Annotated in this window: 60 protein-coding genes (2 of these 60 only partly in view); 22 read left to right on the forward strand and 38 right to left on the reverse strand. The window is 67.0% G+C overall.

Features of this window, described 5'->3' with window-relative positions; genetic code table 11:
• From AASM09_RS05125 to AASM09_RS05220, 20 genes are all read right to left on the reverse strand, one after another.
• Positions 1-192 carry the 5' portion of a phage major tail tube protein gene (locus AASM09_RS05125; protein ID WP_049430170.1) on the reverse strand. The gene continues 312 nt to the left of window position 1, outside the view, so 192 of the gene's 504 nt are visible here — the first part of the coding sequence; the start codon lies at positions 190-192; its stop codon lies beyond the left edge, outside the window.
• Between the two features lie 2 nt (positions 193-194).
• A complete protein-coding gene (locus tag AASM09_RS05130) occupies positions 195-1397 on the reverse strand; it encodes a phage tail sheath C-terminal domain-containing protein (protein ID WP_049430169.1) in 1203 nt (400 codons plus the stop codon).
• 106 nt (positions 1398-1503) lie between these two features.
• Positions 1504-2163: a hypothetical protein gene (locus tag AASM09_RS05135; RefSeq protein WP_049430168.1), complete on the reverse strand. Its 660-nt coding sequence runs from the start codon at positions 2161-2163 to the stop codon at positions 1504-1506.
• A 1-nt stretch (position 2164) separates the two neighbouring features.
• Entirely contained in the window at positions 2165-4156 is a 1992-nt protein-coding gene (locus AASM09_RS05140; protein WP_343368840.1) for a tail fiber domain-containing protein, read from the reverse strand.
• A gap of 7 nt (positions 4157-4163) precedes the next feature.
• Positions 4164-4712: a phage tail protein I gene (locus tag AASM09_RS05145; RefSeq protein WP_238378719.1), complete on the reverse strand. Its 549-nt coding sequence runs from the start codon at positions 4710-4712 to the stop codon at positions 4164-4166.
• Between the two features lie 223 nt (positions 4713-4935).
• Positions 4936-5832 carry a baseplate assembly protein gene (locus AASM09_RS05150; protein WP_049430165.1) on the reverse strand — a complete coding sequence of 299 codons (897 nt, stop codon included), beginning with the start codon at positions 5830-5832 and terminating at the stop codon, positions 4936-4938.
• 2 nt (positions 5833-5834) lie between these two features.
• Positions 5835-6173 carry a GPW/gp25 family protein gene (locus AASM09_RS05155; protein ID WP_049430164.1) on the reverse strand — a complete coding sequence of 113 codons (339 nt, stop codon included), beginning with the start codon at positions 6171-6173 and terminating at the stop codon, positions 5835-5837.
• Between the two features lie 52 nt (positions 6174-6225).
• Positions 6226-6816 carry a phage baseplate assembly protein V gene (locus AASM09_RS05160; protein WP_049430163.1) on the reverse strand — a complete coding sequence of 197 codons (591 nt, stop codon included), beginning with the start codon at positions 6814-6816 and terminating at the stop codon, positions 6226-6228.
• A complete protein-coding gene (locus tag AASM09_RS05165) occupies positions 6813-7367 on the reverse strand; it encodes a hypothetical protein (protein ID WP_049430162.1) in 555 nt (184 codons plus the stop codon). The genes AASM09_RS05160 and AASM09_RS05165 overlap by 4 nt, the downstream gene beginning before the upstream one ends.
• Before the next feature lie 116 nt (positions 7368-7483).
• Entirely contained in the window at positions 7484-7813 is a 330-nt protein-coding gene (locus AASM09_RS05170) for a hypothetical protein (protein WP_157805964.1), read from the reverse strand.
• Complete coding sequence (locus AASM09_RS05175; RefSeq protein ID WP_049430160.1) at positions 7719-8096, reverse strand: hypothetical protein; 378 nt, start codon at positions 8094-8096, stop codon at positions 7719-7721. Before AASM09_RS05175 ends, AASM09_RS05170 begins: the two co-directional genes overlap by 95 nt.
• Complete coding sequence (locus AASM09_RS05180; RefSeq protein WP_049430159.1) at positions 8093-8578, reverse strand: glycoside hydrolase family 24 protein; 486 nt, start codon at positions 8576-8578, stop codon at positions 8093-8095. The genes AASM09_RS05175 and AASM09_RS05180 overlap by 4 nt, the downstream gene beginning before the upstream one ends.
• Positions 8575-8925 carry a hypothetical protein gene (locus AASM09_RS05185; RefSeq protein ID WP_049430158.1) on the reverse strand — a complete coding sequence of 117 codons (351 nt, stop codon included), beginning with the start codon at positions 8923-8925 and terminating at the stop codon, positions 8575-8577. Before AASM09_RS05185 ends, AASM09_RS05180 begins: the two co-directional genes overlap by 4 nt.
• Positions 8922-9350 (reverse strand): helix-turn-helix domain-containing protein, encoded by a 429-nt coding sequence (locus AASM09_RS05190; protein WP_238378677.1) that lies wholly within the window; start codon positions 9348-9350, stop codon positions 8922-8924. Before AASM09_RS05190 ends, AASM09_RS05185 begins: the two co-directional genes overlap by 4 nt.
• A gap of 353 nt (positions 9351-9703) precedes the next feature.
• Positions 9704-10087, reverse strand: a complete 384-nt coding sequence (locus tag AASM09_RS05195) for a hypothetical protein (protein ID WP_049430156.1) — start codon at positions 10085-10087, stop codon at positions 9704-9706.
• Positions 10088-10240: 153 nt separating this feature from the next.
• Complete coding sequence (locus tag AASM09_RS05200) at positions 10241-10879, reverse strand: hypothetical protein (RefSeq protein ID WP_049430154.1); 639 nt, start codon at positions 10877-10879, stop codon at positions 10241-10243.
• 41 nt (positions 10880-10920) lie between these two features.
• Positions 10921-11148, reverse strand: a complete 228-nt coding sequence (locus tag AASM09_RS05205) for a hypothetical protein (RefSeq protein ID WP_049430153.1) — start codon at positions 11146-11148, stop codon at positions 10921-10923.
• 74 nt (positions 11149-11222) lie between these two features.
• A complete protein-coding gene (locus AASM09_RS05210) occupies positions 11223-11498 on the reverse strand; it encodes a DUF7696 family protein (RefSeq protein ID WP_049430152.1) in 276 nt (91 codons plus the stop codon).
• On the reverse strand, positions 11499-13835 hold the full coding sequence (locus AASM09_RS05215; protein ID WP_049430151.1) for a VapE domain-containing protein: 2337 nt from the start codon (positions 13833-13835) through the stop codon (positions 11499-11501).
• A 111-nt stretch (positions 13836-13946) separates the two neighbouring features.
• Positions 13947-14324 (reverse strand): hypothetical protein, encoded by a 378-nt coding sequence (locus AASM09_RS05220; protein ID WP_152906593.1) that lies wholly within the window; start codon positions 14322-14324, stop codon positions 13947-13949.
• Between AASM09_RS05220 and AASM09_RS05225 the strand changes: the two genes are divergently transcribed.
• From AASM09_RS05225 to AASM09_RS05245, 5 genes are all read left to right on the forward strand, one after another.
• A complete protein-coding gene (locus AASM09_RS05225) occupies positions 14323-14547 on the forward strand; it encodes a hypothetical protein (RefSeq protein WP_005408344.1) in 225 nt (74 codons plus the stop codon). The genes AASM09_RS05220 and AASM09_RS05225 overlap by 2 nt on opposite strands.
• An 11-nt stretch (positions 14548-14558) precedes the next feature.
• Positions 14559-14813 (forward strand): hypothetical protein, encoded by a 255-nt coding sequence (locus AASM09_RS05230; protein ID WP_005408345.1) that lies wholly within the window; start codon positions 14559-14561, stop codon positions 14811-14813.
• A 211-nt stretch (positions 14814-15024) separates the two neighbouring features.
• Positions 15025-15411, forward strand: coding sequence for a DUF2946 family protein (locus AASM09_RS05235; protein WP_049430150.1), 387 nt, complete (start codon positions 15025-15027; stop codon positions 15409-15411).
• A 128-nt stretch (positions 15412-15539) separates the two neighbouring features.
• Positions 15540-17678, forward strand: coding sequence for a TonB-dependent receptor (locus AASM09_RS05240; RefSeq protein ID WP_049430149.1), 2139 nt, complete (start codon positions 15540-15542; stop codon positions 17676-17678).
• Between the two features lie 11 nt (positions 17679-17689).
• A complete protein-coding gene (locus AASM09_RS05245; RefSeq protein WP_049430148.1) occupies positions 17690-19195 on the forward strand; it encodes a PepSY-associated TM helix domain-containing protein in 1506 nt (501 codons plus the stop codon).
• 9 nt (positions 19196-19204) lie between these two features.
• Here AASM09_RS05245 and AASM09_RS05250 read toward each other — a convergent pair whose 3' ends face one another.
• A complete protein-coding gene (locus AASM09_RS05250; protein WP_049430147.1) occupies positions 19205-20338 on the reverse strand; it encodes an MFS transporter in 1134 nt (377 codons plus the stop codon).
• 11 nt (positions 20339-20349) lie between these two features.
• Positions 20350-21126 (reverse strand): DeoR/GlpR family DNA-binding transcription regulator, encoded by a 777-nt coding sequence (locus tag AASM09_RS05255; protein ID WP_049430146.1) that lies wholly within the window; start codon positions 21124-21126, stop codon positions 20350-20352.
• 159 nt (positions 21127-21285) lie between these two features.
• Here AASM09_RS05255 and smqnr point away from each other — a divergent pair, with 159 nt between their 5' ends.
• The gene (gene smqnr / locus AASM09_RS05260) at positions 21286-21933 is read left to right on the forward strand and encodes a SmQnr family pentapeptide repeat protein (RefSeq protein ID WP_049430145.1); all 648 of its coding nucleotides are present in this window, start codon (positions 21286-21288) and stop codon (positions 21931-21933) included.
• A 3-nt stretch (positions 21934-21936) separates the two neighbouring features.
• Here the strand turns inward: smqnr and AASM09_RS05265 are convergent, their stop codons facing one another.
• Entirely contained in the window at positions 21937-22611 is a 675-nt protein-coding gene (locus AASM09_RS05265) for a class I SAM-dependent methyltransferase (protein ID WP_049430144.1), read from the reverse strand.
• Positions 22612-22745: 134 nt separating this feature from the next.
• On the reverse strand, positions 22746-24125 hold the full coding sequence (locus tag AASM09_RS05270; RefSeq protein ID WP_049430143.1) for a PLP-dependent aminotransferase family protein: 1380 nt from the start codon (positions 24123-24125) through the stop codon (positions 22746-22748).
• A 131-nt stretch (positions 24126-24256) separates the two neighbouring features.
• Between AASM09_RS05270 and AASM09_RS05275 the strand changes: the two genes are divergently transcribed.
• A complete protein-coding gene (locus AASM09_RS05275) occupies positions 24257-25120 on the forward strand; it encodes a DMT family transporter (RefSeq protein ID WP_049430142.1) in 864 nt (287 codons plus the stop codon).
• On the opposite strand, the gene AASM09_RS05280 is transcribed toward AASM09_RS05275, so the two are convergent.
• Positions 25110-26027: a LysR substrate-binding domain-containing protein gene (locus tag AASM09_RS05280; RefSeq protein ID WP_049430141.1), complete on the reverse strand. Its 918-nt coding sequence runs from the start codon at positions 26025-26027 to the stop codon at positions 25110-25112. The genes AASM09_RS05275 and AASM09_RS05280 overlap by 11 nt on opposite strands.
• Positions 26028-26133: 106 nt before the next feature.
• Here AASM09_RS05280 and AASM09_RS05285 point away from each other — a divergent pair, with 106 nt between their 5' ends.
• Positions 26134-27651: an MFS transporter gene (locus AASM09_RS05285; protein ID WP_049430140.1), complete on the forward strand. Its 1518-nt coding sequence runs from the start codon at positions 26134-26136 to the stop codon at positions 27649-27651.
• Between the two features lie 98 nt (positions 27652-27749).
• On the opposite strand, the gene AASM09_RS05290 is transcribed toward AASM09_RS05285, so the two are convergent.
• Both AASM09_RS05290 and AASM09_RS05295 read right to left on the reverse strand, forming a co-directional pair.
• On the reverse strand, positions 27750-29126 hold the full coding sequence (locus AASM09_RS05290; RefSeq protein ID WP_080355058.1) for a sensor histidine kinase: 1377 nt from the start codon (positions 29124-29126) through the stop codon (positions 27750-27752).
• Positions 29113-29796 carry a response regulator transcription factor gene (locus tag AASM09_RS05295; RefSeq protein ID WP_049430138.1) on the reverse strand — a complete coding sequence of 228 codons (684 nt, stop codon included), beginning with the start codon at positions 29794-29796 and terminating at the stop codon, positions 29113-29115. Before AASM09_RS05295 ends, AASM09_RS05290 begins: the two co-directional genes overlap by 14 nt.
• A gap of 156 nt (positions 29797-29952) precedes the next feature.
• Here AASM09_RS05295 and AASM09_RS05300 point away from each other — a divergent pair, with 156 nt between their 5' ends.
• Positions 29953-31140, forward strand: coding sequence for an efflux RND transporter periplasmic adaptor subunit (locus AASM09_RS05300; protein ID WP_049430137.1), 1188 nt, complete (start codon positions 29953-29955; stop codon positions 31138-31140).
• Positions 31141-31142: 2 nt separating this feature from the next.
• Entirely contained in the window at positions 31143-34244 is a 3102-nt protein-coding gene (locus AASM09_RS05305) for an efflux RND transporter permease subunit (protein ID WP_049430136.1), read from the forward strand.
• A gap of 266 nt (positions 34245-34510) precedes the next feature.
• On the opposite strand, the gene AASM09_RS05310 is transcribed toward AASM09_RS05305, so the two are convergent.
• Positions 34511-34915, reverse strand: a complete 405-nt coding sequence (locus tag AASM09_RS05310) for a GFA family protein (RefSeq protein ID WP_049430135.1) — start codon at positions 34913-34915, stop codon at positions 34511-34513.
• A 174-nt stretch (positions 34916-35089) separates the two neighbouring features.
• Here AASM09_RS05310 and AASM09_RS05315 point away from each other — a divergent pair, with 174 nt between their 5' ends.
• Together AASM09_RS05315 and AASM09_RS05320 are read left to right on the forward strand one after the other, a co-directional pair.
• The gene (locus AASM09_RS05315) at positions 35090-36064 is read left to right on the forward strand and encodes a DUF4105 domain-containing protein (protein WP_049430134.1); all 975 of its coding nucleotides are present in this window, start codon (positions 35090-35092) and stop codon (positions 36062-36064) included.
• Positions 36064-38088 (forward strand): esterase/lipase family protein, encoded by a 2025-nt coding sequence (locus tag AASM09_RS05320; protein WP_049430133.1) that lies wholly within the window; start codon positions 36064-36066, stop codon positions 38086-38088. The genes AASM09_RS05315 and AASM09_RS05320 overlap by 1 nt, the downstream gene beginning before the upstream one ends.
• 46 nt (positions 38089-38134) lie before the next feature.
• Here AASM09_RS05320 and AASM09_RS05325 read toward each other — a convergent pair whose 3' ends face one another.
• On the reverse strand, positions 38135-39556 hold the full coding sequence (locus tag AASM09_RS05325) for an MFS transporter (RefSeq protein ID WP_049430132.1): 1422 nt from the start codon (positions 39554-39556) through the stop codon (positions 38135-38137).
• 29 nt (positions 39557-39585) lie between these two features.
• Here AASM09_RS05325 and soxR point away from each other — a divergent pair, with 29 nt between their 5' ends.
• Positions 39586-40020, forward strand: a complete 435-nt coding sequence (soxR, locus tag AASM09_RS05330; protein WP_049430131.1) for a redox-sensitive transcriptional activator SoxR — start codon at positions 39586-39588, stop codon at positions 40018-40020.
• A 50-nt stretch (positions 40021-40070) separates the two neighbouring features.
• Here the strand turns inward: soxR and AASM09_RS05335 are convergent, their stop codons facing one another.
• The gene (locus AASM09_RS05335) at positions 40071-40673 is read right to left on the reverse strand and encodes a short chain dehydrogenase (RefSeq protein ID WP_049430130.1); all 603 of its coding nucleotides are present in this window, start codon (positions 40671-40673) and stop codon (positions 40071-40073) included.
• A 96-nt stretch (positions 40674-40769) separates the two neighbouring features.
• Here AASM09_RS05335 and AASM09_RS05340 point away from each other — a divergent pair, with 96 nt between their 5' ends.
• Positions 40770-41645 (forward strand): LysR family transcriptional regulator, encoded by an 876-nt coding sequence (locus AASM09_RS05340; protein ID WP_100443775.1) that lies wholly within the window; start codon positions 40770-40772, stop codon positions 41643-41645.
• A gap of 48 nt (positions 41646-41693) precedes the next feature.
• Here AASM09_RS05340 and proC read toward each other — a convergent pair whose 3' ends face one another.
• The gene (proC, locus tag AASM09_RS05345) at positions 41694-42515 is read right to left on the reverse strand and encodes a pyrroline-5-carboxylate reductase (RefSeq protein ID WP_049430129.1); all 822 of its coding nucleotides are present in this window, start codon (positions 42513-42515) and stop codon (positions 41694-41696) included.
• An 18-nt stretch (positions 42516-42533) separates the two neighbouring features.
• The gene (locus AASM09_RS05350; RefSeq protein WP_049430128.1) at positions 42534-43211 is read right to left on the reverse strand and encodes a YggS family pyridoxal phosphate-dependent enzyme; all 678 of its coding nucleotides are present in this window, start codon (positions 43209-43211) and stop codon (positions 42534-42536) included.
• A gap of 87 nt (positions 43212-43298) precedes the next feature.
• Between AASM09_RS05350 and AASM09_RS05355 the strand changes: the two genes are divergently transcribed.
• The 3 genes from AASM09_RS05355 to AASM09_RS05365 all read left to right on the forward strand — a co-directional run bounded on the left by AASM09_RS05355 (position 43299) and on the right by AASM09_RS05365 (position 46765).
• Positions 43299-44336 carry a type IV pilus twitching motility protein PilT gene (locus tag AASM09_RS05355; protein ID WP_004147099.1) on the forward strand — a complete coding sequence of 346 codons (1038 nt, stop codon included), beginning with the start codon at positions 43299-43301 and terminating at the stop codon, positions 44334-44336.
• Positions 44337-44482: 146 nt separating this feature from the next.
• Positions 44483-45577 carry a PilT/PilU family type 4a pilus ATPase gene (locus AASM09_RS05360; RefSeq protein WP_049426723.1) on the forward strand — a complete coding sequence of 365 codons (1095 nt, stop codon included), beginning with the start codon at positions 44483-44485 and terminating at the stop codon, positions 45575-45577.
• A 204-nt stretch (positions 45578-45781) separates the two neighbouring features.
• On the forward strand, positions 45782-46765 hold the full coding sequence (locus tag AASM09_RS05365; protein ID WP_049426721.1) for an aldo/keto reductase: 984 nt from the start codon (positions 45782-45784) through the stop codon (positions 46763-46765).
• Between the two features lie 71 nt (positions 46766-46836).
• On the opposite strand, the gene AASM09_RS05370 is transcribed toward AASM09_RS05365, so the two are convergent.
• Positions 46837-47736, reverse strand: a complete 900-nt coding sequence (locus AASM09_RS05370; protein WP_049426722.1) for a LysR family transcriptional regulator — start codon at positions 47734-47736, stop codon at positions 46837-46839.
• Positions 47737-48198: 462 nt separating this feature from the next.
• Between AASM09_RS05370 and AASM09_RS05375 the strand changes: the two genes are divergently transcribed.
• Complete coding sequence (locus AASM09_RS05375; protein ID WP_014646220.1) at positions 48199-48411, forward strand: DUF4287 domain-containing protein; 213 nt, start codon at positions 48199-48201, stop codon at positions 48409-48411.
• 110 nt (positions 48412-48521) lie between these two features.
• Positions 48522-49229 (forward strand): YitT family protein, encoded by a 708-nt coding sequence (locus AASM09_RS05380; protein WP_049427633.1) that lies wholly within the window; start codon positions 48522-48524, stop codon positions 49227-49229.
• Between the two features lie 83 nt (positions 49230-49312).
• Here the strand turns inward: AASM09_RS05380 and AASM09_RS05385 are convergent, their stop codons facing one another.
• Positions 49313-49858, reverse strand: coding sequence for a DNA-3-methyladenine glycosylase I (locus tag AASM09_RS05385; RefSeq protein ID WP_049427629.1), 546 nt, complete (start codon positions 49856-49858; stop codon positions 49313-49315).
• Positions 49859-49946: 88 nt separating this feature from the next.
• Between AASM09_RS05385 and AASM09_RS05390 the strand changes: the two genes are divergently transcribed.
• Genes AASM09_RS05390 through AASM09_RS05400 form a run of 3 tightly spaced genes read left to right on the forward strand, consistent with a single transcriptional unit; the run spans position 49947 to position 51966 of the window.
• On the forward strand, positions 49947-50513 hold the full coding sequence (locus AASM09_RS05390) for a YqgE/AlgH family protein (RefSeq protein WP_049427628.1): 567 nt from the start codon (positions 49947-49949) through the stop codon (positions 50511-50513).
• On the forward strand, positions 50506-51000 hold the full coding sequence (gene ruvX / locus AASM09_RS05395) for a Holliday junction resolvase RuvX (protein WP_049427627.1): 495 nt from the start codon (positions 50506-50508) through the stop codon (positions 50998-51000). The genes AASM09_RS05390 and ruvX overlap by 8 nt, the downstream gene beginning before the upstream one ends.
• A 15-nt stretch (positions 51001-51015) precedes the next feature.
• Positions 51016-51966: an aspartate carbamoyltransferase catalytic subunit gene (locus tag AASM09_RS05400; protein ID WP_049427626.1), complete on the forward strand. Its 951-nt coding sequence runs from the start codon at positions 51016-51018 to the stop codon at positions 51964-51966.
• 91 nt (positions 51967-52057) lie between these two features.
• On the opposite strand, the gene AASM09_RS05405 is transcribed toward AASM09_RS05400, so the two are convergent.
• The 4 genes from AASM09_RS05405 to mgtE all read right to left on the reverse strand — a co-directional run.
• Entirely contained in the window at positions 52058-52549 is a 492-nt protein-coding gene (locus tag AASM09_RS05405; protein ID WP_049427631.1) for an REP-associated tyrosine transposase, read from the reverse strand.
• Between the two features lie 137 nt (positions 52550-52686).
• Positions 52687-53484 (reverse strand): prolyl oligopeptidase family serine peptidase, encoded by a 798-nt coding sequence (locus AASM09_RS05410; RefSeq protein WP_080354970.1) that lies wholly within the window; start codon positions 53482-53484, stop codon positions 52687-52689.
• Between the two features lie 71 nt (positions 53485-53555).
• A complete protein-coding gene (locus tag AASM09_RS05415) occupies positions 53556-53822 on the reverse strand; it encodes a hypothetical protein (protein WP_049427625.1) in 267 nt (88 codons plus the stop codon).
• A gap of 61 nt (positions 53823-53883) precedes the next feature.
• Positions 53884-54545, reverse strand: partial view of a magnesium transporter gene (gene mgtE, locus AASM09_RS05420; RefSeq protein WP_010483662.1) — the final stretch only. 700 nt of this gene lie beyond the right edge of the window; the window shows 662 of its 1362 coding nt (coding positions 701-1362); its start codon lies beyond the right edge, outside the window — the gene reads right to left on this strand; its stop codon occupies positions 53884-53886.

The raw sequence follows: 54545 nt of genomic DNA on the forward strand, positions 1-54545 counted from the left end.
ATCCGAGGCAAACTCGACATCAGCAGTGAGCTTTTCATGGCCGAGCACGATCTCGGTCGGGGCGAGCATGCCGCCGGCCTGGAAGTCCTCGGTCTTCAGCGACAGCTTGGGGGCGGTGAAGGACATCACGCTGCCGGCATAACCCTTGCCGTCGACGTAGAAGTTGAAGTTTTTGCGGATCTTGCGCGCCATGCTTAGAAGATCTCCGAGACGTAGTTGTTGTTCATGTGCATGCGGAAGGTCAGCTGCTCACCCGGGTAGGTCGGGGTGAAGTCGAAGTCCCAGTAGAAGCGGCCCTGGGCCACGCTGTCCGCTGCGTTCAGTTCCGGGTCGATCCAGCAGTTGCCGCCGAGGATCGCGCCCTGGGTCTTCAGCCCGCGCAGGAAGGCATTGACACCCTCGCGCACGTCATCGACGTAGGTCTTGCTGATGCCGCGGTCGACGGCCCACAGGTGGGCGGCTTCCAGGCTGTCGGCGATGATGTCGGCGGTGCGTACCACGCACAGGAACTGCCACTTCGGATCGATGCTGGTGGTGCGGTTGCCCCACAGGCGGAAGCCCCCTTCGCGGATGACCGTTGCCACGTTGGCCTGGTTCAGCAGGTTGGCGCGGCTGGTCGCATCGGACAGGCCGAAGTCGATTGCACGCGCGGTGCCGACCACGCCGTTGAGTTCCAGGTTCGACGGCGACGCCCACCAGCCGCGCTCGTTGTCGCTGCGGGCGATGGCGCCGGCCACGGCACCGGAGGCATAGCGGGTGACGATGGCATCACCGGACTGCACCAGCAGCGCCGGGTCGACCACGTAGACACGCTTGGAGCCGGTCAGTGCAGCGGTGGACTTGGCCGCGTCGTCGTTGCTGTTCGGGCCATCCTTGATGATCACTGCGCGCAGCTTGTCGGCAATGCCGAGCAGTTCCGCGACGACCGGGTTGGCCAGCACGGCCTCCGGCTTGGCCGGGTCGGCTGGGTGCACATGGGTGAAGCCGGGTGCGACCAGGATGCGCGGCTTGACGCCGACGATGGACTTGGCGGCCAGCAGCGCATGCACGCCTTCGTACGCGCCGGTCTGGGCGTTCACGCCGCCCAGCACGTTGGCCAGGGTGGCGCTTTCATTGGCGCCCTTCTCGACGCGGACGACGACGACGACGGCACTGGACTGGTCGAAGATCGCGTCGAGCGCACCGGGCAGGGTGCCGGCATCGGTGCCGGTGGTGGCCGACAGCTTGGCGGCCTGCGACGGCGAGGTCACCAGGACGGGCGTGTTGACGGGGAACGCTTCGGTGTCGGCCAGCGGTGCGGTGCCGACGATGCCGATCACGCTGCTGGAGGCGATGGCAATCGATCGGGCACCGGTATCGATGTTGACGACCTGTACGCCATGGAGAAATTCGGTCATTCGGGGTTCTTCCTCGGTGTGGGTGTGTGCCGGCTTGTGCAGGCGACGGGGTAATGTTCGGAGAATGTGGCGGTCGGGATAATTGCAGCGGTGGCCCGATGTGCAATCAGTACCAGCCCGAGACAGCGACGTTGGCGTATACGGTTGAAACCTGAGCGGGGCTGCCGGAACGACGGAGATGAACGGCTATCTCAACCGTGACGCTCTCGTACATGGAAGATGCCGCAGGAATGCTGATGGATACGGTTGCCGAGCGCGATGTCGCAAGTGAGGAGAACGACGGTGCGCTTGTGCTGAACGAAGCAGCCCCTGTGTTGCTGGCCGTGAACTGCACTTCGTACTGGCCGGGATTGGCACCCGCCGGTGCCCAGCGACCGGAATCCACCTGGGCGGTGGCATCGTTGCCACCGCCGTAACTGTTGCTGTGGACGGTGAAGTTGCCGTCGGACAGCAGGCTGATCTGCACCGACGCCGTGACATCGCCGAATGAGTTTGTTTTGGCGCCATTGCCGGCTGAGTAGTCCTTGCCGTGGAAGGGCAGCCGGTAGCTTGCGGTGCCCCGGGCCGCCCACAGGTTGGATACGTCCATGCCGTTGATGCGATGGCCTACGTCGGCACGTTTGCTGCCGTACTGGATGTGGGCGTAGCGGCGGCTCAGGTCGGTGCCGCCGATACGGCGGCTCGAGTCCTGTGCCTGCGGACCTTCGACGTACGGATCGAACAGGTCGTCAAAGTCGATACCGGAAGAGCGATATCCGCTGGGCATATCAGCGCTCCGCTTTCAGTGCGCGCACTTCGGCGGCCAGTTCCTGGATGGCCTTGGCCATGACCGGCAGCAGCTGGTCGAGCTTGACCGACGCCACGCGTTCACCCTGGAACTCGACACCTTCCAGGTCGACTGCTTCCGGCACCAGCTCGGCCAGCTGCTCGGCGACGAAGAACAGGCGGCGACGACCGTCGTCGTTGTACTCAGGCTTGTAGTGGCCGGCGGCCAGTTCCATTTTCTCTACAGCAGCCAGACCGTAGGGAAGTACGCCCTCGATGTTCTTCAACTTTCGTGAGGAGCCGAAGTCGTATCCGCCTGTGGCAGATACACTACCGATGAAGGCATGACCGGTGAATCCATTCTCCGCAGAGTACTGGATCCGATTTCCATCCCCCCAGCCTACGTATCCCATACGTGTTCCATCCGCACGATGGAACGCAACGTAGCCGGCAAGTACATCGGTGCCTGCGTTTGTTCGAACGCAGCCACCAGCACTGATGAGCGAGCCTACCGTGGTTACGGTTTCATTGAAGGAGGCGGGTCCAATCACAGAAACAGTGGAGCCGCGCAGCTCAAGTGGTGCAAAGGCATTCTCGGCCGGATTCACTGACTGGAGCACGGTGGTTCCGGCTCCATTGCTGATGAATCTGATCAAGTTGTGTCCTGTGGCTGCCTGGGTGTACAGATACGCGTTGACGCGCAGTGAACCGGTCACAGTGTCGCCGGTCCTGTTTATTTTGCTTGCGGGATCAAAGTTCCCACTCGTCCAGATGGATCCACCAGTACTGAGTGTGGAGGTGAACCCACCCGCTGAGTTTGCGAAAGTGAAGTTCGAGCCATTTTTGAAGATGTAGGAGTTCGCATCACCCAACACAATAACGCCATCGTTGGGCACACCATTCCATCCATAGGAACGAAGCGAGTTTCCATTCACGCCGACGTGTCCGGTGAACGTCCCGCCACTCTTGTCCATCTTCGTGTCAGGCGCGAAGTTCCCGGCATGCCACATCGGCGAGCCGTTCCAGCGCGGCGTGTCGCCATGCTTGATGGTGATCTCACTACTGGCACTGCGATCGGCGCTCCATACGCGCCACAGGCTGGAATTTCCCCAGCCGCCAATGAAGGACTGCTCGGCACCAGCGGCACCGAAGCCCATCAAGGGATACGTGCCGCTGATGAACTGCTGGTCGGTGAACGTGTTGCCGCCCCTGGATGCCTTGCCATCCAGCGCCGGCTGCAGTCCGGTCACATCGGCAATCACATGCTTGTGGCCCACGGTGGCGAAGTCACCGGCCAGGGCGAACTCGGAGGCGTGCTTGCCGTCCAGGGTGTCGGCGTCCAGGCCGTTGCCATGCCCGGTGTCCTTCAGCGCGGCGCTCTTCAGTTCCAGGGCAGTGCGCGCCGCGGTGGTGTTCGCCGCAGACAGCAGCGTCTTCGCCAGCGCGGTCGGGGCGCTGGCGCCGAAGCGCTTGTCGGTGTAGGCGCGCAGGCCGCGCGGGGTCACCGCGCGCTGGGTGTCGGTGGCATCTTCGGCTTCAGTGCTGGTGGCCAGCTCGACCACGCCGACCACCTCGGTGGTGGCCGGTGGATAGAGGAAGCCGGCGTCGCCGAACTGGATCTGCGTTGTGTCGATCCCGCTGAAGCGGGTATCGGTGGCCAGCAGCAGCATCGATGCGGCCGACTTCTCCATGATCGGATCGGCCTGGCCGTAGCTGGCAAACAGGGTGCCGTCGGCCAGGTACAGGCCGAAACCGCGCAGCGTGTAGGAGGTGGCGCTGTCGTCGCGGATGGTGACGTGCACGGTGTCATCGCCCACGGCCTGGCCGCCGAAGGTGGCCACGCGCTTGATCTCGCCGGGCAGCGCGGTGAGCCCGGCTGAAGGCACGAAGGCGGTCGAGGTCAGGCCGATCTGGGTGATCAGGACGGCGTTGGTGCCGGTGTTCGGCGGATTGACCAGCTTGGCGAAGCCGGCATCGGTGATTTTCAGGCGCATGCGGGGGTTACTCTCCGATCAGTTGAAGGCGGCGGAAGGCCGTGGCGTGGGCGGCTGCCAGTGCGCCGACGGCGGCGTCGGCCTGCATGCCCTGGGTAAAGGTGAAATGCGAGCGCACCGGCTTGGTCCGGGTGATTTCGCCGATGACGTCCTCGACGAACATCGCCGTGGCGGACTGGCCATCCTGGTTGGCGATGGTCATCACCGCTTCGAAGGTGTGCGGCGCGCCCCTGGGCTGCAACTGCCACCACTCGCGGATCAGCACCGAGCCGCCGAAGGCGGCCACCACGTCGCGCACGCTGCCGGCGGTGCCCTTGCGTCGCTGGATGGCGATGGCCGTACGCACCCGGGCGCGCTTCACCGCTTCGGGCCAGTAGGCTTTCCATTCGTCCAGCGACAGCGCCCAGGCCAGCCAGGGCAGCAGTGCGGTCGGGCAGCGGTCGGCATCCCACAGCGCGGTGATGTCCACCGGCAACGGACGTGCAACGATGGCGCGGGCAAGCGCGCGCTCGGCGTGGGTGGCGTTGGCGGGAAGCAGGTTCGCCGCCGAGGGCACCACCACCTGGGCGTCACCATCGATGACCTCTCCGGGCGCCGGTGCAGCGGCCAGGGTGACCCTGCTGCCCTCGATGACGCTGCCCTGCAGCAGCTGCCGCCCCTGCGCATCGGTGCGGAATACCGACTGCAGGCTCGCCAGCGCGCCGCCGGGGTGGCGGAAGGTGCGGTTGCGGCCATCGATCGCGCCGCGCAGGCGCGCGTTGATCAGGCGCGTGCTCGGCTCATTCATCGGTGCCGCCGTGGGTCAGGGTCACGCCGGTGCAGTGCGTGGCCTGGGTCCGGTCCACCACCACATCTGCAGCTGGATGGACGATTTCCACGCGCTGCACGCCCTCGGCATGCAATGCGGCGAACAACCCCGAACGGGTGACGTCGCGGCCGAGACGGTGTGACTCGCTGATGTAGCGGTCCAGGCGGGTGCGCGCTTCGGCAAGCACGACCTGCGAATCCGGGCCGGCAAAGGTGAACAGCGTGGCGTCGACCGTATAGTTGACGATCGTGGCCGGCTTCACCAGCACGTGGTCGGTCAGCGGTCGCACGTCATCCGCGCTCAGCTTCGCTTCGACGATGTCGAGCAGGCCCTGGGTGGCGGTTCCATCCGCTTCGCGCGACAGCACCGAGACCACCACTTCGCCGGGGGCGGGACTGGTCGCACTGGCGTCGAGCACGCGTGGGTCCGCGCTCAGCGCATGGAACACATAGGCGCCCTCCGGCCCCGCTACGCTGAAGCCTTCCGGACCCAGCTGGATGCGGCGGCGGAAGTCCTCATCGCTCTCATATCGCGGTGGAATGCCTTCCTGCGGTTTGCCCGGGTCGAGCACCTGGCGGGCGATGCCGAAGATGGCGGCAAGGTGGTCCAGGTCGCTGCCACCGGCATAGGCCAGCATCACGCCACGCGCGGCGTCGTTGACACGCTGGCGATCGAGCAGGCGCAGGTAGGTGCAGACCTCCAGGATCTTGAAGGCCGGGTCCGACGGCAGCAGCGCGTCGAAAGTGGGATCCAGAGCCTGCAGTGCGGTCAGCGATTCATCGAACATGGCTTCGAAATCGAGCACTTCGATGACCGCCGGGGCAGGCAGCTGGGACAGATTGACACTGGTGAACGAGCCGGATGCCACGGTTAGCGAACCTCGATTCCTTCGATGGTGATGGCCTCGCCGTCCGGCAGGTGGATCCCGGTCACTGCCAGGATCATCATGCCGGGGGCGGGGAGGGAGACGTCGACGTTCTCGACGTGGAGACGCGGTTCCCATCGCGCGAGTGCGTCGACGGTGGCCGCGATCAGGTCCATGCGCAGCGAGCGGTTGGTCGGCGCATCGATCAGTTCAAACACGCGTGAACCGTATTCGCGGCGCAGTACGCGGGAGCCAAGGGGCGTGGTGAGAATGTCACGCACGGACTGGTGGAGATGGGCGAGCCCATCCAGTGATTTGCCGGTGTTGGCGTTGATTCCTCGCATGGCCTCTATCGTCGTGGAGTGCGGGTTTTCAGGGCATTGCAGGCGTGGCCGTTCAGGCCTGGGCCGGCGTGGTCGGGGCGGTTGGGCCCTGGGCGGTGTGCTTGTGTGCCTTCAGGCCGATGGCACCGGCCTTGATCTCGCCGGGTGTGCTGATGTCCTTGCCGGCGCTGATCGCGCCGCTGACATCCAGATCGCCGCTCGCCTTGATCGAGGGCGTGTCGAGCACGATCGATTCGCTGGCGATCACCTGCGCGCTTGCACAGGTGACGATGACCTTGCCGCTGCCGACGTTAACGCTCAGCGTGGTGGTTTCCTGGTCGTACTCGACGGTGCTGCCGTCGGCGAACTCGGTGCGCTGCCGCAGGCGCGAGTCGGCGGGTGGCGGAAAGCGGTCCTGATACAGGCTGCCGAGTACCAGCGCCTGGCCGGGGTCGCCATAGGGGCACGCCAGCACGACCTGCTCGCCTGGTTCGGGGGCGCACCAGCTGCGCATGCCCGGCCCCGCGCGGCGCTCCAGCCAGGGAATCCAGTCGGTAAGCATGCCGTCGGCATCGACGCGAACGCGCCCGTTTGCCTCGTCGAGTTCGCGCACCACGCCGATCATCAGCAGGTTGCCGATCAGCCGCGCGTGTTCGGCGCTCATCGTGCGCGCTCCGGCAACAGCTGGTAGCGGGACTCATGGGCGCGACCGATCTCCGGCGCGAAGCTGTAGGACGCCTGCGGCACCACGCCACCGGCGTCGTCCCACGGGTTGTCGCCCAGCGCGACCGGCAGCGACCACTCAACGATCCAGGTGCGCAGGCCCGGCTGTGCTGCCGCTGGGTCTTCGGGCGACGCCGCGATCACATCGATCGCGCCGCTGGCAACGCCGGGAAAGCGGCCGAGCTGGTGCAGCCAGGTCGCCAGGGCGAGGGCCGCATTGCGCAGCTGCAGCGCTGTGCTTGCGTCGGTTGCCGGCAGCGCGATGCGGGCTTCGAAACGCAGCGTGGCCTGCAGCAGGCCACTGCCATCATTGTTGTCACGGCTGCGATCACAGCGGGTCATCGCCAGAAGGCAGGCCGGCAGGGGCATCCCCTCAGCGCTGGCATCGCGATGGAACTCGACGCTTGCAAACCCGGGAAAGCGTGCGCGGATCGCGGCTTCGATCGCGGCAATCAGCGGATCGAGCGTGGGAGGGAAGGGATCGTTCGCCATGTCAGCTCATGCAGAGAGGGGAGGAAGGGCGTAGCGCTGCAATGCGCGCGGTCAGCAGCCAGTGTTGCCATCACCGCTGTGGGGTGGCATTGCAGGCGTGGCCGTGTCCGGCAGGCTCAGCGCGCGGGAGTGGCGCTGCTGTCGCAGTGGGCAGGTGCTGCCGGCACGGCGCCATTGATGGTGATGCCGTGCTGGTTGCCGAGGCTGCACAGCAGCGCACTCAGCTGGTCGGCCAGCGCGTGGTACTGCTGTGCGACGGCAACGTGATTGCGCAGCAGCGCGTCATCGCTGGCCGCGTGCAGGTCTGGCAGGCGGGAAGGGGGAAGCAGCTGGGCCGGTGCGATGCTGAGATCAGCGCGGCAGGGCGTGGCCGGCGTTGGCCTCGCGCCAGATGCGCACGAACTCAGCGTCAGCGTCGCCGCGATCACGACCAGGAGTCTTGGCATGGGTCTCGATGTCCCGTTGCAGGGTGTTGAATTGTTCGGTGCGGCGGGCCTGCTGGGCCACGCGTTGTGATTCGGCCTGCGCGCCTGCGGCGCTGTTGTCCAGGGCCTGCTGGTGCGCGCGCTGGGCTGCATCGGTGCGGGCCGCCTGCTGTGCCGCCCGGGTGGTGGCAGCGGCAAGGTCCGCGCTGCGGCCGCGCAGGGTCCATCCCAGCCAGGCGCAGCTCGCGTGGCTGCCGGCAAGGACCAGCAGTCCGATGCCCAGCCTCAGGGTCCCGGGCGTCACTGCAGGGCTCCACCGGCGGCCCGGTAGGCCGCGCGCAGTGTTTCCAGTGCGTGCTCCTTCTGCCCGTAGCCGGCGCCTGGCAGCGACGCCCAGATGCGCCGTGCCGCGGTAACGGCGGCATCGAAGCGTCCCAGCCGGATCAGCTCGTAGGCACCGCACTGCTTCAGCAGGGCGACTGCTGCACGGTCCTGCGAGACCGGCCCGAAGTCGGGCAGGCCCAGGCGTGAGCGCAGGTCGTCCCAGGTGCTGCGCAGGAACTGGTAGCGGCCGGCGGCGCTGGACTTGATGCCATAGCGCGGCAGCGACACCAGCACGCGGGGATGGTCGCGGTAGTCGGTGAACAGCTGGCCGCCGACGATGACGTCGTAGCCGCGGTCACGTGAGCGCTGGCCCGGAATGTCGGTGCCTTCGGACACGGCCAGCATGTCCAGGAACGCAGCGACGTTGGTGCCACCGAGGGCGCTGGCGGCGGCGACGGTCATGCGGCCGCTCCCGGTTGCCTGCGAACCAGGGCCAGCAGGGCGTCTATCTGTACGCTCTGCTGGGTGATCTGCGCACGCAGGGCACTGACCTCACCACGCAGCTGTCCGATCTCCTGGGCCATTGCCTCGCGTTCGTGCATCAGTCCATCGGCGCGTGTACGTTCGGCCGCGAGTTGTTCCTGCAGCGTGCGCAGGGTGTTGCTGGTGGCTTCATCGGCGGTGCGGTCGACCTTGGCCGACGACAGCCACTGGCGCAGCCACAACGACACCGCGATCAGCACGCCCGAGGTCCCGCCCAGGTACTTGGCCCAGTCTGGCACGCCGGCCAGCAGGTCGCTCTCGTTCATGCGCGTGCGTACCCCTTGAGCAGGGCCGGGTGCACGGCCGGTGGCGGCGCACTGCGCGCACCGCGCAGGGCACGCTTGATGGTGGTCTGGGAGACGCCGAACTCACGCGCGACATGGTCGCGTGGCATGCCGCTGGCGACCGCGCGGGCGATCTGTTCACGGCGTTCGTGCGCGCCGGCAGCGAAGCAGGACGCCAGGAACAACAGTTCGCCGCCGAAGTGCGCGACCAGCCGCTGGGCGACGTCGTGGCCAAGGATGTCGATCAGCCGATGCTGGTCGGGCAGGGTGGAGGGGACGTAGACAATGACACGGTGACGGCCGGTGGTGCTGGAGGTGGTCGGCGGCCACGCACGCACCAGCGTGAGGGCTGCGGATTCGCCGATGACCTCGGCCAGGGTCTGGATGCTGTCGGGCAGGGCGTTCATGGAGGATGTCTTCAGTGGCATTGATCTCCACTGTTGCCATCCCGTCCGGTCAGTCAACACCTTTCATCTACTTTGATGTCGGCGCGCTGAAGGCGTTCAGCCGTGCGCGAGGACGGGTGAGGATCACGCCCCGCCTGCTTGCAGTGCGCTGCATCCGCCTGCACTGGCCGCTGCTGTTTTCCTGTACATCCGTACTCGTTGTCCTCACCTGGCAGGAACGGAGGCAGATCAAGGGGAACGGGCAGGTACAGGGTGAGGACGGCCACCCGCCACATGGCCTCATCCGCCGTGTACTGGCCGCAAAAAAAAGCCCCGGACGATGCCGGGGCTTCAGGACTGCAGGAGGCGCTGGATCAAAGATCGAATACCAGGTTGCCGCCGGTCTTGCGGGGGATGTACCCGGCGTCGCGCAGCCAGCGTGCCGCGTTGACCTGGTCCATGCGCTTGACCGGGAAGCGGTTGGCGAACATCAGGAAGCGCGCAACGGTGATCGACTCGCCCTTGCCCTTCAGGGCCGCGAGGGTTTCGACGAACCATGGCGCAGGCGGCTGCTGGCTGCCCGGGCGGGCCACGGTGCGCGACTGCCGGGTGCTGCCAGCATCGGCCTGGGCAGTGGCCAGCGTGCACAGCGAGATGAAGATCGCATCCAGGCTCACGTTGTCCTTGCTGCCCTTGGGCTGGGACTTGAACAACTCGATGGCCTTCAGGCGCGTCGACGTGAACTGTTCGACCTCCATGGCGTTTCCTCTTTGCGAAATGGGTTGGGGATGCAGGGTGACGACAGGTGCCGTCGGTGATGGGGGATGACCTTACATCATTTTCGCCGATGATGGGTCGTGGCCTGCGGTGGGTTCAGCGGACGGGGCCGCACAGCCGACCCCGATTCCGGCTCAGATCAGGCCGCGCGACAGCAGCTGGTCCAGCGATCTGCGGACCAGATCGGCCGGGGTGCCGTCGTTGTCGACTTCGATATCGACCAGTTCATGCGGCAGCGGCTGCTCGCTGGCATGAGGGTCATTGCTGCAATGGCCCGGGCGGTTGACGCGGATCACGACACCACCGCGGCGCCGGATCGCGCGCGCCTCATTGGCGAATCGGACGTCGGGTACCAGCCCGCCCTCGGGCAGGCGTGCGAACAGCGAGCGTACCCACAGTTCGGGATGGACGCGGTCACGTCCCCATTCGGTACCGGCGGTCTGCATCAGCTGGCGCGGGGTGAGTTCGGCCAGCCAATCGATGGCGTCCTCCTTGCGGCGGTCCAGTTCATGCAGGGAGAGCCCGAGGAGGGAGGCGACGAACTGGCGCAATGGGGCCGCGAAGCTGTCGCGTGGCAGCGCCAACGCCGATGCCAGCCCATTGGCGAGTGTGTCCTTGCCCGAGCGCTTGCTGCCGGCGATGCCGATGTAGAGCGGTACACGTGCGTGCGGCGCCGGCCGCAGGGCGATGCTGCCCAGTGCAGGGCCGGCACGGAACGCGGCCAGTGTGTCGGCAATCATGCGATGACCGCTGTCGAGGGAGGCGGGAATCATGCGGAATCTACTCCTGGAAGAATGCTGCAGGTGCTGGCGGGTCAGGAATCACGACCGGCGAGGCTGCGTGCGCGCAGGATGCGCTGGGTGATGCGCCCCCCCCGGGACGCGGCCGCTATCGGGTCAAAACACAACATGGCAGTGCGCGTACGGCGGCCGGCCGCAAGGTGGTCGCGGATGGTCCGCTCGGACAGCACGGGTACCCGCTGGTGGATCTGCTGCACGGTCAGCTGCTCACCTTCGAAGGCATGCAGTCGGGGACGGGGCATGGCGGAAGCGCTCCTTGAAGGTGGCGGGCCGATACAGGCATCTTGCCTTTGCAGACGGCTCAAGTCAACACCTTTCATCTACTTGCATCATGACCTGGTCGATCTGGCTGGCGTGCGATCCACAGTCGCAATGCCGCCACGGCCAGGCGCTCACGCTCAACCGCGCCGCGTGCGGCCAGGACACCCTCGAGATACTGCTGGCGATGTCTGCGCGGACTGACCGCCGTCCAGCGCCCGTCGTTGCCCATGCGCCGGTAGCCGTCCAGTTGCAGCAGGCGGCGTGCTTCGCAGTGCAGGCGCCAGTCGTCGCTGCTGCTGTCAACGTCGCGACCATCATGCAGGCGTGGCATCTAGAACGGGCCTGCCGCATGCTCGGCGAGAGTGCGTCTGCGCTCTGGCATCAGCCAGACCTTGGCCCGCTCCTTGCCCACCACGCGGGTGCGTACGCCATGGCGTTTGACCACGTAGGCGGCGGCCTCGTTCACCTCGCGACGGTTGGGCTTGTCGATGCCCACCGCGATGACGATCTCGGTGGCGCGGTAATGCGCGCTCCAGTGTTCGGCAGGGAGCGACCAGTCGAAATGGCGATCGATCAGTTCGGCGATCGGCGAGATGGGTTCGTGTTCGCTGTTGGTGGCATTCAGCGCATCCAGTTCCTCGGCAGTCAGGTGCCAGGTCTCGCCGCTGCAGTACAGCGCATGGGCCTCTGCCCAGACCTGCTGCATGTCGATCCGTGCCGGTTCGCCCAGCGCCACGGCGTGCACGGTCCACCAGCGGGTGTTGCCGGTGGCATCGCGCAGGAAGCGTTCGTCGTTGACACTGGCAAACAGGATGGTGCGCCGTGCGTAGCGGGATTCGGTGCGCGCGTAGGGGCGGCGGATCTCGTCATGGCTGCGCGAGATGAATGATTTCAGCGCCGCGATATCGGTACGGCGGAAGGTGGCATCGACCTCGCCCAGTTCGACGATCCACTTGGAGATGACCTGCTTGACGCTGTCCTTGTTGGCCGGATCGAGCACCACGCCATCGGCGATCAGCTGCAGCTCGGCCGGCGCCAGCTGCCGTGCCCAGCGCGTCTTGCCCAGGTTCTGCTTCGAGACGAACGTCAGTACGCCGCGCGCGACCACGCCATCGGGCTCAAAGGCGGCCGCCACGCCGGAGATCAGCCAGCGCCTCATCAGGACCTCCTTCAGCACGCGGCCGTCGGCCATGCGCGTGGGCTGGGCTTCCTGCACGGTGTCGAAGAACGCCTGCAGGCGGGACTGGCCATCCCACGGCCGTGAGGTGATCCAGCTTGCGACCGGGTTGTAGGGATTGGCTTCGGCCACCTGGCACAGGTTGGTCTCGAAGCTGGCGGTGGCCATGCCGGCGCGGTGCATGCAATCCATCACTTCGCCCGCCGCGACTTCCTTGGCGTTGTCCACGGTCGTGTGCAGCCCCGGGACCAGGATTTCCAGGTCCTTGCGGATGACGTTGTAGCGCACGGTCACACCGGTACGACGGCACAGCTCGGCCAGGTTGCGGGCCGTTGGCAACGGCCGCCCGCGCGCGCTGGTGTCGGGAAACGGGGTGAAGGCATCGAATGCGGACAGGTTGCCAGGCACCTGGTAACGCGCGCTGGCCGATGACGGCGCATCGTCCGGCGCCACGTCGTCGCCTGCTGCGGGCGGTGCGGGAGGCAACAGCTGGGTACGCACGGCGTCCAGCCCTTCACGCAGGTGCAGCTCGTTGAAGTCGGTAGGACGGTCATCGTCGCCATGCAGCGCGGCGAACTCGGGCCAGGCCACGCGGGCATCGATGTCCGCGGCAGCCTGCGTGGCCAGGGTGACGCCCGGGTTGTCCAGCGGCTGCCGCGTCCATTGATCGTTGTCGGCACACAGCACGAACGATGCGTCCGGCATGGCGCCGCGCCAGGCCCGGGCGACCGCGCCAAGGTTGCCTGCATCCCAGGCCACCACTACGCACCAGCCCGTGGCCTGGTGGATGGATGCGGCGGTGGCATAGCCCTCTGCAATGGCGATCGGTTGGCCAGGGGACGGCTTGCCGATGACATGGAAGCAGCCCTGCTTGCGGCCACCGGAAAGGAAGTCCTTGTCGCGGCCAAGTGCTGGATCCACGCGGGGAAAGATCGCCTGCAACGAGACGATACGGCCCGCGCTGTTCATCACCGGCACCAGCAAGGCATTGTCGATATGGCGGAAGACCAGGCCATCGCTGTTGCGCACCGGCCACGGCGCCACGCGCAGGCCATGTGCGTGGATGCCCTTGCGTACCAGATAGGGGTGCTGGACGTCGGCGGGAATGGCACGGTTCCACAGCACGTTGGCGGCCTTGGCGGCGGCGTCCTCGCGCTCGCGCTGATGCCGTTCGCGCTCGCTGCGGGCCGCTTCCTGGCGTTGCCGGATGGCGCGCTGCTCGGCGGCGCTCAACGCGGTCGGCGATTTCGCGCACCAGGCATGGCGGGTGCCGGTCCGCCAGCTGCCGAACTCGCCGGCCGGCACGTGGTCTCCAAACAACACGGCCCACCCGTTGCGCGTGCCACGACGGTCGCCTTCCACATGGAAACGCACCAGCGTGCCATCGGCGTTGAGCGCGTCGCGGCCGCGCGCGTCCGGCACGATGCCGTGCGCGTGCATGGCCTGCAGGAACGCGGGAACGATGTCCTGCGTGGGATGCGGTGTGTGCATTCGACGGAGCCCCTGGGAACGTGGATCGGTCCACGGCGGCCGATGGCGGCCAACGTGCTGTGCAGTGCCTGGCTTGTGCAGGTCACGCGGCGGCGGACCGATGCGGCGTGGTCAGGACGTGATGGGTGGTGGTGACACGTTCATGGTGTCGGAATGGGGCTTCTTTTGCAACACCTTACAACCCCTTTCATCCCCGGTCGCGACCAAGCCGACCAGTACACGTTGGATCTGCGATGGCGTTTGCAGATTGCTGTGATCGTGCCGATGCGTCGCAGTTGGCGAGAACCGGTTTTCGGATGATGCGATCGCCGTCAGCGACGGCCCTTCGTTTCTCTCCACCGCGCCTTCGGGCGCCCGTGCACAAGGAGCCTGCATGTTTGAAATCCACTGCAACCACGAACGCCGATCCGCCGCGGAATCCGCGTCGTTGACGGTCGTTGCGACGTTCTCAATCGGTGCGACCACCCCTCGATAAAATACAACCCGCATGACGGACACCATCGACGAAGCGCAGGAAATGGAAGCGCGCCACCTGCAACGCGCCCTGGCCCAGCACGCAACGCGGGCCAGCAACGTTGCCCCTCTCACTCCCATGGGGGAATGCCACAACCCGGACTGCAGCGAAGACTTCGACAACGATCCGGCAAGGCTGTTCTGTGGGCCTGCCTGTGCCGAGCGTTTCGAAGCCATCCATCAACACCGCAACGCATAGGAACAGGGGACATGTCTCTGAACAGCAACGACGCTGGCTTCACCGAACGCATCGCCGGTTTATCGGCCGAGCTCGCCGTGCTGGTGAGCCTGGTGGAGAACCACATCCATCTGCAGCTGGCTGATCTGGCCGACTCGGGTGATGTGGATGCACAGGAGCGATTCGCGGTAGCCGATCCGGAGCGCTGGTTGGAGAACGCCCGCAACAGCCTGCAGGCGGGTGTCATGTTCCTGGAGCGCGCGGTGCAGCAGCCGGCGCGGTTCTAGTCATCCGGTGCGGGGACGGAAGGGGCCGGCCAGGCTGCCTTCCGTCCCCCTCGGGCAGTGGACGATCCCCTGCGCTGGAGGCTGCGTCATAACGTCGCACCGGCGGCAGGGCAACCCTGAACGTGGTCCAAGGTTGGTCGCAGGCCCGTAGAATGGCTGGGTGCGTCGTTCTGTCCTCCACCGCCGGTTCCAGGCCCTGGCATGGCTGGCCATGCTGCTGGTGCTGCTTGCCCCGCTGGTGAGCCGCTGGCTGGCGCATGGTCACGTTGCAGCGGCTGTGCCGATGGCGGCGATGGATCATTCCCAGCATGCGCAGCATGCGATGGAGGGCCATCACGGGCACCACGCGATGGCGATACAGCAGGGCGAGGCCGCAACGAAGCCGGCCGTCGATCCACACGCCGAGCATGAGATGGGCGTGGACTGCGACTACTGCCTGATCGCCGCACGGCTGATCACCCTGCTGGTGGCGGCATTGCTGCTGCTGGCACCGGTGGTATCGATATGCCATGCGTTGCGGGGTGCAGTGCAGGCGTTGCCACAGCGGGTCAGCGGCACATTGGGAGCGCGCGGGCCACCGGCCTTCATGGCTGCCTGAGCCACACGCGCAGTGCATTGATCGCCTTCCATGAGGTTGCCGGCCACGGCCGGCGCCCGCACGCGCGTGTCTGTCCCTTTCTGATTGCTGCCCCGCCACTGCGGGGTGGCCTTGCATGCCGTGAACAAATGAAAACGAACCCCAACTCCGCGCGCCTGCGCCGGGCGACGCTGCCTGTGACGTGCGCGTTGCTCCTGCACAGCGCCTCCGTACTTGCCGCCGATGCGGCACCACCGACCACGCTGGATACCGTACGCGTGATCGACACCCGCAGCGGCGAGCTGTCATCCACCGCCAGCGCAGGCTCTGCGTTGGGCCTGAGCGTGCTGCAGATACCGGCCAGCCTGACGGTGATTTCGCGCGCGCAGCTGGAACAGCGCGGCGACACCAACCTCAACGATGCGATCAGCCGCGCCGGTGCGATCAGTGCGATGCCGCACCCGGGCAATGGCCTGAGTGCGCTGTCCAGCCGTGGCTTCACCGACGGCGCTTCAGTGATGCGCCTGTACGATGGGCTGCGCCAGTACGGCGGCGTGGGCATCACGTTCCCGTTCGATACCTGGTCCATCGAGCGCATCGAAGTGCTGCGGGGTCCGGCCTCGGTCATCCATGGCGATGGTGCCATCGGCGGGGTCATCAACATCGTGCCGAAGAAGCCGACGCGCGGTGCCATCGAGAACGAGATCAGCGTGACCGTGGGCAGCGAGGACACCGCACGCCTGGGCTTCGGCAGTGGCGGCGCGCTGACGCCAGAGCTGGCCTACCGCGTGGACGTGAGCGGCAACTACAGCGGTGGCTGGGTTGATCGCGGGCGAAGCAGTGATGCCACCTTCTCCGGCGCACTGCTGTGGCAGCCACGCACGGACCTGAAGCTGACCCTGACCCATGCGCAGGGCCACCAGAAGCCGATGCGCTACTTCGGTACGCCCCTGGTGGATGGCCGACAGTTGGACGCACTGCGCCACCGCAACTACAACGTGGAAGACAGTGACATCCGCTTTCGTGACCGCTGGACGCAACTCGATGCGCTGTGGACACCGAATGCGAACGTGGAATGGCGCACGCGCGTCTACCAGATCGACAGCCAGCGCGACTGGCGCAATGCCGAGGCCTATGTCTACAACCCGCGAACCGGGTTGATCGATCGTTCGGGCAATACCCAGATCACCCACAACCAGGACCAGACCGGCCTGACCTCGACGCTGCGCGTGCAGGGCAGTGTGGGGGGGCTGCAGAACAATTTTGCCGTAGGCCTGGACGCCAACCGTGCGCACTTCAAGCACACCAACAACACCTACGCCGGCAGCTCCGGCCCGGTCGATCCGTTCCATCCGGTGCCGGGGCAGTTCGCCAGCGATGCGCCGAACCTGCCGCGCTATCGCAATGGTGCCGAGCAGTACGCGCTGTTCGTGGAAGACCACCTGACGTTGAGCGAGCGTTGGTCGGTGCTGGGTGGGCTGCGCCATGACCGCGCACGCATCGAACGCACCTATCTGATCAGCGGCCAGAGCGCATTCTCGAAGACCTACAGCAGCACCGGCTGGCGCGCAGGCACGGTGTTCGCGCTGCGCCCGACGTTGAGCCTCTACGCGCAGTACTCGCAGGCGGCGGACCCGGTCAGCGGCCTGCTGATGATCAGCCCGGCCAACGGTGCTTTCGACCTCGCCAAGGGACGGCAGGTCGAGGTGGGCCTGAAGCAGGCGTTTGACGGTGGCGAGTGGACCCTGGCGGCCTATCGCATCCGCAAGACCGGCTTGCTCAGCCGCGACCCGCTGGTGCCGGATCGCCGGGTACAGGTGGGCGCGCAGACCTCGCGCGGCATCGAGGCATCGTTGAACTGGGCCTTCGCGCCGCGGTGGTCGCTCGATGCCAATGCCACGGTGCTGAAGGCCGGGTTCGAGGACTTCCTGGAAACCACCGGTTCGCCGGCAGTACTGGTCCCGCGCGATGGCAATGTGCCGCCGAACGTGGCTGAGCGCCTGGCCAATGTGTGGGTGAGCTGGCAGTTCCTGCCCGACTGGAGCGCGGCCGCAGGCGTGCGTTACGTCGGCAAGCGCTACGCCGACAATGCCAACACCCTGGAACTGCCCGGCTACAGCACCACCGACCTGGCGCTGACCTGGCAGGCGTCACCGCGCACGCGGTTGTCGGCGCGCCTGTTCAATGTGTTCGACAAGGCGTACTACGCCACGGCGTACTACACCAGTACCCAATGGCTGCTGGGACCGGATCGGCGCGTCGAGTTCACCGTCGACCATCGGTTCTGAGGGCACTGGCCATGTCGTTGCGTTCCACTGCCAAGCGCTGGACCTATCTGGTGCACCGCTGGCTGGGCATCGGCGGATGCCTGTTGATGCTGCTGTGGTTCATCAGCGGCATGGTGATGCTGTTCATCGGCTACCCGAAGTTGACGCCCGGCGAGCGGCTGGCAGCGTTGCCGGTGCTGGGTGACGCAGGGGATTGGCGAGGACTGTCGGCGCTGCCGGATGCTGTACAGGCCGAACCGGAAGCCGTGGCCCTGACCACGGTGGGCGGTGAAGCGGCGTATGTAGTGCGCAGCGGCAGCAACGTCGGTGCGTGGTCGGTACGGACCGGCCAGGCGCTGCTGCCGGTTTCCGCCCAGCGCGCCGAAGCGTCGGCCGCGCAGTTCGCCGGTGGGCAGGCCTTCGTTGGGGCGATGCGCGTGGATGAGGACCGCTGGACCCATTCGCGCGCGCTGGATGCGCATCGGCCACTGTACCGGGTCGAGGTGGGCGGCGCGCAGCCGGGGGATGTGTATGTGTCCTCGCACACCGGCGAAGTGGTGCTGGACGCGCCGCGCGTGCAGCAGCGCTGGAATTACGTGGGTGCGTGGCTGCACTGGCTGTACTTCCTGCGCATGCAGTCGGTCGATCCGGTGTGGACGTGGGTGGTGATCGTGCTTTCAGCGTTGTGCACGGTGGCGGCAATCAGCGGCATCGTGGTGGGTGTGTGGCGCTGGCGCTTCCGTGGGCACTACCGCACTGGCGCGAAGACGCCGTATGTCGAGCCGTGGATGCGTTGGCACCACCTGATCGGGCTGGTGGCAGCGGCATTCGTGTTCACCTGGATCTTCAGCGGACTGATGTCGATGAACCCTTTGGGCGTCTTCAGCAGCACGCGCGAGGCGATCGACAGTGAACGCTATCGTGGCGGCGCGGCAGCCGTGGATGGAATGCTGGGTGAGCCTGCAGCACTGCTGGCGGCGGCGGGTGCCCGGAACTTCAGGCCAGTGGAGGTCCAGTGGCGGCGCATCGGCGGCGAACTGTTCGCAGTGTTGCTGGATGGGCGGGGTGATACCCGCATCGTGTCCAGCGCAGATGGAGAACTGCAGGTCTTGCGGAAACTGCCTGCGGATTGGCTGCAGCAGAAGGTGCGCGCCATGTCTGATGCGCCGATGCAGGGATTCGCGGTCCAGCAGGCGCCGGACGCGTACTTCTATCCGCGCTCACCTGAAGCGATGAACGGTGCAGCCGTACGCCGCTTCCCGGTGGCGGTGGCGGACTTCGGTGATGCAGAGGCGACGCGCGTCTATCTCGACCTGGCCACCGGCGATCCACTGCTGACGATGGGACATCGGGAGCGTGTCGGGCGCTGGCTGTTCTACTTCCTGCACAGCTGGGACCTGCCGGCGATGCTGCGCTTCGATAGCGCCCGATTGGCTGTTCTGCTGTTGTTGAGCGTTGCGGGTACGGCGTTGTGCGCGACGGCCGTAGTGATTGGCTACCGCCGGTTGCGGATGAAGCTGCGGCGCCGGCGACGCTGATGTCGCAAACTACATCCGCAGCCAACGGGTGGACACCGCCACCAGCAGCAAGGCCATGGCCACGCCGATGAACGCAGCAATCAGACCGAAATGATTGGCGGCAAAGCCGATCAGTGCCGGGCCGGCGAGGATGCCGGCAAAGCCCAGCGTGGAAACGGCGGTGATCGCCAGCGCACCGGGCATGCGGTTCTGATGGCCGGCCAGCGAGAACAGCGCCGGCGCGATGTTGGCGCAGCCGAGGCCGACCAGCACGTATCCGGCCAACGATATCTGCCACGGCGTGACCAGGGTCAGCACCAGCACGCCGCTGGCAGCGAGCAGTGCACCGAACACGATCGCGCGTTGGCGTCCCACGCGCGAGACCAGTGCATCGCCGAACAGACGGGCGACGGTCATGGTCAGGGTGAAGGTCACATAGCCGATGCCCGCCAGGCTGGCATCGACGCGGCGTACATCACTGAGGAACACCGCGCTCCAGTCCAGCATCGCGCCTTCACCCAGGAAGGCGACGAAGGCCAGTACGCCAATGAACAGCACGATGCCATGGGGCATGGCCAGCATCGGGGTGTCATGGGGCATGCGTTCGCTGTGCCAGTACCCCGCTGACAGCAGCATCACCAGCAGCATGGCGCCGACGCCGATCAGTACCGACGCCAGCGGTGGCAGCTGCGCTGACATCAGCACGGTCATGGTGGCCGCGCCGAGGAAGCCGCCGATGCTGAAGAAAGCGTGGAAGCCGGACATCATCACGCGACGCGCCTCGCGCTCGACGATCACCGCCTGTACGTTCATCGTGCAGTCCATCGCACCCACGGCGGCACCAAACACGAACAACACCAGGCCCAGCGCCCACGCCGAGCTGGCCAATTCCAGGCCGGGAACGGTCAGGCAGATCAGCAGGCTGCTGGCCACCATCACCCGGCGGCAGCCCAGGCGCGCGGCCAGCACGCCGGACAAGGGCATTGCCAGCAGCGAACCCGCTCCGAGGCAGAGCAGCACCAGGCCCAATGTGGCGTCGTTGATGTCGGTGCGTGCCTTGGCGAACGGCACCAGCGTGGCCCACAGCGCGGTGGCGAAGCCGGGAATGAAGAATGCAGCGCGGGTCGCGTGCTGTTCGGCACGCGCGCGGTTGGCGAGGGACATTGGAGATGCGCTCAGGGCGGAGTGGGGTGTACCGCGATGCCGGCGGCGTGGAAACGCGCGGCCAGCGCGGGCGGTGCCGATGTGGTGAGCACCAGATCGTCGATCTCGTCCAGGCTGGCGATCTGCCAGTGGCCGCGGGCACCGAGCTTCTCCGTGGTGGCGGCGACGATGATGCGGCTGCTGCAGGCCACCATCGCGCGTTTGAGCGTAGCTTCCTCGGCATCCATCGCCCACACGCCGGTGTCGCCGTCCACCGCGCACGGGCCGGGCAGGTACACGTCGGCACGCAGGCGCTGCACCTGGGCCAATGCCTCGGCGCCGACTGCACCGCCACCGCCGGCCAGGCGGCCGCCGATCAGCTGCGCGGAGGTGCCTTCATGCAGGCTGGCGGCGGTGGCGATCTGCGGGGCATTGGTGATCACCGTCAGCCCGAGGGCGGCGGGCAGCTGCTGGGCAATGGCCAGGTTGGTCGAGCCCGCATCAAGCAGCACCACCTGGCCGGGCTGCAGCAGTGCGCAGACGCGGGCGGCCAGCTCGGCCTTGTCGCCACGGTCGCGGGTCAGGCGCTCGCGCAGCGGGCGTTCCTTCGGCGGCGGCAGCACGGCACCGCCGTAGACGCGCTGGCACAGGCCCTGGGCGGCGAGTTCGCGCAGGTCGCGGCGGATCGAATCTTCGGAAACGGCGTAGCGGCGCGCCAGTTCGGCGGCCACCACGCGGCCCTGCTGGCGCAGTTCCTCAAGGATCTGCCGGGTGCGCTGGGCGGGGAGGGGGCTGGGATCGGAGCTCATGTCGCAAGTCTGCATGTTCGTGCATTAACGTGCAACAACGTGCATTTGGCGCGTGGGGGTGCAAGGCGGCGACGGGCCTGCCGGCGATCTGAGGCCGCGGGCCTTTGGATCGCCTGCGAAGCCCGGCATCATGGCGGGGCCCCTGGCATGGAATTCCCGATGTCCCCCACCGTTCACCGCAGGCTGCGCATCGGCGCGGACCAGTACACCGGCCAGAAAGTGGTCGACCAGCAGTTCCACGAATGCGATTTTTCCGGCGCCGACCTGACCGGTACCGAGTTCATCAACTGCAGCTTCTATGACGCCGACACCCGCGCGGGCTGCCGCTTCAATGGCGCCACGCTGAAGGAGGCCAGCTTCCGCAGCTGCGACATCAGCATGTGCCACTTCAGCTTCATCAAGGCGCTGGGCCTGGAAATCAGCGAGTGCCGCGCGCAGGGCGCTGATTTCAGCAACGCCAGCTTCATGAACCAGATCACCACGCGCAGCTGGTTCTGCAGTGCCTTCATCAAGAAGTCGAACCTGCGCTACGCCAATTTTTCGCGGGTGACGCTGGAAAAGTGCGAGCTGTGGGAGAACCGCTGGGACGGTGCGAATGTGAGTGGCGCCAGCTTCGCTGGCTCGGACCTGTCCGGTGGCCAGTTCGAGGGCATCGACTGGAACAGCGCCAACTTCACCGACTGCGACCTGACCCGTTCCGAGCTGGGAGAGCTGGACCTGCGCAGCACCAACCTGCGCGGCGCCACGCTGGACGTGCAGCAGGTGGCGCTGTTGATGCAGCGCATCGGCATCACGGTGGTGCCGTAGGCATCACCCGGCGTAGGCGACCCAGCCCTTGAAGCTGAAGCCTGCGTAGAACAGCTCCACGCCGTCGAAACCTGCCTCCTGCAGCAGGGCGACCTCCTGCTCGGGGGCCAGCAGCGGCAGCCGTTCGGCAATCGCCTCGATCGCGCGTTGTGTGTCGGCGCGGGCAACGCCCGAGGCTTCGGCAAACGCGGCATAGCGTTGCAGCCAGCGCAGCTTGCCGGCCGCGTCCTGCGGCACGCTGTGGTGGGCCACCACCAGTGGCGCACCCGGGTGCAGGCGCCTGTGCAGCTCGCGCAGTGTGTGCAGGCGCTGCGTGGTATCAAGGAAGTGCAGGGTCAACAGGCAGCTGGCGCCGTCGAAGCGCACGTCCGGAGCGTCGTCGATGTAGCCTTCCAGCAGCTCCACGCGCGACATCAGCGGGCCCAGTGTCTGCTCGGCCAGGGCGAGCATCGGCGCGGCCGGATCTACCCCCAGCAGCTGCCAGCCCGGTTGCGCTTCGGCAAAGGCCTTCAGTTCCAGCCCGCCGCCGGCACCCAGCACCAGCACGCGGCCCTGTGCGGGAACCCGTTCGGCCAGCAGCAGGCGGCTCATCTGCTGCAGGGCGACAAAGCCCGGCACCTGCCGCAGCGGACCTTCGGCGTAGCGGGCCACCGCCTGCGGATCGGAGAACGAAGACATGCGCGGATTCCTGCTGCGGGGGACATACCACTGTAGCGCGGCGTGCAAGGGGCATTGCGTGCCGCTGCCGCATCGTCGCGGCCAGTCGCCGGGCGTGCGCATGGTGGTGGATGCGCTGGTCGCGCATTACCAGCTCAACGCAGCGCGCGTGCCAGCACCTGCCAGATCCGTGGGTCCTGGCATTGCGAGACGTTGAAGCGCACATAGTCGGCCGCGCGCTGCGATTGGCTGAAGGCATTGCCCGGAGCCAGCACGATGCCTTCGCGCAGGCATTGCCGTGCCAGCGCAGCGGCGTCGCGGCCATCGGGGAGCTGGCACCAGAGGAACAGGCCGGCTTCCGGCTGCAGCCACGGGGTGATGCCCAGCGTGTGCAGTTTCCGCAGTGTGTTCCGGCGCGCATCGGCCAGGCGCGAGCGTACCGATTGCATGTGGCGGCGATAGCCGCTGTCGGTCAGCGCGATGTGCATCAACTGCATCGCCAGATGGCCGCCGCCGAAGCTGGTGGCCAGCTTCAGATCGGTCAGCGCTTCAATCCAGTCGTGGCGCGCGGCGATGTAACCACAACGCGATGCCGCCGACAGCGTCTTGGAGAAGCTGCCGACGTGGATCACCCGCGAAAGCCCGTCCAGCGCAGCAAGGCGCGGTGCCGGCTGCAGTTCGAAATCGGCGAAGATGTCGTCTTCGATGATGATCAGTTCGCTGCGTTCGGCCAGGCCCAGCAGGCGGTGCGCGGTGCTGGCCGCGAGCACCGCGCCGGTTGGGTTGTGCAGGCCGGAATTGGTGATGTACAGCCGCGGCGAATGTGCCTGCAACGCCTGCGCGAATGCTTCAAGATCCGGGCCGGTGTGCGTGTAGGGCACACCCACCGCCTGCACCTGGTGCGCCTTCAGCAGGGCGTGGTAATTGAAGTAGCTCGGGTCGTCCACCAGCACGCAGTCGCCGGGCTTGAGCAGGAAACGGCAGATCAGGTCGACCGCGTGCGTACCGGATTCGGTCAGCAGGATCTGCTCCATCGGTGCGTCGATGCCCAGCGCAGCTGCACGTCGCTGCAGCAGATGGCGCAACGGTGGAAGGCCGAGCGGGCCGGCGTAGTCGACCAGGTGGGGAGCATCGCCGCGCGCCAGCCGACGCAGGCCTCGGCGCATGCCGTCGTGGTACAGCCAGTCGCTGGGCATCCAGCCGCAGCCCGGCTTGAGGTGCGCGGGCGGCGTTTCCAGCGATTGCCGCGACACCCAGAGCGGGTCCACCGCGCGGTCCAGGCGTGGTTCCATCTCGGCCAGGGCAAGCGGTGCGGCCGGTCCACTGACATAGAAGCCGGAACCGGCACGCGCGCTGATCAGCCCTTCAGCGGCAAGGCGCTCGTAGGCCTCGACCACGGTGGAGACCGACACGCCCATCGCCGCCGCCTGCGCGCGTACCGAGGGCAGGCGCGAACCGGCGCCATCCACACGCGTGCCGATGCGGTTGCGGACGGCCTGGATGACCGACTCGATACGGGTAAGTGGGCGCGTCATGGTGAAGGTGTGCTGGAAGTGTGGGCAGTACAGTTATTTGAAACTGTACTGGATTGTAGCTGGGGAGCGCGGGCCGCAGGTGCTTCCATGGAGATCCCGCCGGGCACCGCCCGGCACCCAGGAGTACAGGCGTGGAACGGTCGGCGAGTGGTTGGATCAATGGCTTCATCGGTGTGGTCATCTTTGCGGGCTCGTTGCCGGCCACCCGCCTGGCCGTGCTGCAGCTGGACGCCGGGTTCGTCACCGCCGCACGCGCCACCATCGCCGCCATACTCGGCCTCGGCCTGTTGCTGCTGTTGCGCCAACCCTTTCCGCGACGCAGCGACCTGCCCGGGTTGGCGGTGGTCAGCCTTGGCGTGGTGGTCGGCTTCCCGCTGCTGACCGCGCTTGCCCTGCGCCACGCCTCATCAGCGCACACCATCGTGTTCCTCGGCCTGTTGCCGCTGAGTACTGCGGTGTTCGGCGTACTGCGCGGTGGCGATCGGCCGCGCCCGGCGTTCTGGCTGTTCTCGCTGCTGGGCAGTGCCTGCGTGGTCGGCTATGCCGCGCGCAACGGCATTGAGGCCTCGTTGCAGGCCGACCTGCTGATGCTGGCGGCGATCGTGGTGTGTGGACTGGGCTACGCGGAAGGCGGTCGGCTCGCCCGCCATCTCGGCGGCTGGCAAGTGATCAGCTGGGCGCTGCTGCTGGCACTGCCGGTGATGCTGCCGCTGACGGTGCTGACGCGCCCGCCCTCGTTCGTTGAGGTGGGGGCATCCGCGTGGTGGGCGCTGGGCTACGTGGCGGTGTTCAGCATGCTGCTCGGGTTCCTGTTCTGGTATCGCGGGCTGGCCCAGGGCGGTATCGCCGCGGTCGGCCAGCTGCAGCTGCTGCAACCGTTCTTCGGCCTGGCGCTGGCTGCGCTGTTGCTGCATGAAGCGGTCAGCGTCAGCATGGTGCTGGTGACCGTGGTCGCGGTGATCTGCGTCGCCGGCGCGCGCCGTTTCAGCCGCTGAACACAAACGGGGACGGAGCGTCGCGGAAAAGGTGTGCGGCAGCATAATCGATGAACACCCGCAGGCGCGCACTGGGATGGCGTCCACCGGGCCATAGCAGCGAGAACTGCCCCTTGTGCGTGGGCAGCGCGGGCAGCACCTGTTGCAGGTGGCCGTCGGCTAATGCGTCGGCGGCAAGGAAGTCAGGCATCCAGGCCAGGCCCATGCAACCGATGGCGGCGGCCAGCACGGCTTCCATGTTGTTGCAGGTCATCGCCGTCGTAAGGCGTGCGCCCGCATCGCCTTCCACCCCCGGCAGCTGCCAGGGATGCAGCTTCCCGGTAGTCGGGTAGCGGAAGCGCAGAGCCGCATGCATGCGCAGATCGCTCACGTCGCCGGGAGTGCCGTGCGCCTGCAGATAGCCCGGCGCCGCACAGAGGATGAAACGGAAGCCGCCCAGCCGCCGTGCGGTCAGGCTGGAGTCGGCCAGTTCACCGCTGCGTATCACTGCATCCAAGCCTTCGCTGACCACATCGACGATCCGGTCGTTGAAGTCCAGTTCCAGCTGCACCTGCGGATAACGTTGCTGGAAGCCGGGCAGCACCGGCAGCAGGAAGCGGTAGCCGATGGTGGGCAGGCCGATGCGCAGCAGTCCGCTGGGGGCATGCTGGCGCTGTGCCAGGTCCGCCTGTGCTTCGGAAAGCTCGTCCAGTGCACGCCGGCAGCGCTGCAGCAGCAGTTCGCCTTCGTCGGTGAGGTGCACGCGGCGGGTGGTGCGATGGAACAGGCGGGTGCCGAGTTCCTGTTCAAGGCGGGCGATGCGCTTGCCGACCGCCGAGGCGGACAGGCCGAGCACGCGTGCGGCGCCGACGATGCTGCCGGCCTCGGCGGTACGAACGAAGGCAAGCAGGGCGGAGATGGAGTCCATGTAGTCATGATTGCGGAACAGTAAGCCGCAATCAACGTCCATCGAGCCTGTTTTTCGGGAATAGCGGCCTGTCCATCATCAATGCCCCTGATGGATGGAGGCCCGCATGGCCCCGGTTTCGATACGCCCTGTACCCGTCCGCGCGCAGCAGCACTGGACGCTGCTTGCCGTCTGCCTGGCCGCGCTGGCGCTGCCGTTGTCCTTTTCGGCCGGTGCGGTCGCGGTGCCGGCGCTGGCCCGTTCCGCGGCGTCGTCGCCGACCGCGCTGGCGTGGGTGACCAACGCGTTCATGCTCACCTTCGGCAGCCTGCTGCTTGCTGCCGGTGGCCTCGCCGACCGCTATGGCCGACGACGGTTGTTCCTGCTGGGCACGGCAGGCTTCACTGTCGCCACGATCGTCGTCTGCCTCGCGCCCACGCTGCTGTGGCTGGATCTGGCGCGCGGCCTGCAGGGCGTTGCCGCTGCAGCGGCGTTGGCATCCGGCACCGCCGCGCTGGCGCATGCCTGGCAGGGTCCGGTGCGTGCCCGTGTGTTCGCCCTGCTGGGCACCACGTTCGGTGCAGGATTGGCACTGGGGCCGCTGCTCGCGGGCCTGCTGCTGCATGCTCTGGGATGGCGCAGTGTGTTCGCCGCGGGCGGTGTGCTGACGCTGGCGGCGTTCGCCCTGGGCGCGCGCGCGTTGCCCGAAAGCCATGGCGAACGCGGGCGGCTGGATGTTGGCGGCATGCTGGGCTTCAGCCTGATGCTGGCGGCGTTGACCCTGGCCCTGTTGTGGCTGGGTGAATTCGGCCTGCATGCCATGCGCGTGCAACTGGCGCTGCTGGCGACGCTGTTGCTGGGCGGGGTATTCGTCTGCATCGAACGGCTGCACCGCTCACCGTTGCTGGACCTCTCGCTGTTCTCGCAACCGGCGTTCCTCGGTGTCCAGCTGCTGCCGGTCGCAACCTGCTTCGGCTACGTGGTGCTGCTGGTGGTACTGCCGCTGCAGTTGCTGGGCGTGCATGCACAGAGCACGACATTGGTCGGGCTGCAGATGCTGGCCCTGTCTGCGCCGATGCTGGTGCTGCCGATGCTGACTGCGCAATGGGCGGAGCGCGTTGGAAGTGCGCGGCTGTGCACGCTGGGCCTGCTGGTCTGTGCTTCTGGCCTGTACCTGTTGTCGCGCCATGCATCGCATCCGTCGCCCTCGCAGTGGGTGCCGTTGCTGATGCTGGTCGGTGCAGGAACGGCCTTGCCGTGGGGCCTGATGGATGGGCTGTCGGTCAGTGTGGTGCCGGTACAGCGTGCGGGCATGGCCGCCGGCATCTTCGGAACCGTGCGGGTGGCCGGTGAAGGCATCGCATTGGCCGCAGTCACTGCCTTGCTTGCGCTGCTGATCGGCCACCAGCTGCAGGGAGCATCGCCCGCATCGTTGGCGCGCGCTGGTGCCTATCTGGCCACGGGGGCGCAGGCACAGGCGCAGGCACTGCTTCCGGCGATGAGCGGCGCACAGCTGCAGCAGGCCAGTGCCGAGGCGCTGGCGATACTGCTGCGGGTCCTGGCGCTGCTGACCGCCGCATGCGCTGTGCTGTTGCACCTGCTGCTGCGACGGCCCAGGTTGGCTGTGATCAGAACCGAGGGCTGAAGGCGCCGGTCACCGCGCGCGGGCAGCAGGGGGTGTGTCGGTTGCCAGCTGGTTTTTCCTTTCCTGCGGGGGCTGCGCATTGGCTCGAAGGCCGTTGCTCAGGGCAGGCCATCCGTCGCGCCGCGGATGCTCATCCAGGCGCCGCCGCCGGGGGCGCTGCCGGCGCGGACACGGAAGCCGTGCAGGCCGGCAATGGCGGCCACGATCGAGAGGCCCAGGCCGAATCCAGGTCCCTGGCCGACGCTGCTGCTGCCACGGAAGAAGCGCTGGTAGATCAGCGTGCGGTCCTGCGGTGGGATGCCCGGCCCGTTGTCGATCACATCGATCCTGGGAACACCTTGATCGTCCACCGCGCGCAGCAGGATGTGGCCCTGCGCCGGCGTGAACTGCAGGGCATTGGACAGCAGGTTGGCCAGCGCTTCGAACAGCAGCTCGCGGTCGCCACGCAGCGGGCCGACCTTCGGGTCCACCTGCAGCTCCAGCAACTGCTGCTTCTCTTCGGCCAGTGGCAGGTAGAACTGGTGCAGTTCCTGCAGCAGCTCCGTGACGTCGACCGCGTCGAAGGCCGAACGTCGCTGGTGGCTCTCCAGCTCCGACACCCGCAGCAGCGCGGCGAAGCGCGCCATCAGCATGTCGGTCTCGGCCAGCGCCTTGTCCAGAGGATCGGCATGCGGGTTCTGTTCGTCCAGGCCCGCGCGCATGCGGTACAGGTGGGCACGCAGGCGGGTCAGGGGCGTGCGCAGGTCGTGGGCAATGCTGTCGCACACGCCCTTGACCTCGGTCATCAACTGCTCGATGCGCTCCAGCATGGCGTTGACTATGCTCGACAGCCGGTCGATCTCGTCGCGGCGGCTGGAGACCGGCAGGCGCTGGCCGAGGTCGCCGGCAACGATGCGGCTGGTGGCGGCTTCGATCTGCTGGATCCGTTTCAACGGCCGCCGGCGGAGCAGATGCCAGCCCACCAGGCCGGGAATGACGGTCAGCGACACACCCCACAGCAATGCATCGAGGATGATGCTGTTGACCGCCATGAGCTTGCCGTTCTGGCGCACGAACACCAGCGTCCTGCCATCCCGGGTCACCACGCCGAGCGCGCTGCCACCGTCCTCGTGCGGCCCATCGGCCAGCGTCCAACCCTCGACCGGATGCGAGCTGCCATCCAGCGGCAGTCCCTCGGGGATCGCTGTCAGCGGGCCCGCCATCGGCATGCCGGTCTTGTCGAACAACCCATAGGTATAGACCTGGTGCAGATCGAAGCGCTGGCTGTCGCGCAACGCTTCATCCAGTGCCGGGCCGTCGAAGCTCATGAACAGGTGCGCGCGCTGCTGCAGGCCCGATTCGGTCAGGTCACTCAGGTAATCCGCGATGCGCCAGTACATCACGCCCAGCAGCAGGCTCGACCACGCCACGAACAGGATGCAGTACAACCCGAGCAGGCGGCTGCTGGACGAGCGCCACTGGTCAGGGTTGCGCATCGAAGACATAGCCGGTTCCACGTACGGTGGTGATGGGTTGCGGGCGGCCGGGCTGCTCGATGCGTCTGCGGACACGGCCGATGTGGACGTCGATCAGGTTGGTGCCGGGATCGAAGTGATAGCCCCAGACTTCCTGGAACAACATGCTGCGGGTGACCACCTGGCCGGCATTGCGGACCAGGAACTCGAGCAGCTTGAACTCCGTCGGCAGCAGGCTGATCTCCTGCCCGCCACGCCGGGCCGAACGGGTCATCAGATCCAGTTCGAGGTCGCCGGCGCGCAGGACATTGTCGGCAGGACCGGCCTGGCTCTGACGACGGATCAATACCTCCACGCGGGCGGCCATCTCATCCGAGGCGAACGGCTTGGTCAGGTAATCGTCGCCACCTGCTCGCAGGCCACGCACGCGCTCGTCCACGTCCGACAGCGCGCTGATCATCAGTACGGGCGTGACGATACCTTCGCGCCGCAGGGCAGTGACCAGCGCCAGGCCATCGATGCCGGGCAGCATGCGGTCCAGGGTGATCACCGCGTAGTCGCCCGCCCGCGCCAATGCCAGGCCGGCAGTTCCGTCAACGGCAACGTCGACCTCGAAGCCATGGCTGCGCAATTCGGTTGCGATTTCCTCCGCAGTGACAAGGTCGTCCTCGATGGTGAGTACGCGCGGCATGGGCCATTGTGCAGGTTGGATGGCTGCCATCCTCGCAACCGCGCGCGGTGACTGCAAATGAAAAATGTTTCATGCGTGATTCGCCGGAATCCACGCACGGGTCTTCTATATTCGGCGCCGAGCGTCTCCCCCCGGCGCACGGAATCCCGGCCACCGATGAACCTCCTGCACACCCCGTTGCCACGCCACGCCCGACCACTGAGGATGCGCCGGCCGGCGCTGCTTGCACTCGTTCTGCTCAGCCTGCTGTCGGCCTGCGGCAAGGATGCGCCCAAGCCGGCCGGCAGGCTTCATGAGGTGGAAGTGCTGACCCTGCAGGAGAAGCCGTTGGCGATGGAACAGGAGCTGCCTGGGCGGACCATCGCATCGCGGGAGTCTGACGTGCGGCCGCAGGTGGATGGCGTGCTGGTGAAACGCCTGTTCGAAGAGGGCGAATCCGTGCGTGCCGGGCAGCCCTTGTTCCAGATCGAGCCGGCCCTGTACCAGGCGGCAGTGAACCAGGCGCAAGCCAACCTGAAGACCGCCGAAGCAGCGGCAGTGACCGCACGCCTGCGCGCGCAGCGGATGCAGGCGCTGGGCGGCGAGCAGCTGGCCGCGCGCCAGGACGTGGATGACGCCATCGCCAGCGGGCAGCAGGCCGCAGCCGCGGTACAGGCGGCACAGGCGAGCCTGGATACCGCGCGCACGCGGCTTGGTTTCGCCACGGTGACCGCGCCGATCGCCGGTCGCATCGGCCGCGCGCTGTTCACACCGGGTGCGCTGGTCACCTCGGGCCAGGCCAACCCACTGGCGCGGATCCAGCAGGTCGACCCGATGAACGTTGACATCACCCAGTCCAGCAACGAGTACCTGGCCCTGCGCCGCGCGATCGCCGATGGAGGCGTGCAGGCCACCACCGCTGCGGTGCGGCTGCGGCTGTCCGATGGCAGTGAATATCCGTTGCCCGGCACCCTGGAATTTGCCGATATCGATGTGCAGCAGGAAACCGGCAGCATCACCCTGCGTGCACGTTTTCCCAATCCCGCCGGGCAGCTGCTGCCGGGAATGTATGTGCGGGCGCAGGTGGGGCAGGGCACGCAGCAGCAGGCCTTGCTGGTGCCGCAGTCTGCGGTGGACCGCAGCCCGAAGGGCGAGGCGCAGGTGTGGGTGGTGGATGAGGGGGGCAAGGCGAAGCTGCGCCTGTTCCGTACCGCGCGGGCGATTGGCGACCAGTGGCTGGTACTTGATGGCATCGCTGCAGGTGAACGGGTGGTCGTGGCCGGCGCACAGGGGCTCTCCGATGGCATGGCGGTGCAGGTGAAGCCCGCGGCGGCAATCGCTCCGGCAGCCGCCGGGAAGGGCTGAGCATGTTGCCGCGCTTCTTCATCCATCGCCCGGTATTCGCCTGGGTGCTGGCGATCTGCATCATGGCCTTCGGCGCGATCGCCGTCAGCCAGCTGCCGGTCGAACAGTACCCGGACATCGCACCGCCGCAGGTCAACATCACCGCCAACTACACCGGTGCTTCGGCGCAGACGGTGGAAGACAGCGTCACCCAGGTGATCGAGCAGCAGATCAAGGGCATCGATCACCTGCTGTACTTCTCCTCCACCAGTTCGTCATCGGGGCAGGCGCGGATCACGGTCACGTTCGACCAGAACGCCAATCCGGATATCGCCCAGGTCCAGGTGCAGAACAGCGTCAACCAGGCCATCAACCGGCTGCCGCAGGAAGTGCAGCAGCAGGGCGTGACCGTGGCGAAGTCGCAGGGCGACTCGCTGATGGTGGTATCGCTGTATGACACCAGCCGGCGCATGGAACGGGCGGACGTTTCCGACTTCCTGGTCAGCAACGTGCAGGATCCGATCAGCCGCATTCCCGGTGTGGGCGAGATCAATGTGTTCGGCTCGGCGTATGCGATGCGCGTGTGGCTGGACCCGCACAAGCTGCGCGCCTACGACCTGATGCCGGCCGACGTGCGCACGGCCATCCAGGCCCAGAACACCCAGGTCACCGCCGGTGAGCTGGGGGCGTTGCCATCCAGCGCAACGCAGAGCCTGAATGCGACCGTTACCGCGCAGTCGCGCCTGCAGACGCCCGAACAGTTCCGCGCGATCATCCTGCGCACGCTTCCCAGCGGCGCTGCCGTGCACCTGGGCGACGTGGCACGGGTGGAGATCGGTGCCGAGAATTACCAGACCAGCAGCTATCTCAATGGCTATCCGGCGGCGGGTTTCTCGGTCACGCTGGCCTCCGGGGCCAACGCGCTGGCCACCGCGGATGCGGTCCGCGAGGAGATCGAACGCCTGCGGCCAACGTTCCCGCCCGGGCTGCAGGTTGCCTATCCCCGCGACAGCACACCGTTCGTGCGGGTCTCGATCGAAGGTGTCATCCATACCCTCATCGAAGCCATCGTGCTGGTGGTCGTGGTGATGTTCCTGTTCCTGCAGAACCTGCGTGCCACGTTGATCCCCGCGATCACGGTGCCGGTGGTGCTGCTGGGCACGTTCGGGGTGCTGGCGGTCGCGGGATTCACGATCAACACGCTCACCCTGTTTGCGATGGTGCTGGCGATCGGCCTGCTGGTCGACGACGCGATCGTGGTGGTGGAGAACGTGGAGCGCATCATCCACGACGAGCACCTGCCGCCACGCGAGGCCACCGAAAAATCGATGGGCGAGATCACCGGCGCGCTGATCGGCATCACCGTGGTGCTGGGCGCGGTGTTCCTGCCGATGGCCCTGTTCGGTGGTTCCACCGGCATCATCTACCGCCAGTTTTCGATCACCATTGCTTCGGCGATGGCGCTGTCGGCGCTGGTTGCGCTGACGCTGACTCCGGCGCTGTGCGCGACCCTGCTCAAGCCGTCTTCGGCGCAGAAACCGCAGGGCCGCTTCTTCAGGGCGTTCAACCGGGGTGTCGAGCGCAGCCAGTTGGCCTATCAGGGAAAGCTCGGTGGCGTGGTCGCCCGGCCGCGGCGCTGGATGGCGTTCTACCTGCTGCTGGTGGTCGCCATGATTGCGCTGTACGCGCGCATGCCCACCGGCTTCCTGCCGGTGGAAGACCAGGGCCAGGTGACCTTCCAGTTCTCCACGCCGGAGGGCACGCCGATGGCGCGTACCGAAGCACTGGGCGAGCAGATCAGCCGCTACTTCATGGAGCACGAGAAGCAGAACCTGGACGTGGTGTTCGTGGTGGTCGGCCGCAACAATGCCGGCACCGGCCAGAATGCCGGACAGGGATTCCTCGCACTGAAACCCTGGGATGAGCGTACCGGCGACAACACCGCTGCGGCGATCATCACGCGTGCCAATGCCTACTTCCGCGGGTTGCCCGATGCCAGGGTCAATGTGCTGGCGCCGCCGGCGGTGCGCGGACTGGGCCAGTCCAGTGGCTTCGAACTGTGGCTGCAGGACACCAGCGCCGCCGGGCGCGTGGCCCTGCAGGCGGCGCAGGAGCAGGTGGTGCGTGCGGCCGGCGAAGATGATGGGCTCACCTCGGTGCGCCTGAACGGCCTGGGCGACAAGGCCGAGCTGCGGCTGGACATCGACCATGCGCAGGCCAGCGCGCTGGGGCTGTCCCAGGCCGACATCAATTCCACCCTGTCAGCGGCCTGGGGCGGCAGCTACATCAACGATTTCCTCGATCGAGGCCGGGTCAAGCGTGTGTACATGCAGGGCGACCAGCCCTACCGCAGCGTGCCCGACGACATCGGCCAGTGGTATGTGCGTGGTGGCAACGGCCAGATGGCGTCGTTCGCCAGTTTCGCCAGCAGCCACTGGGCGCGTGGGCCGCAGCTGCAGCAGCGCTTCAATGGTCTGCCGGCGATGCAGATCCAGGGCAGTGCCGCGGAAGGGCGCAGTTCGGGCGAGGCGATGCAGCGCATGCAGGCGCTGGTTGCGGACCAGCCGGGATTCGACCTGCAGTGGAGTGGCCTGTCCTACCAGGAGCGGCTGGCCAGCAACCAGACGCTGTGGCTGTACCTGGCCTCGATTGCCTTCATCTTCCTGTGCCTGGCTGCGCTCTATGAAAGCTGGACGGTACCGGTGGCCGTGGTACTGGTGATTCCACTGGGGGTCATCGGCACGGTGCTGGCGACCACCGCGGCGGGCTTCGTCAACGACATCTACTTCCAGGTCGGCCTGCTGACCACCATCGGCCTGTCGGCGAAGAATGCGATCCTGATCGTGGAGTTCGCCGAGGCCCGCTATCGCGCGGGCAGCTCAGCGGTGGAGGCCGCGCTGCAGGGCGCACGCCTGCGCCTGCGGCCGATCGTGATGACGTCGCTGGCCTTCGTGGCCGGCGTGATTCCGTTGGCGCTGGCGACCGGTGCGGGTGCAGTCAGTCGACGTGAAATCGGCATGAGCGTGATCGGCGGCATGCTGTCCGGCACGGTGCTGGCGGTGATGCTGGTGCCGCTCTTCTTCGTGCTGGTCCGCAGCCTTGGCCGATCCCGGCCGCAGGACTGAGGGGCCACCTGTCATCTGCCTGCCGCGGCATCCTCACCCGTTCTTTGCCGATGCAGGGCTAGCGTTGGTCGTCCCCGTCCCCCACGGAGACCCGCCATGTGGCTGCTCGACCATCTCTGGCCTGGCCGCAGACCCTCACCTCCCCCGGTCGCGGCCGAGCCGCAGGCCGCGCCCCGTCGCCCCTGGCTGAAACGCCCGGTGCGGGCCGGGCGCAGCGGCATGGCGCCCTGGCAGAAGGTCGCCGCACCGCCGCGGCGCACACGTCACTAGGCGGTGCGGTCGGCGGGGTGATTGACCCCGTCGTTGACCGGGATCATGCCCAGTGCGAACGGGTCGATGCCCTCCAGGCAGGCCACGTTGTAGCCGTACTGGTCCGGGTTGGATCGACGCCGGTGGTGGGTGTAGATGCCGCACACGCCGCAGAAGTAGTGCTCGGCCACATGCGTGTTGAACTGGTACAGCCGCAGGTGGTCCTGCCCGCGCACCACCTGCAGGCCGGCGCGGGTGACGCTGGCGGCGATGGCGCCACGGCGGCGGCACATCGAGCAGTCACAGCGGCGCGGGTCGACGATGCCATCAGGCAGGTCCAGCAGCAGTTCGACCGTACCGCAGTGGCAGGTGGCGCGGTGCCGGGCTTGGACCGGAACGCCGGCCACGGACGTGATACCCATCGTTTCTCCTGGGGGGGGGGGAAGGCGGCCGCAACGGCCGCTGTCGACCCTGCGCCGGCCTGCCTGAACGGGCCGTAGATGCCACGCTGATCCGGCTTGTGGCTAACTATGCGGCTACAAGACCGCGACAGGATGCCAGTGAACGCCGCAGGACGTTGGATGACAGGAAGTGCCATGGCGCTGGCGGCGCTGTGGGTGACCGGGCTGCTGGCATACCAGTTGCCCGGCCCGGACTGGTTGGCCGTCGGCGTGGCCGTGCTGTGGCTGCTGGTTGCCCTGTGGGCGTCGTGGCGGATCGCGCGTGGCCGTGGGTCACGCAGGTTGGGTCTGATGTTCGGCGCATCGCTGGCGCTGGCCGTGCTGTGGTGGCTGCTGCTGACCCCGCGCCAGGACCGCGTATGGGCCGACGACGTCGCGCAGCGCCTGCACGTGGTGTCCTTCGATGGCCACCACGTAGTGTTCGACAACGTGCGTGATTTCACCTGGCGCACCGAGACCGACTATGACGCGCACTGGGTGCGCCGCGGGTACGACCTGGACCAGCTGCGCTCGGCCGACCTCGTTCTGTCCTACTGGATGGGACCGGCCATCGCCCACACGCTGATCTCGTTCGGCTTCGAGGATGGCCGCCACGTGGTGTTCTCGCTGGAGATCCGCAAGGAACGCGGTGAATCGTTCTCGGCACTGGGCGGCTTCTTCCGCAAGTTCGAGATGACCCTGGTGGCGTCGGAGGAGACCGACATCATCCGCACCCGCACCAATGCGCGTGGTGAGGATGTCTACCTGTACCGGCTGCATGGTATGGACCGCACGCAGCTGAAGGAACTGTTCGCGGCCTACATCGAACAGGCCCGTGAACTGGATGCCAGGCCGGGCTTCTACAACACGCTGACCAGCAACTGCACCACGATCGTCTTCGACCTGGCCCGCCACATCGCACCGCGCCTGCCGCTGGATTACCGCCTGCTGCTGTCCGGTTACCTGGCCGAATACGCGCAGGAGGTCGGCGCGCTCACTCCAGGCGTGCCGTACGCCGAGCTGCACGACAAGGGCCGCATCACCCAGCGTGCGCTGGACCTGGGCGATGGCCCGCACTTCTCCACCGTGATCCGCCAGGGCGTGCCCGGCACCGAGCAGGACCCGCAGTAATGACCCGATTCTTCCCAAGCCGCTGGCAGCGTCTGCTGCCGGTGTTGTTCGCCGCCTTCCTGCTGCTGGGCAGCAGCGGTTGCGCGATGGTCACCGTCAAGCAGGTCAAGTCCAGCGATTCGCTGGTCAACAAGCGTGCCGATGTGCTCAACACCGGCAAGCTCAGCCCGGCCGCGCGCGAGACGCTCAGCGCGGCAGGCCTGGACGAGTCGCAGTGCGAAAAGGACTTCATGGTCTGCCGCAGCACGCTGCTGATGACCGACGATCTCAATGTCGAGCAGCGGTTGTCGGCGCTGTCCGAACTGTGGGTGAAAGCAGCGCTGGCGCTGACCCCGAAGAAGACCGCGGCCGGCGATCCGCCGATGAGCGATGCGGCGCTGGATGCATGGCTGGAAGCGGCGCGCTATGCCTATGCCTACCTGTTCTACAGCGGCCGGTCTCCGTCTGATCGAGCTTTCGAGGACCGGCAGACGCAGGTACGCGACTACTACAACTACGCGGCCGAGAAGGCGGCAGTGGTGCTGTTCGTGCGCGCGCGTGCTGCGGCACTTGCCGGCGAGGACTACACGAAGCCGGTCTCGGTCGGCAGCTGGTCGCTGGCTTCCAACTACCAGCAGTTGAACCTGAAGAGCATCCCGGCGCAGCTGGTGCCGGCCGGCACCGTCAGCTTCGTCGGCCTGCGCAGCACCTATCGCCGCGATGGCTTCGGTGCCGAGCTGGTGATGGTGATGGACCCGCCGAAGCTGGTCGCGCCGGTGATTGCAGCCGATGGCCCCAAGGCCGAGGCGCCGCAGGAGGATGAGGACGACGCACGCCGTGGCCGCCGCCATCGCCATGACGACTCGGTGCCTGAGTTCAGCGAGATGTCCTCGATCAACGTCACAGCGCTGCTGCGCTTCGAAGGCAGCAGCCTGGAAGACGTGATGCGCACGCGCCGGGTCGAGCTGGATGCCTATTCGCCGGAAGCCACCGAGCGCGTCACCCTGCATGGCGAACAGGTGCCGCTGGCCGGCAATTTCACGGCGGCCTACGGCCTGTGGCTGGCGCAGAGCGGTTTCGCCCGGCAATCACTGCGCACCCTGTTCGGCATGAGCGAGGGCATCGGCGAACCGCACATCTACCTGATGCAGCCGTGGGATCCGAACCGCCGCATCATCTTCATGCTGCATGGCCTGGCCAGCAGCCCGGAAGCCTGGGTGAACCTGGCCAACGAGATCATGGGCGACCCCGAACTGCGCCAGCAGTTCCAGGTCTGGCAGGTCTATTACCCGACCAATGCGCCGATCGCACTGAACCGCTACGAGATCGCCAATGCGTTCAACGATACGCTGAAGCATTTCGACACCAACGGCAGCACGCGTGCATCGAAGGACATGGTCTACATCGGCCACAGCATGGGCGGCGTGCTGGCGCGCCTGCTGGTGAGCGATTCGGGCGACGTGCTGTGGAATGACCTGCTGGCCAACTACGATCTGAAGGGTGAGCGCCTGAAGCGGGTGCAGAACAAGCTGGGGCCGTTGCTGCACTTCAAGGCGCAGCCGAACGTGGAGCGTGCGATCTTCATCGCCGCGCCACACCAGGGTACCGACATCGCCGGCAACAAGGTTGGCCGCCTGATCGGTCGCCTGGTGCGCCTGCCTCTGACCATACTCGGCAAGTTCGAGGATGTGTTCATGGCGCTCGCGCAGGCCGAACAGCAGGTCGATGGCACCGCCAAGCCGAAGATCCCCAACAGCATCGACAACCTCAAGGCCAGCGATCCGTTCGTGAAGGCGGCCGCGCAGTTGCCGATCGAAGCGGGCCTGAAGTACCACTCGATCATCGCCCAGCGCAAGCCGGAACTGCCGGTGGAAAAGTCCGATGACGGGCTGGTGCCGTACTGGAGTGCGCACCTGCCGGGCGCGCTGTCGGAGAAGGTGATCATCTCCGGCCACAGCGTGCAGGAGACCCCGCAGGCGGTGCTGGAAGTGCGGCGCATCCTGCATCGGGACATCGATGATGTGGGAGCCGACAGGACACCCTGACCGCTGCCTTCGCCGGGCGTGGCCCGGCGGAATCCGCCCGGTGGCGTTACACCCGTCGCGCGATCACCGTGGCCAACACCGCAAGGCCGAGGGTGATGGCCAGGCACAGCAGGTAGCCGGTGTGTGGTGCCGATTCCACGAACAGCGCGAACAAGGCGCCGGAGACCGCCAGCGCAGTGGTGACCGACAGGGCCTCGCTCAGCTGCAGTGCCGAGGTGTTGGCACCCTGCTCCTGCGGCGCCGACAGCGACAGCGTCAGCACCGACAGGCTTGCGTAGATCATGCCCATGCCGAAGCCGGTCACGGCCCAGCCGAGCAGCGACACCGGCAGTGGCACCACGTTGAACAGCACTGCGAGCGTGGCGGCGATGCCGACGGTCATCATCGTCGTGCCGGCGCGCAGCAGCTGCTGGCGTGACCAGCCACGCTGCTGGTGGCCCTGCAGCCACGAGCCGGCAAACCAGCCCAGCGCACCGAGACTGAGTACGGCACCGGCCCAGCTGGGCGAAAGGCCACGTTCGCGCTGCAGCAGCAGCGGCAGGTAGGCCTCGCAGGCGAAGAAAGCGGCCGCCGCGATGCCACGCAGCGCGATCACGCTGGGCAGGCCACGGCGCAGGATCAGTGTTCCGGGCGGAAGCAGTCGATGTACGCAGAACAGCAGCGCCAGCATCGCCACGCCGATACAGAGCAAGGCCGCTGCTCCCTGCTGCTGGCCGCCGAAGTACAGCAACAACGCTGCCAGCGAGGCACCGCTGGCCCAGCGCACCACCTTGCCGCCTCCATCATCGGCGCTGCCGGCAGGACTGGGCTGCATGCGTGCCAGCGCGGGGCGCAGCAGCAGGGCCGCCGGAACCGCCAGCAATGGCACCGCCAGGAACACCCAGCGCCAGCCCAGGTGCTGCACGATCAGGCCGCTCAACGCCGGGCCGACCATCGATGGCACCACCCAACCGGCCGAGAAGGCGGCGAATACCTTCGGCCGCAGGTGCTCCGGGTAGCTGCGGCCGACCATCACGTACAGCGAGACCGAGATCGCGCCCGCACCCAGGCCCTGCAGCAGGCGTCCTGCCACCAGCATGCCCATGCGCATGGCAAAGCCGGCCAGCAGCAGGCCCAGCACGAAGCAGGCCAACCCGTACCAGAGCGCCCGTGCCGGCCCATGGCGGTCCGCCCAGCGCCCGGCCAGGGTCATGCCGATCACGCTGGTGGCCAGGGTGCCGCCGAAGGCCAGTGCGTACAGGCGCAGGCCGTCCAGTGCCACGGCCACGGTCGGCATGGCGGCAGCTACCGCCAAGGCCTCAAAGGCGTGCAGCGCGACCAGCGCGACCATGCCGATGGTGGTGGCGCGGTAGCGCGCGGACAGGATCGAAGTGTCGGCCGGTGTACTGGCGTTGGCGGGGGAGAGCGTGGGGGTCATGCGGGTCAGCTGCGGGCCGCGCTTGTCAACAGGCGGCGAAGATAGCAGCATGACACCTCAACTGCAGTTGAGGTCAAGTAATGGTGTCCCAGGAACTGAGCGTTGGCGAAGTCTCCCAGCGCAGTGGCGTGGCGGTTTCGGCGCTGCACTTCTATGAGCGCAAGGGGCTTATCAGCAGCCTGCGCACTTCGGGCAACCAGCGCCGCTACAGCCGCGACGTTCTGCGCCGGCTGGCGGTGATCCGCGTAGCGCAGCGCGTGGGCATGCCATTGGAAGCGGTCGGCCGTGCCTTCGAGAGCCTGCCCGACGGCCGCGCACCGACCAAGGCGGATTGGGCCAGGTTGTCCGCGCGCTGGCGCACCGAGCTGGAGGAGCGCATCCACATGCTGCAGCTGCTGCGCGATGAGCTGACGGGTTGCATCGGCTGCGGCTGCCTGTCGCTGCAGCGCTGCCGCCTGGCCAATCCCGAAGACGTCCTCGGTGAACGCGGCGACGGCCCGATGCGCTGGGAATGACCGGCAATAAAGCGCCCGGCTCCCGGTAGCGCCGGGCCATGCCCGGCGGATCACCAGACCGTGATCGTCTCGCCGCTCTGGATGCCTTCCACTGCGCGCTGGTAGCCCATTGCCGCGCGCTGCGCGCTCACGGCTTCGAAGCCCGGGAAGTAGGGGCCGTAGGCCGCCATCGATTCGATCAGCACATTCGGGCTGACCACATTGATGCGCAGGCCACGGGGCAGCAGCTCCAGCGCCGCCGCACGCACGAAGCCTTCCAGTGCGGTGTTCACGGCGGTGGCGTTGACGCCGTCGCGGATTGGCTGCGCGCTGATGATGCCGCTGGTCAGGGTGATCGAACCGCCTGCATTGAGGTGATGCTGCGCGGCCAGTGCCAACCGCACCTGCCCCAGCAGCTTGTCCTGCAGGCCGAGGTTGAACTGAGCCGGCGTCATCGCCTGCAGCGGGCCGAAGTGCACCGAGCCGGTGGTGGAAATGACCGCATCGACCGGGCCGGTGCGTGCGAACAGCTCGGCAACGCTGGCGTCGTCGGTCAGGTCCACGCGCAGCTCACCGCTGCGGCGGCCGGCGGCCAGGATCTGGTGCTGCTGTCCCAGCTGGCGGGCAACTGCCTGGCCAAGGGTGCCGCTGGCACCGACGAGGAGAATCTTCATGGTCGTTCCTTGCGAGGAGATGGTCGCAGTCTGCGCTCTCACAAAGGGGTTAGGTAAGGGGCGTATGCTTCGCTGATTCCTAACTCTGGATTAGTAATGGATACATTGCGCTGCATGCAGGCCTTTGTTGCCGTGGCCGAGCGCGGGAGCTTTGCAGGGGCTGCCGAACAGCTGCAGGTGTCGGCGGTGATGGTCGGCAAGTACATCCAGCAGCTGGAGGCGCATCTGGGCACGGCCTTGCTGCAGCGGAACACCCGCCGCCAACGCCTGACCGAAGCCGGTGGGGCCTATCTGGCCGGTTGCCGGCAGGTGCTGGAGCAGGTGCAGCAGGCCGAGGCGGATGTGGCCGGCCTGCAGGTGCAGCCGCGCGGCCTGCTGCGGGTCAGCGCACCGACCACCTGGGGCAGCTGCGTGCTGGCTCCGCAGCTGGCCACGCTGTTGCGCGCACAGCCGCAGTTGAACATCGAGCTGGACCTGAGCAACCGCCGCGTGGACCTGATCGAAGAGGGATTCGACGTGGCGATCCGGGTCGGGCCGCTGCCGTCGCAGGAAGTGGTGGCGCGGCCGCTGCCGCCGTACGCGATGAGCCTGTGCGCGGCGCCCGCGTACCTGCGCCGGCGCGGCACGCCGCGCACACCCGCCGATCTGGAAGGGCACGACTGCCTGAGCCACCTGGCCTGGCGTGGTGGCCACGGCTGGCAGCTGGCCAATGGCGAACAGGTGGATTGGGAGGCGCGCCTGACCTGCAATGATGGTTTCGCGCTGCGAGAAGCTGCCGTGGCCGGAGCGGGCCTGGTGTTGCAACCGACCGCGTTGCTGGCGGGCGAAATTGCCGCCGGGCGCCTGAAGCCGCTGCTGCGCGACTACCTGCCCGAACCACGGCCGATGCACCTGATCTACCTGCCTGATCGCAGGCCGCGCCCGCGGTTGCAGTGCTTCGTTGATTTCGTCATGGCCAACTTGGGGCGGTAGATGGGGTCAGATCCCTTTGCCTCGGCAAAGGGATCTGACCCCAGGGGATCAATCATTCGCCGCAGACAATTCCTGTCCACGCACCTGCGCGGCGCGCAGCGCCGTGTCCACCAACGCCTCGAAACCCCCAGCCTGGAAGCTCTCGATCGCGGCCTGGGTGGTTCCGTTCGGCGAGGTCACGCGGCGGCGCAGCTCGGCCGGGCTTTCACCGGCCTCATCCAGCATGCGCGAGGCACCCAGCAGGGTCTGCACCACCAGCGTGCGCGCGGCGTCGGCTGGCAGGCCCTGGGCGATGCCCGCCGCTTCCATCGCTTCGGCCAGCAGGAATACATAGGCCGGGCCACTGCCGGATACGGCAGTGACCGAATCCATCAGTGCTTCGCTGTCGATCCACACGGTGCGGCCTGCGCTGGCCAGCACCTTCTCGGCCTGCGCGTGCTGCTGCGCATCCACCGAAAGCGTGGCGTACAGGCCGGTCACGCCGGCACCGAGCAGGGCCGGCGTGTTCGGCATTGCACGCACCACCGGCAGGTTGCCACCCAGCCAGCGCTCCAGCTGCGTGCTGGTGATACCCGCGGCAATCGATACCACCAGCGGTCGGTTCGCCTGTGCCAGCGCCTGCAGCGACTGGCAGACCTCGCGCAGCACCTGCGGCTTCACCGCCAGCAGCCAGGTGCTGCCCTGTGCGGCAGCATCAACCGCGTTGTCGTGCACCTGTACGCCGAAGTCGGCAGCCAGCGACTCGCGCAGCGCTGCAACCGGTTCGGCGACGTGGATGTGCGCGGCGGGTGTGCCCTGGCGGATCAGGCCGGCGATCAGGCTGCGCGCCATGTTGCCGCCCCCGATGAAGGTGATGGAATCAGCTGCCATGGAAATCTCCTCGAAAAGTCAGGCTGGGCGCGGGCGTGCGCCGAACAGTGCGGTACCGATGCGCACCAGGGTGGCGCCTTCGGCGATGGCTTCAGCGTAGTCGCCGCTCATGCCCATCGACAGCGTGTCGACCTGCGGGTACTGCTCGGTCAGCGCCTGGAAAAGTGTGCGCATGCGCACGAACGCATCCCGACGGCGCTCGGCCTCGGGCCACGGCGCGGGAATCGCCATCAGGCCGCGCAGGCGAAGGCTGGGCTCGGTGGCAATCGCCGTGGCCAGTTCCTCCACCTGCTCCGGCGCGCAGCCGTGCTTGCTGGATTCGTCGTCGATGTTGACCTGGATCAGTACGTTCAGCGGGCCACGCGCGGCCGGACGATGGCGCGCCAGTGCGGCTACCAGCTTGGGCCGGTCCACGCTCTGCACCCAGTCGAAGTGGATGGCCACGGCATCGGCCTTGTTCGACTGCAGGTGGCCGATCAGGTGCCATTCCAGCGCCAGGTGCTGCAGCGCCTGCATCTTGGCCAGCGCTTCCTGCACGTAGTTCTCGCCGAAGGCGTGCTGGCCCTGTGCGGCCAGCGCGGCCACGGCCTCAGCCGGCTGGGTCTTGGACACCGCCAGCAGGCGCGGGTCGGGCCTGCCAGCGGCCTCGGCGGCGGCATGCAGGTTGCTCAGGATCTGGGGCAGGGGAGTGGCCACGTAACGCGTTCCGTTGAATCGGGAGGCTATACTGCCTCCCGGGGAAAGATCCTTCCAGTCGAAGCCGTTATTGGGGAGTAGCCGCTCATGGATATCGCCGAACTGTTGGCGTTTTCCGTAAAGAACAAAGCGTCCGACCTGCACCTGTCCGCAGGCCTGCCGCCGATGATCCGCGTGGACGGCGATGTTCGCCGGATCAACATTCCAGCCCTGGACCACAAGCAGGTCCACGCGCTGGTGTACGACATCATGTCCGACAAGCAGCGCCGCGATTACGAAGAATTCCTCGAAGTGGATTTCTCGTTCGAGATCCCGTCGCTGGCGCGCTTCCGAGTGAATGCGTTCAACCAGAACCGCGGTGCGGGTGCGGTGTTCCGTACCATTCCGTCCGAGGTGCTCACCCTCGAGGACCTGGCCTGCCCACCGCTGTTCCGCGAGGTGATCCAGCAGCCGCAGGGCCTGATCCTGGTGACCGGGCCGACCGGCTCGGGCAAGTCGACCACGCTGGCGGCGATGATCGACTACATCAACAAGAACGAATACGGCCACATCCTCACCGTCGAGGATCCGATCGAATTCGTGCATACCTCGCAGAAGTGCCTGATCAACCAGCGCGAAGTGCACCGAGACACGCACGGCTTCAATGAAGCGCTCCGTTCTGCGCTGCGTGAGGACCCGGACATCATCCTGGTCGGCGAACTTCGTGACCTGGAAACCATCCGCCTGGCACTGACCGCCGCGGAAACCGGCCACCTGGTGTTCGGCACCCTGCACACCAGTTCGGCAGCGAAGACCATCGACCGCATCATCGACGTGTTCCCCGCCGGCGAAAAGCCGATGGTGCGCTCGATGCTGTCCGAGTCGCTGCGTGCGGTGATCTCGCAGGCGCTGCTGAAGAAGGTTGGCGGCGGTCGTACCGCAGCGTGGGAAATCATGGTCGGCACTCCGGCCATCCGCAACCTGATCCGCGAGGACAAGGTGGCGCAGATGTATTCGGCCATCCAGACCGGCCAGCAGTACGGCATGATGACCCTGGACCAGCACCTGCAGGACCTGGTCAAGCGCAGCCTGATCACCCGCAACCAGGCCCGCGAGTACGCCAAGGACAAGCGCCTGTTCGAGTAAGGCGGGGCAGCAACGGACGGCGCGCGCAATGGCGCGGCCGCTCCGCGTTGTTTCCTCCACCGACCGTTACCTGGTAAACCGCTTTCCGGGAGCCCGCCGTGAACACAACCGCGACCACCATCGATTTCACTTCGTTCCTCAAGCTGATGGCGCACCAGCGCGCCTCTGACCTGTTCATCACTGCGGGCATGCCGCCGGCGATGAAGGTCAACGGCAAGATCTCGCCGATCACGCAGACCCCGCTGACGCCCCAGCAGAGCCGCGACCTGGTCCTCAACGTGATGACCCCGGCACAGCGCGAGGAATTCGAGAAGACCCACGAATGCAACTTCGCCATCGGCCTGTCCGGTGTTGGCCGCTTCCGTGTCAGCTGCTTCTACCAGCGCAACCAGGTCGGCATGGTGCTGCGTCGCATCGAGACGCGCATTCCGACCGTGGAGGAACTGAGCCTGCCGCCGATCATCAAGACGCTGGCGATGACCAAGCGCGGCATCATCCTGTTCGTCGGTGCCACCGGTACCGGTAAATCGACTTCGCTTGCGGCGATGATCGGCTACCGCAACCAGAACTCGACCGGCCACATCATCACCATCGAAGACCCGATCGAGTTCGTGCACAAGCACGAAGGCTGCATCATCACCCAGCGTGAGGTCGGCATCGATACCGACAGCTGGGAAGCCGCGCTGAAGAACACCCTGCGCCAGGCGCCGGACGTGATCATGATCGGTGAGGTGCGTACCCGCGAAGGCATGGACCACGCCATCGCGTTCGCCGAGACCGGTCACCTGGTGCTGTGCACCCTGCATGCCAACAACGCCAACCAGGCGATGGACCGCATCGTCAACTTCTTCCCGGAAGACCGCCGCAACCAGCTGCTGATGGACCTGTCGCTGAACCTCAAGGGCGTGGTCGCGCAGCAGCTGGTGCCGTCGCCCGATGGCCGTTCGCGCAAGGTCGCCATGGAGATCCTGCTCGGCACGCCGCTGGTGCAGGATTACATCCGCGACGGCGAGATCCACAAGCTGAAGGAAGTGATGAAGGACTCGGTCCAGCTGGGCATGAAGACCTTCGACCAGAGCCTGTTCGAGCTGTACCAGGCCGGTGAGATCAGCTACGAGGACGCGCTGCGCTATGCTGACTCGCAGAACGAAGTGCGCCTGCGCATCAAGCTCAGCCAGGGCGGCGACGCACGCACGTTGTCACAGGGCCTGGATGGCGTTGAGATCTCCGAGGTCCGGTGACCTGCAGATCTGTAGAGTCGACTGCCAGTCGACTCTCGCGCGCAGCGCGGGATTTCCCTGGCCGTTGGAAAGCAGTCGACTGACAGTCGGCGCTACCGCGCGCGGGCGATTGATGAATTCCAGTCATGACCAACTGCAACGCTGCCCATTCAATCGGCAGCCCCTGCAGGCGTATCGTCAGCGTTCCCCCTCTGGAGCACCACGATGCAGACACGTGAACTCGGCCGCAGCGGTCTGAAGGTTTCCGCCTTGGGCCTGGGTTGCATGGGCCTGACCCATGCCTATGGCCAGCCGGTCGAGCGCAGCCAGGGCATCGCCCTGCTGCACGCTGCCGTTGAACGCGGCGTGACCTTCTTCGACACCGCCGAAGTGTACGGCCCGTACACCAATGAAGACCTGCTCGGCGAGGCCCTGGCGCCTTACCGCGACAAGCTGGTGATCGCCACCAAGTTCGGCTTCAAGGATGCGCGCACCGATACCGGCCTGGACAGCCGCCCCGAGAACATCCGCGCCGTGGCCGAAGCCAGTCTCAAACGCCTGCGCACCGACCATATCGACCTGTTCTACCAGCACCGTGTCGACCCGAACGTGCCGATCGAGGACGTGGCCGGCACCGTGCGCGACCTGATCGCCGAGGGCAAGGTCGGCCACTTCGGCCTGTCCGAGGCCAGCACCGCCACCGTGCGCCGTGCGCACGCGGTGCAGCCGGTCGCGGCCGTGCAGAGCGAGTATTCGCTGTGGTGGCGTGAACCGGAGCGCGAACTGCTGCCGACCCTGCAGGAACTGGGCATCGGCTTCGTGCCGTTCAGTCCGTTGGGCCGTGGCTTCCTGACCGGTGCGATCAATGCCGATACCACCTTCGACGCCAACGACTTCCGCAACAGCGTGCCGCGGTTCGAGGTGGAAGCACGCCGCGCCAACCAGGTGCTGGTGGATCGCATCAGTACGATTGCTGCAGCACGCGGCGCGACCCCGGCGCAGGTGGCGCTGGCCTGGCTGCTGGCGCAGGCGCCGTGGATCGTGCCGATTCCGGGCACCACCAAGATCCACCGCCTGGAAGAGAACCTGGGCGCGGCTGACCTGCAGCTGGCGCCGGAGGAACTGCAGCGCATCGCGCAGGCGCTGGATGAAGTGTCGATCGTCGGCGAGCGCTACAACGCACAGCGTGCGGCGCAGGCGAAGGGCTGATCACCGCGCCATCCTGCCTCGGGTGGGTGCAGAGTGTGGTGGGTGCGGACCGTTGGTCCGCACTCCCCAGCTCAGTCCTTCATCGGCCCACGCAGCGCGTCCAGCACCGTGCGCATCGCCACCGTTACATGCCGGCGCGACGGGTAGTACGCGTAATAGCCATCAAAGTGCGGGCACCAGTCGTCCAGCACCGACTGCAGCCGCCCATCCTCCAGCATCGGCTGCACCTGGTCTTCAGGCAGCCACGCCAGCCCGCTGCCCGCCAGCGCGGCGGCCCGGGTCATGCCCATGCTGTTGAAGATCCACTGACCGCTCACCCGCACGCTCAGTTCGTTGCCGTCCTGGCCGAAATCCCACGGCATCAGCCCGCCATGGGTGGGCAGGCGCAGGGTCACGCAGTTGTGCGCGGCCAGGTCGTCCGGGTGCCGAGGCACCACGTGCTGGCGGAAGTAAGTGGGGGCGCCGACCACGCGCATGCGCAGCGGCGGGCTGACCGGCACGGCGACCATGTCGCGGGCCAGCCGCTCCCCCAGGCGGATGCCGATGTCGTAGCGCTCGGCGACGATGTCGGCCAGCCCGTAGTCGGCGGTCAGCTCCACCTTGAGGTCCGGATACTGCTGCAGCAGTGGTGCCAGCCGCGGCCAGGCAATGTACTCCGCGGCATGGCCGGTGGCGTTGATGCGGATGGTTCCAGCCGGGCGCTCGCGGTACTCGGCCAGCGCGGCCAGCCCATCCTCGATCCCGGCCAGGCGAGGGGCGAGCGTTTCCAGAAGGTGGGCGCCGGCTTCGGTGGTGGACACGCTGCGGGTGGTGCGGGTCAGCAGGCGCACACCAAGGCGCTGTTCCAGGCCGCGCATGGCGTGGCTGAGCGCAGACTGGGAGACGCCCAGCTGCGCGGCGGCCTTGGTGAAGCTGCCCTCGCGGGCGACGTGGACGAAGGCCTGCAGGTCGTTGAGGTTTTCACGGGGCATGCGGGAATGATACGGCCGGGCTGCGCCCGGCACCTGCCGAATCAACGGCAACGGCAACGTCAAAAGCTGGCTTCCTGTGGGAGGCGGGGTGGCTCAGGTTGCGGGGGACGGCGCAAGTACCCCTCCGGGGCCCGGCCCAGCCGCCGGCGGCTGTGCGTTCGGGCGCTTGCGAAGCAGTGCTTCGCAAGCAAAGTGCCCTCACCCATGTAGCCTCGGTCGCGCCTTGCTCGTGTGCGCTGTCCTGCGCACACGGCAAGACCGGGGTTGGGCGTCCTGCCCAACCCGCCCGAGGCATGCCCTCGGGCCCATGGCGCTCACGCCCCCGCAACCTGAGCCACCCCGCCTTCGACAGTTTCCCGCGAGCTGTTGGAACGGCTCCGATCCCATTCTGTGTAGACGTGTGGGGATGTCGATCTCAGGGACTGTGGTTCGTCGAATGAATGACTTCAACGGGAGCTGCACATGAGCACTGACACCAAGCCGAAAGGCCCGGCCTCGTACTTTCCCTCCATCGAGAAGACCTACGGGCAGCCGGTGGCGCACTGGTTCGGGTTGCTGGCCGGGAAGAAGGGCCTGAAACACATGGAACTGGTCAGCTTCCTGAAAAGTGAGCATGGCCTGGGCCATGGCCACGCCAACGCGCTGGTGGCGCATCACCTGGCCGGAAAAGGCTGATCGGCGGCCGGCAGAGAACGGGGTGGGGCGCATTCAGCTGAACGATTTCATCTGCAACTGTCATGCAGATCGTGTCTAATACCGCTCCCCACCTGCTGTTCCCCACCCGTATGTCCCTTCCCTCCCATGGCCCCGCGCCGTGCGACGACGCTGACGGCCACCTGGTCACCGCTGGTCCGCTGACCCCGCCGCCCGACAGCGCCGGCACCACCGCCGACGGAAAAGCGCTGCGCCACTCGATCGCCGAGGACGTGCAGGGCATGGTGCTGGCCACCATGGTGGCCTCGCTGGGGCTGGCCATCTTCGCCAAGAGCGGGCTGATGATCGGCGGCATGGCCGGCATGGCCTTTCTGCTGCACTACGCGCTGGACTGGAACTTCGGCGTGGTGTTCGTGCTGGTCAACCTGCCGTTCTACTGGGTGGCGGTGCGGCGCATGGGCTGGGAATTCACCCTGAAGACCTTCGCCGCGGTCACCGCCTGTGGCGTGCTGACCGACCTGCTGCCGCGCTGGATCGACTTCTCGCACATCCACCCGCTGTACTCGGCGATCGTCGGTGGCGCGTTGTCGGGCCTGGGCATCCTGTTCTTCATCCGCCACCGTGCCAGCCTGGGTGGCATCGGCATCCTGGCGGTGTACCTGCAGCGCACCCGCGGCTGGAGCGCGGGCAAGGTGCAGATGTCCTACGACGCCTGCCTGATGGTGGCCGCGTTCTTCGTGCTGTCGCCGTCGAAGGTGCTGTACTCGGCCATCGGCGCGGTGGTGCTCAGCCTGGTGCTGATGTTCAACCACCGCCCTGGCCGCTACATGGGCGTGTGACCGTTCAACGGGGTTGCCGGCCAGCGGCCGGCACTACCGGAACCCACGCGTGGTAACGCCGGTCCATGCCCGGCGGATATCCATCAGCGGGTGGCGGCCTGCAACCACGGCGGCGACAGCGTTAGCAGCCGCGCATGCACCGGGCAGTCCTCGGCATGCGCACCGGGCAGGTAGCCCAAGCTCATCAGGAACTCGCCGGTGATCTCGCCGCCGGTGAAGCGGAAGGTCTTCTTGAACAGCTTCACCCAGTCGGCCTTGCTGCGCGGGTGGTGCGCATCCAGCCACGACGCGAAGCTGCCGTGGCTGGCCCGCAGCTGCTGGATCACCTGCGCGTTGTGGATCGCCGCCAGCACCTTCAGCCGGTTGCGGATGATGCCGGCGTCCGACAGCAGGCGTTCGATGTCCTGCTCGGCATAGGCTGCCACACGGTCCACATCGAAACCGTCATAGGCCGTGCGAAAGCCCTCGCGCTTCTTCAGGATCGTTTCCCAGCTCAGGCCGGCCTGGTTGATCTCCAGCACCAGTCGTTCGAACAGCTCGCGCTCGTCACGCTGCGGGAAGCCGTACTCGTTGGCGTGGTAGTAGTCGTGCACCGGATGGCCCGGGGCGATGAGGCAGTAACCGGACACGTCGAACTCCTGCGCGGTGGGACGTCATTATGCGCGCCGTGACCGTCGAGTGGAGGCGCCCGGCGCGCCCAGCCGCTAGAATGGGGCCATGCCTGTAACGCCGACCTCCCTTGCCGATCACCTGCTCGTCGCGCTGCCGTCGCTGCTCGACGCGACCTTCGCCCGCAGCGTCGCGCTGATCTGCCAGCACGACGAGAACGGGGCGATGGGCGTGCTGGTCAACCAGCCTTCCGAGTACACGCTCGGTGAAGTGCTTGCACAGATGGACATCACCACCGGCGATGGCGACCTGCAGGCGCGCATGGTGCTCAACGGCGGCCCGGTGCATCCCGAGCGCGGCTTCGTCATCCATGACGACGCGCGGGCGTGGGATTCCAGCCTGACCGTGGGCAATGGCCTGTACCTGACCACCTCGCGCGATATCCTCGAGGCGATGGCGCGAGGCGAAGGCCCGGCCAACGCCGTGGTCACCCTCGGCTGTGCCGGTTGGGGCGCAGGGCAGCTGGAAAGCGAGCTGTCCGAGAACAGCTGGCTGACCGTGCCGGCCGACGCCGAGCTGGTGTTCCAGCTGCCACTGGAGCAGCGCTGGCAGGGTGCGGCCTCGCGTATCGGCGTGGACCTGTTCCGGCTGACGGATTACAGCGGCCATGTCTGAGCCGGCCGCGCCCGCACCGGTATCTTCTGCCCCGGCGATCCGCCGTGACGGCACCGTTCTGGGTTTCGATGTCGGCTCGCGACGGATCGGCGTGGCCATCGGCAGTGCCTTCGCGGCGCATGCGCGCGCGGTGGCGGTGGTCGATGTGCATGGCAACGGCCCGGACTGGACCGCGATCGAGCGCCTGCTCAAGGAATGGAAGCCCGATGGCCTGGTGGTCGGCGACCCGCTGACCCTGGACGGCCAGGACCAGCCCAACCGCAAGCGCGCGCAGGGCTTTGCCCGCCAGCTGCGGGAACGCTTCAAGCTGCCCGTGGTGATGATCGACGAGCGCTCCAGCTCGGTCGAAGCCGCCCGCCGCTTCGCCGTCGAGCGCGCCGAAGGGCGCAAGCGCCGCCGCGATGCGGCCGCCCTCGATGCCGTGGCCGCGGCGGTGATCATCGACCGCTGGCTGTCGTCGCCGGACGACGCCACCCCCATTCCCTGACTACCGACACCCGCCATGACTGCCCAGCAAATCGATGCCTCCGGACGCCTGCGCCACCTGCTGACCCTGGAGGCCCTGCCGCGCGAAACCCTGTTGCAGCTGCTGGACCGGGCAGGGCAGATCCGCGATGCTGCGGTCGGTCGCGTCGGCAACAAGCGCCACGTATTGGGCGGTTCGGCGGTGTGCACGCTGTTCTTCGAACCGTCCACGCGCACCCGCAGTTCGTTCCAGCTGGCCGCGCAGCGCCTGGGCGCCGACGTGCTGAACTTCGATGCCTCGACCTCGTCCACGCGCAAGGGCGAAACCGCCTGCGACACGCTGCGCAACCTGGAAGCGATGGGCGTGCGTGGCTTCGTCGTGCGCCATCCCGATGACGGCGCCGTGGCCGCCCTGGCCGAAGCGGCGGGCGAGGGCACTGCGCTGATCAACGCCGGTGACGGCCGCAGTTCGCACCCGACCCAGGGCCTGTTGGACATGCTGACCCTGCGCCAGGCCAAGGGCCCGGATTTCTCGAAGCTGAAGGTGGTGATTGTCGGCGACGTGAAGCACTCGCGCGTGGCCCGCACGGATCTGCACGCGCTGCGCACGCTTGGCGTGGGCGAGATCCGCGTGTGCGGCCCGCAGTCGCTGCTGCCGGACGACGAGACGCTGAAGGGCTGTGTGGTCGGCGATGATTTCGATGCGATGCTGGAAGGCGTCGACGCGCTGATGATGCTGCGCCTGCAGCGCGAGCGCATGGAAGAAGGCCTGGTGCCGTCGCTGGAGCAGTACCACGCACAGTACGGCCTGACCAATGAGCGCCTGGCACGCGCCGGCAAGGATGCCGCGGTGCTGCACCCGGGCCCGATCAACCGCGGCGTGGAAGTGACCGACGAGGTGGCCGACGGCCCGCAGTCGTGGGTACTGCGCCAGGTCGCCAACGGCGTCGCCGTGCGCATGGCCGTGCTGGAAACCCTGCTGGGCTGATGCCCGCTCTGGTAGGTGTCAACCTTGGTTGACACACTTACCGCGCGGCTTGACCGCGCACCGCTCTGGTAGATGCCAACCTTGGTTGGCACTATCTATCCGCGCCCAAGTTGTCGAGCGGATCACACGAAGCCCCGAGCTCCCATTCGCACCATGCGTGGGGATATTGCCCCAGCCGCGTCGTCAGCCCGGCCCTGATCGGATTTCCCATCAGATACATCGCATGCCGGTGCAACGATTCGTCAGAGCGGATTGCATGATCGTGATAGCACGCCTGCCAGACGCGCCCGATCCGCCCCAGCAAGCGATTTGCCTGCTGGGCTGTGCGCGACTTGAAGCGCTTCATGACGGTTTCCAGCGTCCCCGCGCGCAGTTCGACCAGCCAGTGGATGTGGTCGGGCATGACCACGTAGGCGATCGAGCGGGTGAAGCCTTCCTGATCCAGTCGCTGGAATTCGCGCATTGCCAAGGCGGCCGCTGCGGCGTTGGTGAAGAGCGGTGCGCGGTCATGGACGACGGTGGTGAGGATATAGCTGAGGCCGATGCTGGAGCGACGACCGAGCAGGAGACGTGTGTTCTGCATGGAGCAAGCATGGACAGGCCTGCTTCCAATGAACATCGGGGACTGGCTTGGTTTCAGGTAGGCCAGTGCCAACCAAGGTTGGCAACTACCAGAGCAGTCAATGCCAACCAAGGTTGGCAGCTACCAGGGGCTGTGGCTCAGCGCTTCTGCGCGAACAGCCACGCCCACATTGCCGGGTCCGCATAGGTGGCATCCCAGGCGTTGTGGTTGCCTTCCGGGTACTCGGTATAGCGCATGTCGCGTGCATTGGTGGCCAGGAAGGCGCTGTGAAGCCGGCGGTCGTCGTCCGGTGGGACCACGTCATCCAGTGCGCCGTGGAAGATCCAGATCGGGGTGTGCCGCAGGCGCTGGGCGATGGTCGCGTACGGGTCGGGCTCCTGCGCGACCTGCTCGACGAACAGGGTCGGGCGCACCGCACGCGGGGCCAGTACCGCGCCGCACACCGGCACGATCGCCGCGAAGCGGCGTGGGTCGTCCAGCGCGATGTCCCAGCTGCCATAGCCTCCCATCGACATGCCGGTCAGGTACTGGCGCGCTGGGTCGGCACCGAACTCGGCGATGGCGGCGTCCAGCGCAGCCAGCGCCACGCGGTTGTTGCGTCCGCTCCATTCCTCGCGCCCCGGCACCTGCGGAAATACGGCCAGCGCCGGGAAATCGGCCGCATGCGCGCGCAGGTACGGTCCCAATCCAGCGTGGGTCTGCTTGACGCCATCGCCGCCGCGCTCGCCGGAGCCATGCAGGAACAGCACGACCGGCAGCGAGCCCGGCGTGCGCGCCGATGCCGCCGGAATGAACACCTGGTAGTAAGCCGTTTCGCCATCCACCTTCACTGCGCGGGCCTCGAAGCGACCGCGCGCGCTGTCCGGCAGCGAGGCACAGCCCGTCATCATCAGAAAGGCCAGCAGCGGCAGCCAGCGCGACATCGAACGGACCATGGGCGTTCCCGAGGCGGTAGGGTCACCCGCATCGTAGTCCGGCGTGGGTCAACGCAGCATCATGCGCCGCGTCACTCCGGCCGCGGGAAGCTGGCGATGATGTCCAGCTGCTCCTGTGCTTCTGCATTGCCTTCGGCAGCGGCGGCCTGTACCTGTGCCATGTCCGGATGCAGCACCACCAGCAGCGGGTTCTCGCAGACCGGGCAGTCGTACTCGGTGGCGTCCTCGTCCAGCTCCATCACCATGGCCCGCGAGCAGCCCTTCCATTCACAGGCCGGGCAGGTGTGCTGCTGGTCGCGCCAGCCGGGCAGGAAGTAGTTTTCGATTGTCGTTGCCATGGGGGATCCAGTTGGGATCGGGCCAGAGCCCCGCGCAGCGGGGATCCGACCCATGGGACGGTCAGTGCAGCAGCACCAGGGTGGCCAGGCCGAGGAAGGTGAAGAAGCCCATCGAGTCGGTCACCGCGGTCAGGAAGATGCCGCTGGCCAGCGCCGGGTCGAAGCCGAAGCGTTTCAGCGTCAACGGCACCAGCACGCCCGCCAATGCAGCGAACAGGAGGTTGCAGGTCAGCGCGATGGCGATCACCGCCGACAACCCGGGCGAGTGGAACCAGGCCAGCACGATCAGGCCCAGCACCGAACCCAGCATCACGCCGTTCAGCAGCGCGACGCGCACTTCCTTCCACAGCAGGGTGCGGGCGTTGGAGGCGCCCACCTGGCCCAGCGCCAGGCCGCGCACCATCAGGGCCAGCACCTGGGTACCGGCGTTGCCACCGAGGCCGGCGACGATCGGCATCAGCACCGCCAGCGCCACCAGTTTGTCGATCGTGCCTTCGAAATGGCCGACCACGCTGGAGGCCAGGAAGGCCGTGCACAGGTTCACCGACAGCCACATCAGGCGGCGGCGCATCGCGCGCCAGACCGGGCTGAACAGATCCTCGTCCTCGTCCAGGCCGGCGGCGCCCAGCGCCTGGTGCTCGGCCTGGCCGCGGATGATGTCGACCACGTCATCGATGGTGATGCGGCCGACCAGGATGTTGTTGTCATCCACCACCGGCGCGG

The sequence above is a fragment of the Stenotrophomonas maltophilia genome, assembly GCF_039555535.1.
GTDB lineage: Bacteria > Pseudomonadota > Gammaproteobacteria > Xanthomonadales > Xanthomonadaceae > Stenotrophomonas > Stenotrophomonas maltophilia_Q.

What these genes read in the sequence shown, in the direction of transcription:
- AASM09_RS05130 (WP_049430169.1), bottom strand. Translation starts at nt 1,397, where the DNA reads ATGACCGAATTTCTCCATGGCGTACAGGTCGTCAACATCGATACCGGT.
- AASM09_RS05375 (WP_014646220.1), top strand. Translation starts at nt 48,199, where the DNA reads ATGAGCACTGACACCAAGCCGAAAGGCCCGGCCTCGTACTTTCCCTCC.
- AASM09_RS05325 (WP_049430132.1), bottom strand. Translation starts at nt 39,556, where the DNA reads ATGCTGCTATCTTCGCCGCCTGTTGACAAGCGCGGCCCGCAGCTGACC.
- AASM09_RS05240 (WP_049430149.1), top strand. Translation starts at nt 15,540, where the DNA reads ATGAAAACGAACCCCAACTCCGCGCGCCTGCGCCGGGCGACGCTGCCT.
- AASM09_RS05185 (WP_049430158.1), bottom strand. Translation starts at nt 8,925, where the DNA reads ATGAACGAGAGCGACCTGCTGGCCGGCGTGCCAGACTGGGCCAAGTAC.
- AASM09_RS05315 (WP_049430134.1), top strand. Translation starts at nt 35,090, where the DNA reads ATGGCGCTGGCGGCGCTGTGGGTGACCGGGCTGCTGGCATACCAGTTG.
- AASM09_RS05220 (WP_152906593.1), bottom strand. Translation starts at nt 14,324, where the DNA reads ATGCGGGTTGTATTTTATCGAGGGGTGGTCGCACCGATTGAGAACGTC.
- AASM09_RS05365 (WP_049426721.1), top strand. Translation starts at nt 45,782, where the DNA reads ATGCAGACACGTGAACTCGGCCGCAGCGGTCTGAAGGTTTCCGCCTTG.
- AASM09_RS05235 (WP_049430150.1), top strand. Translation starts at nt 15,025, where the DNA reads ATGCTGCTGGTGCTGCTTGCCCCGCTGGTGAGCCGCTGGCTGGCGCAT.
- soxR (WP_049430131.1), top strand. Translation starts at nt 39,586, where the DNA reads ATGGTGTCCCAGGAACTGAGCGTTGGCGAAGTCTCCCAGCGCAGTGGC.
- AASM09_RS05415 (WP_049427625.1), bottom strand. Translation starts at nt 53,822, where the DNA reads ATGGCAACGACAATCGAAAACTACTTCCTGCCCGGCTGGCGCGACCAG.
- AASM09_RS05250 (WP_049430147.1), bottom strand. Translation starts at nt 20,338, where the DNA reads ATGTCCCTCGCCAACCGCGCGCGTGCCGAACAGCACGCGACCCGCGCT.
- AASM09_RS05370 (WP_049426722.1), bottom strand. Translation starts at nt 47,736, where the DNA reads ATGCCCCGTGAAAACCTCAACGACCTGCAGGCCTTCGTCCACGTCGCC.
- AASM09_RS05310 (WP_049430135.1), bottom strand. Translation starts at nt 34,915, where the DNA reads ATGGGTATCACGTCCGTGGCCGGCGTTCCGGTCCAAGCCCGGCACCGC.
- AASM09_RS05280 (WP_049430141.1), bottom strand. Translation starts at nt 26,027, where the DNA reads ATGGACTCCATCTCCGCCCTGCTTGCCTTCGTTCGTACCGCCGAGGCC.
- AASM09_RS05355 (WP_004147099.1), top strand. Translation starts at nt 43,299, where the DNA reads ATGGATATCGCCGAACTGTTGGCGTTTTCCGTAAAGAACAAAGCGTCC.
- AASM09_RS05320 (WP_049430133.1), top strand. Translation starts at nt 36,064, where the DNA reads ATGACCCGATTCTTCCCAAGCCGCTGGCAGCGTCTGCTGCCGGTGTTG.
- AASM09_RS05380 (WP_049427633.1), top strand. Translation starts at nt 48,522, where the DNA reads ATGTCCCTTCCCTCCCATGGCCCCGCGCCGTGCGACGACGCTGACGGC.
- ruvX (WP_049427627.1), top strand. Translation starts at nt 50,506, where the DNA reads ATGTCTGAGCCGGCCGCGCCCGCACCGGTATCTTCTGCCCCGGCGATC.
- AASM09_RS05340 (WP_100443775.1), top strand. Translation starts at nt 40,770, where the DNA reads ATGGATACATTGCGCTGCATGCAGGCCTTTGTTGCCGTGGCCGAGCGC.
- AASM09_RS05135 (WP_049430168.1), bottom strand. Translation starts at nt 2,163, where the DNA reads ATGCCCAGCGGATATCGCTCTTCCGGTATCGACTTTGACGACCTGTTC.
- AASM09_RS05230 (WP_005408345.1), top strand. Translation starts at nt 14,559, where the DNA reads ATGTCTCTGAACAGCAACGACGCTGGCTTCACCGAACGCATCGCCGGT.
- AASM09_RS05390 (WP_049427628.1), top strand. Translation starts at nt 49,947, where the DNA reads ATGCCTGTAACGCCGACCTCCCTTGCCGATCACCTGCTCGTCGCGCTG.
- AASM09_RS05210 (WP_049430152.1), bottom strand. Translation starts at nt 11,498, where the DNA reads ATGCCACGCCTGCATGATGGTCGCGACGTTGACAGCAGCAGCGACGAC.
- AASM09_RS05300 (WP_049430137.1), top strand. Translation starts at nt 29,953, where the DNA reads ATGAACCTCCTGCACACCCCGTTGCCACGCCACGCCCGACCACTGAGG.
- AASM09_RS05205 (WP_049430153.1), bottom strand. Translation starts at nt 11,148, where the DNA reads ATGCCCCGTCCCCGACTGCATGCCTTCGAAGGTGAGCAGCTGACCGTG.
- AASM09_RS05160 (WP_049430163.1), bottom strand. Translation starts at nt 6,816, where the DNA reads ATGAGCGCCGAACACGCGCGGCTGATCGGCAACCTGCTGATGATCGGC.
- AASM09_RS05270 (WP_049430143.1), bottom strand. Translation starts at nt 24,125, where the DNA reads ATGACGCGCCCACTTACCCGTATCGAGTCGGTCATCCAGGCCGTCCGC.
- AASM09_RS05265 (WP_049430144.1), bottom strand. Translation starts at nt 22,611, where the DNA reads ATGTCTTCGTTCTCCGATCCGCAGGCGGTGGCCCGCTACGCCGAAGGT.
- AASM09_RS05255 (WP_049430146.1), bottom strand. Translation starts at nt 21,126, where the DNA reads ATGAGCTCCGATCCCAGCCCCCTCCCCGCCCAGCGCACCCGGCAGATC.
- AASM09_RS05170 (WP_157805964.1), bottom strand. Translation starts at nt 7,813, where the DNA reads ATGCCAAGACTCCTGGTCGTGATCGCGGCGACGCTGACGCTGAGTTCG.
- AASM09_RS05195 (WP_049430156.1), bottom strand. Translation starts at nt 10,087, where the DNA reads ATGGAGGTCGAACAGTTCACGTCGACGCGCCTGAAGGCCATCGAGTTG.
- AASM09_RS05400 (WP_049427626.1), top strand. Translation starts at nt 51,016, where the DNA reads ATGACTGCCCAGCAAATCGATGCCTCCGGACGCCTGCGCCACCTGCTG.
- AASM09_RS05140 (WP_343368840.1), bottom strand. Translation starts at nt 4,156, where the DNA reads ATGCGCCTGAAAATCACCGATGCCGGCTTCGCCAAGCTGGTCAATCCG.
- AASM09_RS05165 (WP_049430162.1), bottom strand. Translation starts at nt 7,367, where the DNA reads ATGGCGAACGATCCCTTCCCTCCCACGCTCGATCCGCTGATTGCCGCG.
- AASM09_RS05190 (WP_238378677.1), bottom strand. Translation starts at nt 9,350, where the DNA reads ATGAACGCCCTGCCCGACAGCATCCAGACCCTGGCCGAGGTCATCGGC.
- AASM09_RS05290 (WP_080355058.1), bottom strand. Translation starts at nt 29,126, where the DNA reads ATGCGCAACCCTGACCAGTGGCGCTCGTCCAGCAGCCGCCTGCTCGGG.
- AASM09_RS05180 (WP_049430159.1), bottom strand. Translation starts at nt 8,578, where the DNA reads ATGACCGTCGCCGCCGCCAGCGCCCTCGGTGGCACCAACGTCGCTGCG.
- AASM09_RS05360 (WP_049426723.1), top strand. Translation starts at nt 44,483, where the DNA reads ATGGCGCACCAGCGCGCCTCTGACCTGTTCATCACTGCGGGCATGCCG.
- AASM09_RS05305 (WP_049430136.1), top strand. Translation starts at nt 31,143, where the DNA reads ATGTTGCCGCGCTTCTTCATCCATCGCCCGGTATTCGCCTGGGTGCTG.
- AASM09_RS05335 (WP_049430130.1), bottom strand. Translation starts at nt 40,673, where the DNA reads ATGAAGATTCTCCTCGTCGGTGCCAGCGGCACCCTTGGCCAGGCAGTT.
- AASM09_RS05410 (WP_080354970.1), bottom strand. Translation starts at nt 53,484, where the DNA reads ATGGTCCGTTCGATGTCGCGCTGGCTGCCGCTGCTGGCCTTTCTGATG.
- AASM09_RS05200 (WP_049430154.1), bottom strand. Translation starts at nt 10,879, where the DNA reads ATGATTCCCGCCTCCCTCGACAGCGGTCATCGCATGATTGCCGACACA.
- smqnr (WP_049430145.1), top strand. Translation starts at nt 21,286, where the DNA reads ATGTCCCCCACCGTTCACCGCAGGCTGCGCATCGGCGCGGACCAGTAC.
- AASM09_RS05405 (WP_049427631.1), bottom strand. Translation starts at nt 52,549, where the DNA reads ATGCAGAACACACGTCTCCTGCTCGGTCGTCGCTCCAGCATCGGCCTC.
- AASM09_RS05295 (WP_049430138.1), bottom strand. Translation starts at nt 29,796, where the DNA reads ATGCCGCGCGTACTCACCATCGAGGACGACCTTGTCACTGCGGAGGAA.
- AASM09_RS05285 (WP_049430140.1), top strand. Translation starts at nt 26,134, where the DNA reads ATGGCCCCGGTTTCGATACGCCCTGTACCCGTCCGCGCGCAGCAGCAC.
- proC (WP_049430129.1), bottom strand. Translation starts at nt 42,515, where the DNA reads ATGGCAGCTGATTCCATCACCTTCATCGGGGGCGGCAACATGGCGCGC.
- AASM09_RS05225 (WP_005408344.1), top strand. Translation starts at nt 14,323, where the DNA reads ATGACGGACACCATCGACGAAGCGCAGGAAATGGAAGCGCGCCACCTG.
- AASM09_RS05155 (WP_049430164.1), bottom strand. Translation starts at nt 6,173, where the DNA reads ATGCGAGGAATCAACGCCAACACCGGCAAATCACTGGATGGGCTCGCC.
- AASM09_RS05215 (WP_049430151.1), bottom strand. Translation starts at nt 13,835, where the DNA reads ATGCACACACCGCATCCCACGCAGGACATCGTTCCCGCGTTCCTGCAG.
- AASM09_RS05245 (WP_049430148.1), top strand. Translation starts at nt 17,690, where the DNA reads ATGTCGTTGCGTTCCACTGCCAAGCGCTGGACCTATCTGGTGCACCGC.